Annotated in this window: 61 protein-coding genes (2 of these 61 only partly in view); 3 read left to right on the forward strand and 58 right to left on the reverse strand. The window is 53.0% G+C overall.

The window, feature by feature from the left end:
- The 31 genes from flhB to sucC all read right to left on the reverse strand — a co-directional run.
- On the reverse strand, positions 1-723 hold the 5' portion of the coding sequence (gene flhB / locus ACFO9Q_RS01100) for a flagellar biosynthesis protein FlhB (protein WP_379177760.1). It extends 390 nt beyond the left edge of the window; the window shows 723 of its 1,113 coding nt (coding positions 1-723); it begins with the start codon at positions 721-723; the stop codon falls past the left edge of the window.
- Positions 716-1,510 carry a flagellar biosynthetic protein FliR gene (fliR, locus tag ACFO9Q_RS01105; protein WP_379177762.1) on the reverse strand — a complete coding sequence of 265 codons (795 nt, stop codon included), beginning with the start codon at positions 1,508-1,510 and terminating at the stop codon, positions 716-718. The genes flhB and fliR overlap by 8 nt, the downstream gene beginning before the upstream one ends.
- A 16-nt stretch (positions 1,511-1,526) precedes the next feature.
- Positions 1,527-1,796 carry a flagellar biosynthesis protein FliQ gene (gene fliQ, locus ACFO9Q_RS01110; protein WP_379177764.1) on the reverse strand — a complete coding sequence of 90 codons (270 nt, stop codon included), beginning with the start codon at positions 1,794-1,796 and terminating at the stop codon, positions 1,527-1,529.
- A gap of 26 nt (positions 1,797-1,822) precedes the next feature.
- Entirely contained in the window at positions 1,823-2,521 is a 699-nt protein-coding gene (gene fliP / locus ACFO9Q_RS01115) for a flagellar type III secretion system pore protein FliP (protein ID WP_379178028.1), read from the reverse strand.
- A gap of 46 nt (positions 2,522-2,567) precedes the next feature.
- Entirely contained in the window at positions 2,568-3,212 is a 645-nt protein-coding gene (locus ACFO9Q_RS01120; RefSeq protein WP_379177767.1) for a flagellar biosynthetic protein FliO, read from the reverse strand.
- Positions 3,213-3,218: 6 nt separating this feature from the next.
- Positions 3,219-3,581 (reverse strand): response regulator, encoded by a 363-nt coding sequence (locus tag ACFO9Q_RS01125; RefSeq protein ID WP_156280733.1) that lies wholly within the window; start codon positions 3,579-3,581, stop codon positions 3,219-3,221.
- Between the two features lie 19 nt (positions 3,582-3,600).
- On the reverse strand, positions 3,601-4,824 hold the full coding sequence (gene fliY, locus ACFO9Q_RS01130; protein WP_379177770.1) for a flagellar motor switch phosphatase FliY: 1,224 nt from the start codon (positions 4,822-4,824) through the stop codon (positions 3,601-3,603).
- Positions 4,814-5,815, reverse strand: coding sequence for a flagellar motor switch protein FliM (fliM, locus tag ACFO9Q_RS01135; protein ID WP_379177772.1), 1,002 nt, complete (start codon positions 5,813-5,815; stop codon positions 4,814-4,816). Before fliM ends, fliY begins: the two co-directional genes overlap by 11 nt.
- A gap of 37 nt (positions 5,816-5,852) precedes the next feature.
- Positions 5,853-6,320, reverse strand: coding sequence for a flagellar basal body-associated FliL family protein (locus ACFO9Q_RS01140; protein WP_379177774.1), 468 nt, complete (start codon positions 6,318-6,320; stop codon positions 5,853-5,855).
- Positions 6,317-6,544, reverse strand: coding sequence for a flagellar FlbD family protein (locus ACFO9Q_RS01145; protein WP_379177776.1), 228 nt, complete (start codon positions 6,542-6,544; stop codon positions 6,317-6,319). The genes ACFO9Q_RS01140 and ACFO9Q_RS01145 overlap by 4 nt, the downstream gene beginning before the upstream one ends.
- A gap of 66 nt (positions 6,545-6,610) precedes the next feature.
- Positions 6,611-7,426 (reverse strand): flagellar basal body rod protein FlgG, encoded by an 816-nt coding sequence (gene flgG / locus ACFO9Q_RS01150; RefSeq protein ID WP_379177778.1) that lies wholly within the window; start codon positions 7,424-7,426, stop codon positions 6,611-6,613.
- 85 nt (positions 7,427-7,511) lie between these two features.
- The gene (locus ACFO9Q_RS01155) at positions 7,512-7,895 is read right to left on the reverse strand and encodes a TIGR02530 family flagellar biosynthesis protein (protein ID WP_379177780.1); all 384 of its coding nucleotides are present in this window, start codon (positions 7,893-7,895) and stop codon (positions 7,512-7,514) included.
- On the reverse strand, positions 7,892-8,377 hold the full coding sequence (locus ACFO9Q_RS01160) for a flagellar hook capping FlgD N-terminal domain-containing protein (protein WP_379177782.1): 486 nt from the start codon (positions 8,375-8,377) through the stop codon (positions 7,892-7,894). The genes ACFO9Q_RS01155 and ACFO9Q_RS01160 overlap by 4 nt, the downstream gene beginning before the upstream one ends.
- Before the next feature lie 54 nt (positions 8,378-8,431).
- A complete protein-coding gene (locus ACFO9Q_RS01165) occupies positions 8,432-9,886 on the reverse strand; it encodes a flagellar hook-length control protein FliK (RefSeq protein WP_379177784.1) in 1,455 nt (484 codons plus the stop codon).
- A gap of 33 nt (positions 9,887-9,919) precedes the next feature.
- Positions 9,920-10,807, reverse strand: a complete 888-nt coding sequence (locus tag ACFO9Q_RS01170) for a MotE family protein (protein ID WP_379178030.1) — start codon at positions 10,805-10,807, stop codon at positions 9,920-9,922.
- A 46-nt stretch (positions 10,808-10,853) separates the two neighbouring features.
- A complete protein-coding gene (gene fliJ, locus ACFO9Q_RS01175) occupies positions 10,854-11,300 on the reverse strand; it encodes a flagellar export protein FliJ (RefSeq protein WP_379177786.1) in 447 nt (148 codons plus the stop codon).
- 9 nt (positions 11,301-11,309) lie between these two features.
- Positions 11,310-12,638, reverse strand: coding sequence for a flagellar protein export ATPase FliI (fliI, locus tag ACFO9Q_RS01180; RefSeq protein WP_379178032.1), 1,329 nt, complete (start codon positions 12,636-12,638; stop codon positions 11,310-11,312).
- The gene (locus tag ACFO9Q_RS01185; protein ID WP_379177788.1) at positions 12,625-13,467 is read right to left on the reverse strand and encodes a FliH/SctL family protein; all 843 of its coding nucleotides are present in this window, start codon (positions 13,465-13,467) and stop codon (positions 12,625-12,627) included. The genes fliI and ACFO9Q_RS01185 overlap by 14 nt, the downstream gene beginning before the upstream one ends.
- Positions 13,460-14,473, reverse strand: coding sequence for a flagellar motor switch protein FliG (gene fliG / locus ACFO9Q_RS01190; RefSeq protein WP_379177790.1), 1,014 nt, complete (start codon positions 14,471-14,473; stop codon positions 13,460-13,462). Before fliG ends, ACFO9Q_RS01185 begins: the two co-directional genes overlap by 8 nt.
- A gap of 12 nt (positions 14,474-14,485) precedes the next feature.
- Complete coding sequence (fliF, locus tag ACFO9Q_RS01195) at positions 14,486-16,054, reverse strand: flagellar basal-body MS-ring/collar protein FliF (RefSeq protein WP_379177792.1); 1,569 nt, start codon at positions 16,052-16,054, stop codon at positions 14,486-14,488.
- A gap of 42 nt (positions 16,055-16,096) precedes the next feature.
- Complete coding sequence (fliE, locus tag ACFO9Q_RS01200; RefSeq protein ID WP_379177794.1) at positions 16,097-16,402, reverse strand: flagellar hook-basal body complex protein FliE; 306 nt, start codon at positions 16,400-16,402, stop codon at positions 16,097-16,099.
- Between the two features lie 27 nt (positions 16,403-16,429).
- Entirely contained in the window at positions 16,430-16,879 is a 450-nt protein-coding gene (gene flgC, locus ACFO9Q_RS01205; protein WP_379177796.1) for a flagellar basal body rod protein FlgC, read from the reverse strand.
- A 2-nt stretch (positions 16,880-16,881) separates the two neighbouring features.
- The gene (gene flgB / locus ACFO9Q_RS01210; protein WP_379177798.1) at positions 16,882-17,295 is read right to left on the reverse strand and encodes a flagellar basal body rod protein FlgB; all 414 of its coding nucleotides are present in this window, start codon (positions 17,293-17,295) and stop codon (positions 16,882-16,884) included.
- A 227-nt stretch (positions 17,296-17,522) separates the two neighbouring features.
- Positions 17,523-18,296 (reverse strand): GTP-sensing pleiotropic transcriptional regulator CodY, encoded by a 774-nt coding sequence (gene codY / locus ACFO9Q_RS01215; RefSeq protein WP_379177800.1) that lies wholly within the window; start codon positions 18,294-18,296, stop codon positions 17,523-17,525.
- A 28-nt stretch (positions 18,297-18,324) separates the two neighbouring features.
- Complete coding sequence (hslU, locus tag ACFO9Q_RS01220) at positions 18,325-19,728, reverse strand: ATP-dependent protease ATPase subunit HslU (protein ID WP_379177802.1); 1,404 nt, start codon at positions 19,726-19,728, stop codon at positions 18,325-18,327.
- 31 nt (positions 19,729-19,759) lie between these two features.
- Positions 19,760-20,305 carry an ATP-dependent protease subunit HslV gene (gene hslV / locus ACFO9Q_RS01225; protein ID WP_379177804.1) on the reverse strand — a complete coding sequence of 182 codons (546 nt, stop codon included), beginning with the start codon at positions 20,303-20,305 and terminating at the stop codon, positions 19,760-19,762.
- Positions 20,306-20,326: 21 nt separating this feature from the next.
- Positions 20,327-21,661, reverse strand: a complete 1,335-nt coding sequence (trmFO, locus tag ACFO9Q_RS01230; RefSeq protein WP_379177806.1) for an FADH(2)-oxidizing methylenetetrahydrofolate--tRNA-(uracil(54)-C(5))-methyltransferase TrmFO — start codon at positions 21,659-21,661, stop codon at positions 20,327-20,329.
- A 35-nt stretch (positions 21,662-21,696) separates the two neighbouring features.
- Positions 21,697-23,790: a type I DNA topoisomerase gene (gene topA, locus ACFO9Q_RS01235; protein WP_379177808.1), complete on the reverse strand. Its 2,094-nt coding sequence runs from the start codon at positions 23,788-23,790 to the stop codon at positions 21,697-21,699.
- 27 nt (positions 23,791-23,817) lie between these two features.
- Positions 23,818-24,939: a DNA-processing protein DprA gene (dprA, locus tag ACFO9Q_RS01240; RefSeq protein ID WP_379177810.1), complete on the reverse strand. Its 1,122-nt coding sequence runs from the start codon at positions 24,937-24,939 to the stop codon at positions 23,818-23,820.
- A gap of 242 nt (positions 24,940-25,181) precedes the next feature.
- Positions 25,182-26,111 carry a succinate--CoA ligase subunit alpha gene (gene sucD, locus ACFO9Q_RS01245; RefSeq protein ID WP_379178034.1) on the reverse strand — a complete coding sequence of 310 codons (930 nt, stop codon included), beginning with the start codon at positions 26,109-26,111 and terminating at the stop codon, positions 25,182-25,184.
- A 42-nt stretch (positions 26,112-26,153) separates the two neighbouring features.
- Positions 26,154-27,314 carry an ADP-forming succinate--CoA ligase subunit beta gene (sucC, locus tag ACFO9Q_RS01250; protein ID WP_379177812.1) on the reverse strand — a complete coding sequence of 387 codons (1,161 nt, stop codon included), beginning with the start codon at positions 27,312-27,314 and terminating at the stop codon, positions 26,154-26,156.
- A gap of 326 nt (positions 27,315-27,640) precedes the next feature.
- Between sucC and ACFO9Q_RS01255 the strand changes: the two genes are divergently transcribed.
- Positions 27,641-29,194 carry a YifB family Mg chelatase-like AAA ATPase gene (locus ACFO9Q_RS01255; RefSeq protein WP_379177814.1) on the forward strand — a complete coding sequence of 518 codons (1,554 nt, stop codon included), beginning with the start codon at positions 27,641-27,643 and terminating at the stop codon, positions 29,192-29,194.
- 476 nt (positions 29,195-29,670) lie between these two features.
- On the opposite strand, the gene ACFO9Q_RS01260 is transcribed toward ACFO9Q_RS01255, so the two are convergent.
- From ACFO9Q_RS01260 to ACFO9Q_RS01380, 25 genes are all read right to left on the reverse strand, one after another.
- Positions 29,671-30,075 (reverse strand): YraN family protein, encoded by a 405-nt coding sequence (locus tag ACFO9Q_RS01260; protein ID WP_379177816.1) that lies wholly within the window; start codon positions 30,073-30,075, stop codon positions 29,671-29,673.
- Positions 30,072-30,374 (reverse strand): EscU/YscU/HrcU family type III secretion system export apparatus switch protein, encoded by a 303-nt coding sequence (locus ACFO9Q_RS01265; protein ID WP_379177818.1) that lies wholly within the window; start codon positions 30,372-30,374, stop codon positions 30,072-30,074. Before ACFO9Q_RS01265 ends, ACFO9Q_RS01260 begins: the two co-directional genes overlap by 4 nt.
- The gene (locus ACFO9Q_RS01270; RefSeq protein ID WP_379177820.1) at positions 30,371-32,617 is read right to left on the reverse strand and encodes a hypothetical protein; all 2,247 of its coding nucleotides are present in this window, start codon (positions 32,615-32,617) and stop codon (positions 30,371-30,373) included. Before ACFO9Q_RS01270 ends, ACFO9Q_RS01265 begins: the two co-directional genes overlap by 4 nt.
- Before the next feature lie 794 nt (positions 32,618-33,411).
- Complete coding sequence (locus ACFO9Q_RS01275) at positions 33,412-34,026, reverse strand: ribonuclease HII (RefSeq protein ID WP_379177822.1); 615 nt, start codon at positions 34,024-34,026, stop codon at positions 33,412-33,414.
- A gap of 35 nt (positions 34,027-34,061) precedes the next feature.
- A complete protein-coding gene (ylqF, locus tag ACFO9Q_RS01280; protein WP_379177824.1) occupies positions 34,062-34,970 on the reverse strand; it encodes a ribosome biogenesis GTPase YlqF in 909 nt (302 codons plus the stop codon).
- Between the two features lie 20 nt (positions 34,971-34,990).
- Positions 34,991-35,674: a signal peptidase I gene (lepB, locus tag ACFO9Q_RS01285; protein WP_379177826.1), complete on the reverse strand. Its 684-nt coding sequence runs from the start codon at positions 35,672-35,674 to the stop codon at positions 34,991-34,993.
- A gap of 98 nt (positions 35,675-35,772) precedes the next feature.
- Complete coding sequence (gene rplS / locus ACFO9Q_RS01290) at positions 35,773-36,114, reverse strand: 50S ribosomal protein L19 (protein WP_379177828.1); 342 nt, start codon at positions 36,112-36,114, stop codon at positions 35,773-35,775.
- A 181-nt stretch (positions 36,115-36,295) separates the two neighbouring features.
- Positions 36,296-37,072, reverse strand: coding sequence for a tRNA (guanosine(37)-N1)-methyltransferase TrmD (gene trmD, locus ACFO9Q_RS01295; protein WP_379177830.1), 777 nt, complete (start codon positions 37,070-37,072; stop codon positions 36,296-36,298).
- Between the two features lie 3 nt (positions 37,073-37,075).
- Positions 37,076-37,603 carry a ribosome maturation factor RimM gene (gene rimM / locus ACFO9Q_RS01300; protein ID WP_379177832.1) on the reverse strand — a complete coding sequence of 176 codons (528 nt, stop codon included), beginning with the start codon at positions 37,601-37,603 and terminating at the stop codon, positions 37,076-37,078.
- Between the two features lie 153 nt (positions 37,604-37,756).
- A complete protein-coding gene (locus tag ACFO9Q_RS01305; protein ID WP_379177834.1) occupies positions 37,757-37,987 on the reverse strand; it encodes a KH domain-containing protein in 231 nt (76 codons plus the stop codon).
- A 26-nt stretch (positions 37,988-38,013) separates the two neighbouring features.
- Positions 38,014-38,286, reverse strand: a complete 273-nt coding sequence (rpsP, locus tag ACFO9Q_RS01310) for a 30S ribosomal protein S16 (protein ID WP_379177836.1) — start codon at positions 38,284-38,286, stop codon at positions 38,014-38,016.
- An 82-nt stretch (positions 38,287-38,368) separates the two neighbouring features.
- Positions 38,369-39,763 carry a signal recognition particle protein gene (gene ffh, locus ACFO9Q_RS01315; protein WP_379177838.1) on the reverse strand — a complete coding sequence of 465 codons (1,395 nt, stop codon included), beginning with the start codon at positions 39,761-39,763 and terminating at the stop codon, positions 38,369-38,371.
- Entirely contained in the window at positions 39,750-40,127 is a 378-nt protein-coding gene (ylxM, locus tag ACFO9Q_RS01320) for a YlxM family DNA-binding protein (protein ID WP_379178036.1), read from the reverse strand. Before ylxM ends, ffh begins: the two co-directional genes overlap by 14 nt.
- Before the next feature lie 153 nt (positions 40,128-40,280).
- Positions 40,281-41,276 carry a signal recognition particle-docking protein FtsY gene (ftsY, locus tag ACFO9Q_RS01325; protein ID WP_379177840.1) on the reverse strand — a complete coding sequence of 332 codons (996 nt, stop codon included), beginning with the start codon at positions 41,274-41,276 and terminating at the stop codon, positions 40,281-40,283.
- Positions 41,277-41,318: 42 nt separating this feature from the next.
- Entirely contained in the window at positions 41,319-44,903 is a 3,585-nt protein-coding gene (gene smc / locus ACFO9Q_RS01330) for a chromosome segregation protein SMC (RefSeq protein WP_379177842.1), read from the reverse strand.
- 175 nt (positions 44,904-45,078) lie between these two features.
- Entirely contained in the window at positions 45,079-45,777 is a 699-nt protein-coding gene (rnc, locus tag ACFO9Q_RS01335) for a ribonuclease III (RefSeq protein ID WP_379177844.1), read from the reverse strand.
- A complete protein-coding gene (gene fabF, locus ACFO9Q_RS01340; protein WP_379177846.1) occupies positions 45,767-47,005 on the reverse strand; it encodes a beta-ketoacyl-ACP synthase II in 1,239 nt (412 codons plus the stop codon). Before fabF ends, rnc begins: the two co-directional genes overlap by 11 nt.
- 171 nt (positions 47,006-47,176) lie before the next feature.
- Complete coding sequence (gene acpP / locus ACFO9Q_RS01345) at positions 47,177-47,410, reverse strand: acyl carrier protein (protein WP_379177848.1); 234 nt, start codon at positions 47,408-47,410, stop codon at positions 47,177-47,179.
- Positions 47,411-47,516: 106 nt separating this feature from the next.
- Positions 47,517-48,266: a 3-oxoacyl-[acyl-carrier-protein] reductase gene (gene fabG / locus ACFO9Q_RS01350; protein WP_379177850.1), complete on the reverse strand. Its 750-nt coding sequence runs from the start codon at positions 48,264-48,266 to the stop codon at positions 47,517-47,519.
- A gap of 49 nt (positions 48,267-48,315) precedes the next feature.
- The gene (fabD, locus tag ACFO9Q_RS01355; RefSeq protein ID WP_379177852.1) at positions 48,316-49,245 is read right to left on the reverse strand and encodes an ACP S-malonyltransferase; all 930 of its coding nucleotides are present in this window, start codon (positions 49,243-49,245) and stop codon (positions 48,316-48,318) included.
- A 19-nt stretch (positions 49,246-49,264) separates the two neighbouring features.
- On the reverse strand, positions 49,265-50,251 hold the full coding sequence (locus ACFO9Q_RS01360; RefSeq protein ID WP_379177854.1) for a beta-ketoacyl-ACP synthase III: 987 nt from the start codon (positions 50,249-50,251) through the stop codon (positions 49,265-49,267).
- 10 nt (positions 50,252-50,261) lie between these two features.
- Positions 50,262-51,251: a phosphate acyltransferase PlsX gene (gene plsX / locus ACFO9Q_RS01365; protein ID WP_379177856.1), complete on the reverse strand. Its 990-nt coding sequence runs from the start codon at positions 51,249-51,251 to the stop codon at positions 50,262-50,264.
- On the reverse strand, positions 51,235-51,843 hold the full coding sequence (gene fapR / locus ACFO9Q_RS01370) for a transcription factor FapR (protein ID WP_379178038.1): 609 nt from the start codon (positions 51,841-51,843) through the stop codon (positions 51,235-51,237). The genes plsX and fapR overlap by 17 nt, the downstream gene beginning before the upstream one ends.
- 173 nt (positions 51,844-52,016) lie before the next feature.
- Positions 52,017-52,190: a 50S ribosomal protein L32 gene (gene rpmF / locus ACFO9Q_RS01375; protein ID WP_379177858.1), complete on the reverse strand. Its 174-nt coding sequence runs from the start codon at positions 52,188-52,190 to the stop codon at positions 52,017-52,019.
- 43 nt (positions 52,191-52,233) lie between these two features.
- A complete protein-coding gene (locus tag ACFO9Q_RS01380; RefSeq protein WP_379177860.1) occupies positions 52,234-52,752 on the reverse strand; it encodes a YceD family protein in 519 nt (172 codons plus the stop codon).
- A gap of 153 nt (positions 52,753-52,905) precedes the next feature.
- Here ACFO9Q_RS01380 and ACFO9Q_RS01385 point away from each other — a divergent pair, with 153 nt between their 5' ends.
- Positions 52,906-54,162 (forward strand): nucleotidyltransferase, encoded by a 1,257-nt coding sequence (locus ACFO9Q_RS01385; RefSeq protein WP_379177862.1) that lies wholly within the window; start codon positions 52,906-52,908, stop codon positions 54,160-54,162.
- Here the strand turns inward: ACFO9Q_RS01385 and ACFO9Q_RS01390 are convergent.
- Positions 54,146-55,189, reverse strand: coding sequence for a S16 family serine protease (locus ACFO9Q_RS01390; protein WP_379177865.1), 1,044 nt, complete (start codon positions 55,187-55,189; stop codon positions 54,146-54,148). The genes ACFO9Q_RS01385 and ACFO9Q_RS01390 overlap by 17 nt on opposite strands.
- A 105-nt stretch (positions 55,190-55,294) precedes the next feature.
- On the opposite strand from ACFO9Q_RS01390, the gene ACFO9Q_RS01395 reads away from it, so the two are divergent.
- Positions 55,295-56,569, forward strand: a complete 1,275-nt coding sequence (locus ACFO9Q_RS01395; RefSeq protein ID WP_379177867.1) for a nucleoside recognition domain-containing protein — start codon at positions 55,295-55,297, stop codon at positions 56,567-56,569.
- 10 nt (positions 56,570-56,579) lie between these two features.
- Here the strand turns inward: ACFO9Q_RS01395 and coaD are convergent, their stop codons facing one another.
- Positions 56,580-56,706, reverse strand: the end of a protein-coding gene (coaD, locus tag ACFO9Q_RS01400; RefSeq protein ID WP_379177869.1) for a pantetheine-phosphate adenylyltransferase. Its footprint extends 386 nt past the window's final position; 127 of the gene's 513 nt are visible here — the last part of the coding sequence; its start codon lies beyond the right edge, outside the window; it ends in the stop codon at positions 56,580-56,582.

The raw sequence follows: 56,706 nt of genomic DNA on the forward strand, positions 1-56,706 counted from the left end.
CTTAATGTCCTGCTTCGACATCTTCAGACTCTTCTCATGCTCATATCGCTGATAGAAGTAATCGGCTATGCCAATGACGACTAACACAGCTCCGATCTGGATGCCCAGCTTAACCGTAAGTCCAGCTGCGAAGCCGAAGATGTCTTGAACCGGCAGCGTAGCAAGAGTAAGTATTCGGTCCCACTCCTTGGAGATGGCTGCGAACACGAGCACCGCGATGACTGTGATCTTAATAATGCTTTTGACGAATTCCACTAACGATCTCATGGAGAAAATCTGCTTGAACCCGTTAATCGGGTTAATCTTGCTGAGCTTGGGCTTCAGCGGCTCACCGGTGAACAGGAAGCCGAACTGAATGACGTTGCCGATGACAGCGACGACTACGGCAACAGCGAAGATCGGCGCTAGCAGCAGAAGCATCTCCATTAATACTTGATAGAACAGCGCCATGATATTGCCTGCAGTCAGCTCCATCAGAATCCAGTCCTGGAACAAGCTTCCGAACAGCATCATGATCCGGTGCTTATAGTAATCTCCGAATGCTATGAATGTAAGGAAGATGAACAGGAGCACGAACGATCCCGGCAGATCTGCTGTCTTGGATACCTGACCCTTGTCTCTTGATTCCTGCTTCTTCTTGGGAGTAGCCTCTTCCGTCTTCTCTTGGTTGAATAGCTGCAGGTCGAGCTTCAGACGATACGTATGCTTAACACTCTCATTCATTGCTGCGCACTCCTTGCATCTTCCCCATTAGCTGCTCTAAGTTCTCGAACAGGATGGAGAACAATCTCTCGAACATCGACGCCATTCCTGGCATGAGCAGTACTAGCAGCAATAGTCCGACTAGCAGCTTCAATGGAATGCCGATGACGAACATATTGTACTGGGGTGCCGTCTTCGCGAGGAGAGCAAGCCCAACGTCTGTTAAGAACATCGCGACTACCATTGGCGCAGCAAGCTGAATGGCTAACAGGAAGGTATTCGCGAAGCTTCGAGAGATGAAGTCCGTCACCGTTCCATTCTCCAGCTGTGTGAAGAACTCGTTCGTCAGCGGAATCCATTCATAGCTGTTCATGAGGCCCGTCAGCAGGAAGTGATGCCCGTTCATCATGAGGAAGACCAGAATGAGCAGCATATACTTGAAGTTGCCGAGCAGCGGCGATGAGGTGCCCGTCATCGGGTCCACTACGTTCGCCATTGCGAATCCAATCTGCAAGTCCATGAACGCTCCAGCTGTCTGGACGACACTGAAGAACAAGTACACCATGTATCCCATCAACAGCCCGATCAGTACCTCACGAACGACATACAGCAGGTATCCCGCATCTGGAACGATTGTCTGCTTCATTCCATAACTTAAGAAGATGAGGAAGGAGAGAAAAAATCCAAGTCCAATTTTGAACGTATTCGGCACATTTTTCGCTGAGAAGACAGGCACTACGACGAAAAATGCTGTTATTCGACAAAAAATAAGCAAAAAAATAGGGAAGCTTTGTACGATTGCATCCATTCAAATTTCACAGCCTCTATCCGATGTATTTATATAGGTTATTCAGTAGATTGTAAGTGAAATCGACAACCGTATTCAGAATCCATGGGCCAAACACGATAACAGATAGAAATACAGCAACAATCTTCGGTACGAAAGCTAACGTCTGCTCTTGAATCTGAGTTGTCGCTTGAAAAATACTTACGATTAGTCCGACAACAAGTCCGAGCACGAGCATCGGCGCGCTGGCTTTCAGTACCACCAGGATGGCCTGACCGGCCAATCCGATCACGAAGTCAGCACTCATGGTACGTTCACTCTCCCTTGCCGTCCTTAACCTGTATTGAAGCTAAGCAATAATGATCGAACGATTAGATACCAGCCGTCTACCATGACGAACAGCAGCAGCTTGAACGGCAGCGAGATCATAACGGGCGGCAGCATCATCATCCCCATCGCCATGAGTGTACTAGATACAATCATGTCAATTACGAGGAACGGGATGAAGATCATGAAGCCCATCTGGAACGCTGTCTTCAGCTCACTTATTGCATAGGCAGGGATTAGCACGGTTATCGGAATATCCTTGTACGAGCTTGGCTTCTCTGTCTTCGTATAATTCATGAAGAGAATGAGATCCTTCTCTCTTGTATGCGAGAACATGAACTTCTTCATCGGATCGGCCGCTTGCTTGAACGCTTCGGTCTGCGTAATCTCTCCCTTCAGATAGGGCTGCAGGGCCACCTCATTCACTTGTGAGAAGGTAGGCGCCATGATGAAGAGTGTCAAGAACAAGGCTAAGCCAACCAGAACTTGATTGGGAGGCATCTGCTGCGTACCGAGTGAAGTACGGACGAAGCCTAGTACAACAACGATTCTAGTGAAGCTTGTCATTAATACTAGAATGCCAGGAGCAATACTTAATACGGTAATAAGTAACAGAATGGACAGCGCACTGGTGTTAGGCTCTTCGCTTCCATCCCCTACATTGATGCTGACATTCGGCAGCGGTTCAGCGAAGGCAGCAGGCATTATGAAGAGTGCCAGCAGCTGAACAAGGGTCAAGGCAATTAAGTATTTATTTTTCATCATCCATCAACCGATCATCTGATTTGGAATCCTTAAGCAAGCTCTCAAGCTTCTGCTTGTGGGTAGCCTGCTGGTTCAACTTATCTTGCAAGACATGCTGGAAGCTGCTCTGCGTATTCCACTCTTCCTTGCTCTCTGACTGCCTTCCGACTCTATCTCGCAACTTATTAATTAGCGTGCCGAGATTGCTGCCTTGCCAATTGTTGGATGCCTTCTGTTCGAACATATCCACTATCAATTCAACTTCCTCTGGCTTGTCAATCTTATCAAGGAGTGTAATCTCCTCACCCACACCTACGACATACAGCTTGCCGCCTAATTCAATGACCTGCATGGACTTGTTCTGCCCCAGCGCAATTCCTCCGAGCGTGCGGAGCGAACGTTGATTCGAACCCCACACCCGGTTGCGCTGAGACAGCCACTTGATCACGAATATAATTAAGGTGATGACGATAACTAGAGAGACAATGACCCAGATGAAGCTTCCTAATAGATTGCCTGAGCTTGGAATGGTAGGCTGTCCGTCGATACTGCTGGAGTTATTCCCGTTAAGGGAATCCGCTGCAGCCATTCCGGGCCATGCTAATATGCTCATCCAGGCGAGTAATAGGGCTGCGTGCTTCACTAGTCTCATCTTGTGCTAGCCTAGCGTCTTCTTAATTGCTTCAATAACACGGTCCGCCTGGAACGGCTTCACGATGAAGTCCTTGGCACCTGCTTGAATAGCATCAATAACCATCGCTTGCTGGCCCATAGCCGAACACATAATGACTTTCGCATTGCCATCCAGCTTCTTAATCTCTTTAAGTGCAGAGATGCCATCCATCTCAGGCATCGTAATATCCATCGTAATTAAGTCCGGCTTAAGCTCCTTATACTTCTCAACCGCCTGAGCACCATCTTGGGCTTCACCGACGACCTCGTAACCGTTCTTGGATAAGATGTCTCGGATCATCATGCGCATGAATGCTGCGTCGTCTACGATTAGAATGCGGTTTGCCATCTTCATTTCCCCCTGCTAGTTATTGTAATTTTTGAATGCGATCCCATTGGCTGACGATGTCTGTAACCCGAACCCCGAAGTTCTCATCAATGACGACAACCTCTCCCTTAGCAATCAACTTGTTGTTCACAAGAATGTCTACCGGTTCACCGGCAAGCTTGTCCAGCTCTATGATTGAGCCTTGGGATAATTCGAGAATATCCTTAATTTGCTTCTGAGTTCTTCCTAATTCTACCGTTACCTTAAGAGGAATGTCGAGTAATAAATTAAGGTTCGTGTCCTCTTGATGTACGTAAGGATTCTGGTTGAAGCCCGCAAATTGTACAGGCTGCACGTTGATATTACGGCTCGTCATCTGACCATATGTATGCGGTCCCTGAGGCTGCATAGGCAGTTCGTAGCCCATCGGCGGCATGAACCCTCCTTGAGGCGCGGCCATTCCTTGCTGCTGCTGCTGAGGAACTGAAGGTGCACCTTGCCCTGCCTGCGGAGGAGCTGCTGCAACCGCTGCAGCTGCAGGAGGCGCTTCGACCGCTGCACTTGCTTCCTCTTCACTTCCTCCCATGAGCGTCGCAACCATCTGCTTCGCGAACGACACCGGAAGGAGCTGCATAATGGTTGAATCAATCAAGTCCCCAATCATGAGTCGGAACGATATCTTGATGAATACATCTACAGGAGGCAGATGACCAAGCCCCTCGCCTTCATTCACATCCAGAATATCAATGCCTGGGGGTGAGATATTGACGAAGCGATTGAAGATGGTTGACATCGATGTGGCTGATGATCCCATCATCTGATTCATCGCTTCCTGAACGGCGCTGATATGAATCTCATTGAGCTCTTCTACTTCAATATTGCCTTCTCCGCCAAGCATGAGGTCTGCAATGACTTGGGCATCCTTCGTCTTAATGACAAGAGAATTGATGCCTTCGAATCCATCTACATATTGAACACTAACGGCAACATGCGGCTTAGGGAATATATCGCCGAGGTCCTCGCGAGCGATGACATCAACCTGCGGCGTCGTAATATCTACTTTTTTGCCAAGCAAGGTTGATAGAGCGGTAGCTGCGCTGCCGAACGTGATATTGCCAATTTCACCTAGAGCATCTTGTTCAATTGGGTTCAGGTAGTGGGACAATGGCGCTCCACCAACCGGATGAACCGTCTCGGGCTCATTCGAGGATTGACGAAGCAATGCGTCAATCTCTTCTTGGGATAAATAATCTTTACTCGTCATAATCTTCTTCGGCTCCTTCGCTGACTACTTCATCCACTTGCACAGCCAATCTTTCCTTCATAGACCCTGGACTGCCAATGAACTTCAGCTTTTCTCCTACCTTAATGTGCAATCCCTCGCCGATTGGCTTATTCAATGTAATGACATCGCCAATGTTAAGGCCTAGGAACTCTTGAACGGATATGGATGATTCTCCTAGCTCAGCTACGATTGGAAGCTTAGCCTTGCTTACACGCTGCTCTAGCATCTCAACCTCTGCCGGAACCCTCGCCTTCTTCTGCGATACGAACCAATGATGAGCAGACAATCTAGGCATAATCGGTTCGATGACGACATGCGGGATACATAAGTTAATCATGCCTGTCGTATCCCCGATTTTGGTACTCAGCGAGATTAAGGCAATGGTCTCATTCGGAGACACAATCTGCATGAATTGCGGGTTTGTCTCCAGCGCCTCCAGGCGAGGCGAGATGTCGATGACCGTTTTCCATGCCTCCTGCAAGCTTTCGAACGTTCTGCTGAAGATTTTCTCAATAACGATTGTTTCTATCTCAGTTAACGCATTAATCTTGGATGGTGCCGTGCCTTGGCCGCCTAACAGCCGGTCCAGCATCGCATAGGCGACGTTCGGATTCACCTCAAGCACCATGCGTCCTTCCAGCGGCTCCGCCTCGAATATATTCAGGATGGTCATCTTCGGAATCGAACGAATGAACTCGTCATAAGGCAATTGTTCGACCTGAACTACATTAATCTGAACAAATGTGCGAAGCTGCGCTGAGAAATAGGTTGTTAAATACCGCGCGAAGTTCTCGTGTATGCGGGTTAAGCTGCGAATATGATCCTTCGAGAAACGAACGGCTCGCTTGAAGTCGTAGATTCGCACTTTTTTCTGCGTATCTTCCTTCTTCAGGTCCTCTGCATCCATCTCACCGGACGATAGAGCGGCCAGAAGCGCGTCAATCTCATTCTGCGATAATACATCAACCAAATCTCTCACCCCCTTCAAGCAATGTCAGCAACAAGATTTATAATTCTTGGAGTATAAAGTTCGTTATCTCAACCTTGATCAGCTTACCTTCAGGAAGGACGGGATTAATCAGGTTAAGAAGCTTCGATTCGAGCATATCCTCACCCTTGGAGCCATTCAGCTCCTCCGCAGTCATATCCGCTACTGTCCGATTAATGATCGGCTTCACTTCAATCTGCATCAGCTTGTCGAACTCTTCCTTCGTATGCTTGCTGTCGAGTTGAAAAGCAAAATCCAGTACGACCAGATAATCCGTATCCAGAAGGTTACGCTTGTAATCCTTGAGCTCGGACGTTACTTCTACCCGCTTGTCTGCTGACAGCTTCTTAATCGTTACTGTTTCTTCCTTGCCTGCCGTCTCCTCAGACTTCTCACCGAAGAAGGAATTGAACAGAATGACGGATACGATGGCAATTAATGAGATGGCTAGCAATATCGTAACTAGCCATGGCAACATCTTTTTCATGTTGAAGGACCCTCCGTTTTTTCGCTCTTTTGGGCCGCCGCATAGACGCCGATGGTGCGAAGATAGCGCTCAATGAGCTCTGTTACTTCTGATGCTTTCTCAAGCACGAGTATTTTTTTTCCCGTCGTCAGCGTAATCATCGTATCGGGAGTCTCTTCCATCATCTCAATGAGAAGAGCGTTAATGACTAGCTTCGTTCCATTCAAGCGAGTTACAGCAATCATCAGCTACCTCCTCTAAGGACCTTAGGAAGCGAGATTAGCTCGCTCCCTTAAGGCTGGCTACCCGGCTTAACGCTTCAGGTTAACAATCTCTTGCAGAATCTCATCTGAAGTTGTAATAATTCTTGAGTTCGCTTGGAATCCGCGCTGTGCGACGATCATCTCCGTGAATTCGCCAGTTAAGTCTACGTTCGACATCTCCAGCTGACCGGCGATGATGGCTCCTGTTCCGAGCTCAGGATCATTAGGCGCTACATACTCGAATTCACCTTCAGGGTTAGCATTAGGAGTAAGACGGTACATGTTGCCGCCAATCTTCTCAAGTCCGCTTGGATTAACGACCTTAATGATTCCAACTTGGAAGTTCGTCTCTGTTCCGTCAGGTGTAATCTCAATAACTGATCCATCCTGTGCAATGGAGAAGGATGTGGAGTCTTCACCAATGACGATTGGCTCACCATCTGTAGATAGTACGAACAATCCATCTGCGGTAACGAGTTGACGATTAGCATCCAGTGTGAAGTTACCAGCACGTGTGAGGTATGGAACTTCTTGACCATCGCCCTGAGATACAGCGAAGAATCCATCTCCATCAATACGCAGGTCTGTAGGCTGGTTCGTAGTCATTGCACTTCCTGGAGAATGAAGCGTATCAATTGCAGCAATCGCTACGCCGAGTCCGATCTGCTTCGCATTCACCCCGCCCTGAGTACCTTCCTCGGGTGCGGTAACCCCAGCTACAGATTGGCTCAAGATATCCTTGAACATTACTCGTCCAGCCTTGAACCCGGTCGTGTTCACATTGGCAATATTGTTACCGATGACATCAAGCTTCGTCTGGAACCCGCGCATACCCGATACACCGGAATACATTGATCTAAGCATGTGTATAATATCCTCCTTGTACTTCCTATTGGATGAGCTGCTTCAGTCGGTCCACAGCTCGGGGCTCCCTCTATCAGGACCAGCCCTACGAGATAATGACAGCACTATCAATCTTGGTGAAAACATTGCTCTTCATCTGGTTCCCATCCATCGCGGTTACGACGGTTCGGCTCGGCACGTTCACAATCATCGCTAGATCCCGATAGACAATCAGGGAATCAACTGCGCCCTTGGACGCTGCGTCATCGATTGCATTCGCTATCTTCACCAGGGATTCCGGCTGCAGCTGAATGCCTCTCTGCTGCATTCTGACTTCAGCATGATGGCTGAACTTCAGCACATTCGCTTGGAGCAGATTCTGGAACTCTGAGTTACCTGCATTCGGCTTCGTTCTGCTAGCAGCTGCAGGCTTAACGCCATTCAGCGTCCCTAGCGGAAATAAGTGTCCTATCTTGATGGAATCACTCACGGGGTTGTCCCCCCTTCAGCTGCATCCGTCTCGGCACTCTCACTGCTCTCTCCAGCGGAGATGGACAGCAGATACTCCAGCGCGACTTCCTTGTCCTTCACCTTAGCGTACTGAATGCCATCCCTAAGGACGATGGAGTCGACTGTACCAGATTGAGGCTCAATTGCCCCGCTCTCATTCATCTCATTCCATTCCACGGTCTTCCCAATCAGACTGGAAGCTGAACCTAAGCTCTGACGAAGCATCGTAAGCTGCTCAGACATATTCATCAGCTGCTCGACTGAGGTGAACTCTGCCATCTGAGCGATGAATTCACGGTCCTTGAGCGGCTCCATCGGATCCTGATTACGAAGCTGAGTAACAAGAATCTTCAAGAAGTCATCCTTGCCGAGTGTGTTGTTATCCTTCTTCCCAGACGCTGCCTGAACATTCGCGGCATCGTAGTGGGGCCATACATTGCGGGTCGAGATTCCATCTGCCATATCCGTTCACCTCCATCCCACCCAGATTACTCTCCAATCGGTACTGCACGTTGTCTATGCCTTCACGTTAACCGCTCTTCCGAAGCCTAGCCCTTGTATAGCAGCTTGTTCGGCCATCTCTGCCTCGAAGATCGTCTCAGCCGATGCCGATCCGCTTCCTCCATGGGATTGACCAGAGCTGGATTGCTGGCTGCCGCGGCCGCCTCCACCATCTTGAGACATCTGAGCCGCTTGTCCGCCTTGGGATACTTCGAGCTTATCCACATGCAGACCTTGATTCTGCAGCGCTGTGCGGAGCTGCATCATCTGGCTCTCCAGAGCATCCTTAGCCATGAGCGTATCCGTCTGGAAGATTGCCGTCAGCTGTCCATTCTGTACGGATATCTTCACGTCGACCTGTCCCATATGTTCAGGGAACAGCATGATCTTCGCTTCCGATAATCCATTCACCGTCGTTACGTTGAACTTCTGTACGAGGAGTCCAGTCATAGATTCAGCGAATTGGTCCGCCATTACATAGGATTGAGTAATGGGACGGCTAATGGCTGGTGCCGTCTTAAGCGAAGCATCTTGAGCGGATGCTGCATTCAAGCTGACCGGGGCTGCCTCATCCGCCACTGACTCCTCCGTGAGGGAAGATTCAGCTGACTGACCTCCAGCCTCTGGCTGAATGACTGTCAGCACAGCAGGATGAATGACTTGCTGGCTTAACCGCTCTAAGTGTGCAGCAGCTTGTGCACCTACTGGAGTTGAAGCCGTGAATGGCGCAGCATCCTTCGCGCTTGCTGTTGCTGCCGCAGGCTCCTTCTTATCCGTCCTTAGCATCGCATTCAACGCTTCCAGCTGCTCACTCACAAGTCCCTCGCTGTCCTGATGCTGAATACGCGGCAGCGGTCCTTGCTCCACAAGCTGCTGGAGTTGCAGGAGCGCATTCTGCAAGCCTACCTTCACAGCCACTGCGGCTTCCTCACCCCTTGAAGCAGAAGACTCGGCATTCTCTGATTGCACTTCTACTTCGGGCTGTACCTTGACCGGCACAGCTCCCAGCAGTGCGAGGAGAGCATTCAGCTGGTCAAGCAGGTCACCAAGCTCTTCCACATCAGCTGCTTCAGCCAGACCTTGTTCAAGCGAATCCATCGTTAACACTTCGCTGTCACTTAGTCCTAGCTTGGTTAGCAATTCGTCGATTAACGGCAGCAGCTGTTCCTTGACGCCAGCTGCTTCATCCAAGCTTACCGTCTCAGCAGCTCCCTCTGACTTCACCACTCTCTCCATTCCTTCTACAGCAGAGTCTTGCTCTGCAGCTGCACCTTCATTCAGAGGCTTCATATCGGCCTCATTGTCTGTCGGAGCCGTCTTATCGCGAGCTGAACTGCCGTTCATCTGGTGGACAAGCGCCTTCTGGAAGCCATTGCTGCCGGGCGTCTTCGAGGAATGGCTTGAGCTGTGCTGGGAGGCCTTGCTGGCTGCCTTGGTTGGAGCTGTGAATCCTGGAATCATCATTTCCATCGTTGTATTGTCACCTCCTCTCGGCTGAGCTCATTAGTTGCCGTTCATCAGCTTCGTCACCAGTTGCGCTGTAATACTCTCATTAATTGCAGACATCTCTGATAGAATCGAAGATCTCGTCTCGTTATTGACAGCATTCAGTATACGAAGCACCTTGCTCGGGCTGACATTGGCCATTGTAATCAGCAGCTGCCCTGCACTCTCTGCATCCATCGAAGTGAACGTCTGGCTCAGCTGTTCCTGATCCAAGGTCGAGGAAGCTGCCATTGCCTTACTCGGCTGCTGCTTGATGAGGCGAGCCTGAAGCGCTGCAATCTGACGATCCTTGACCGTTACGGTATCCTTCAGCATGATTGTTGCATCAGCAGCTGTTTTCGGGTTCATTTTCTCAAGAATGCGAACCCGATCATCCGACTTCATCGCATCCAGCACCAGCACCATCTCCGGCAAGGTCATGCTCTCGAGAATCGGGGCCGCCTTCGAAGGATTGATCTTCGCATACATGCTGGCCAGATCCTGCACCTTCGCTTGATACTGCTCATCCTCTAGCACCTGCTCGTCGTTCACTCGCTTCAATTGATCGATCTCGCTCTGAAGCTCCTTGACGCTCTGATCCAGCTTCGCCTTGGCTGCAGTTGCTTCATTGAGTGCCCGCTCCTTCACGGTGAGCGCAGCCTGCAGCTCCGACAGCTTACCTGTCTTCAGCTCGCTATCGTCCATCTTCACTCCACTTGCAGCCTGCGGCTCAGGAAGCATATCACTGAGGAGCGGAATCTGATTGCCAATCTCCAGCGCCTTGTTGCGAATATCATAGTTGAACAGGGTCAGCAGGACGCCTAACAGTACTAGGGTGAATAAGATCGGTGTTACAAAAAACATAAAACGTTCAAATCCGCTATAGCCTTGCTTCTCCATCTCCATACCTGCCAATCTGTTGTCCTCCTCTACCGAAAACGGCACAGCCTAATTATTGGGCTTGCACCAAGTATCGGACGGTTGCGAGCTCATCCAGCTCGTTCTGCTCCTTCAACTGTGCTGTATAACGGAAGCGCTGCTGCGCTGTATCCTTCGCTCTAAGCCATACCTTCTCGGCCTTAACCTTGTCGCTAAGACCGGATCTGCTCAGGGATACCGCTCCTTCCGCTCTTCTCACATCTAGAGCTTTCTTCTCTATACAGCTGTCGATATAATCTAGATAGTGCTGTACAGTTTGCAGCTCGGAGAGTGAGACACCAGCTTGTGCAGAGTGAAGCTGCTTCGATTCCCATTCCTGCCTCGTCATCCTCAGCTCAGAGAGTGACATCTCCTCCGCTTGGAGCCTGGTTAGTGCGGATGACAGCACCCATTCCGCCTGGGATTTTTCACTGCTTTTTAGATCGATGATTTTCTGATATGAATAACGAAATCCCTTCATTACCCTTCATCATCTCCCGCCGAATTCCTGAAGTAGTAGTTCCTGTGCCTCCTGGAGAGTCACCTTCTCATTCGTCCTCTGCTTCGTGTAGGCCAGTATGGACGGAATATATTGCATGGCTAGATCAATTTCTTCATTCGAGCCTTGTTGATACGCCCCGATATTGATGAGATCCTCCGAACCCTTATAAGTAGCGAGCAACCTCTTCAATTGATTAGCGGCATCCTGCTGGTCCTCGGTTACGATCTCCTTCATGACGCGGCTGACCGAAGACAAGATATCAATAGCTGGGAAGTGTCCCTTATTCGCCAGCTCTCGAGTGAGCACGATGTGGCCGTCAAGTATGCCCCGGACTGCGTCCGCTATCGGTTCATTCATATCGTCTCCATCCACTAGCACCGTGTAGAAGGCAGTAATGGAGCCAGTCGGACCGGTACCTGCTCGTTCGAGCAGCTTAGGCAGATTGGCGAATACCGATGGCGTATAGCCTCTCGTTGCAGGGGGCTCGCCGATAGCAAGACCAACCTCACGCATCGCCATCGCATACCTTGTGACGGAATCCATCATGAGCATAACGTTCAGACCGCGGTCTCTGAAGTATTCCGCAATGGTAGTTGCGATTAGAGCACCCTTCATCCGGATAAGTGCCGGCTGATCGGAGGTAGCTACGATGACGACTGAGCGTGCGAGCCCTTCAGGCCCTAAGTCCTTCTCGATGAATTCCAGCACTTCACGGCCGCGCTCACCGATGAGAGCGATGACGTTCACATCAGCTGTTGTGTTCCTGGCAATCATGCCTAGCAGCGTACTCTTCCCAACACCAGAGCCTGCGAAGATGCCTACCCTCTGTCCTCGCCCTACGGTGAGGAGTCCGTCAATCGCACGAACTCCGATACCTAGAGGCTCCAGCACCCTCGGACGACTGAGCGGATTGCTTGGTTCATTGTAAGTGGAGCTGTGAGGCATTCGGCTAGGAAGGTAGGAACCGTCCAGCGGTCTTCCGAGTCCGTCAAGCACCTTGCCAAGCAGCTCTGAGCCGACCTGCACAGATAATGGCTTGCCCGTTCCGACTACGTCACAGCCAGGACTAATGGCTTGAAGATCACCGAGAGGCATTAGGATAACCTTGTTCTCTCGGAAGCCTACCACTTCCGCCTTAAGCGGCTTCTGCGACTTGGAAGGATAGATGAGACACACATCACCGATACTTGCATCCGGCGGACCTTCCGATTCTACAGTTAGTCCAATGACCTGAGTGACCTTGCCGTTAACCCGCACCGTATCCAGCGGGCGCAGATGCTCGATATACTTCGCGACGTCCAGCTTAATCGATTGCATGGGATTGCCCTCGCTCCGATGATTGATCAAGTGCAAGACTCATCAGTTCACGCTTAATCTCAGCTAGCTGGGTGTCAATCCGTGAATCGATACTCCCGTAGGCTGAACGTATGACACAGCCGCTGTCCTTCACCGTTGAGTCAGGCAGAATCTGCAGCTCAGCTTGAGAGTCAATCGCTAGATTCAGCTCCTCCCTTGCGGCTTGAACGAAGGCTAGCTGTGAAGGAGCTACACACAAGGCAATGACCCCTTGCTCACGTCTGCGGCTGAGTGACTTCCGAATAAGATCAATGGCAATCGACGGCGAGACGGTAAGCTGCTCTCCAATTACCTTCTCAGCGATTGCGATACTGAGTTCTACTAGGAAGGGCTCTGACTCTTGAATGATTTGCTCTCTCATCTGATAGGACGTCTGCAAGATCCCGCTCGCTTCCGCGAGTCTATGCTCCCACTGCGCCTTGAGATCAGCCTCCGCTGCAGCTTGACCGTCCGCATAGCCTTGAGAGTAGCCATCCTGCTGGGCAGTTACGATGACGAATTCGTCTTGAGATCGCCGCTCTTCCCACCAGGCAGAGATGTCCTCTTCAGCCTGCTTCAATTGCTGCTCGCTCTGCTCGCTGGCCGCTCTAACTTGCTCTTCCGCGAATTGCTTCGCATCAGCTAGAATCTGATCTCTTAGTGAGATCGTCTCCTCATCAGGCACTGGTTCAATATTTTCAATAATTTGTTGTTCCAAGTTGTTTGAATCTAGTGAATGATGGGTAATAGATTGCAGCTGCTTAAGCTCTTCAAGCGGCACGACGTGTGCTGACTTGATTAAGTTAGACAATGATATCATCCCCTCCGCCGCGAGCTATGATAATCTCACCGGACTCTTCCAGTCGGCGAATCGTAGCCACGATACGGGTCTGTGCTTCTTCCACATCACGCAAGCGAACAGGTCCCATGAATTCCATCTCTTCCTTGAATGTCTCAGCCATACGCTTGGACATGTTACGGAAGATGGCTTCACGCACCTCTTCACTCGCCACCTTAAGGGCAAGCTGCAGATCAGAGTTCTCAATATCACGCACAATGCGCTGGATGGAACGGTTGTCCACATTGACGATATCCTCGAAGACGAACATCCGCTTCTTGATCTCTTCAGCCAGCTCGGGATCTTGTATCTCTAGCGCATCCAAGATCGTACGTTCCGTTCCACGGTCGACTCCGTTCAATATTTGAACGATCGAATCAATACCGCCGGCGTTGTTATAATCTTGCGTTACGGTTGCTGACAGCTTCTGCTCAAGCACCCGCTCCACTTGCGAGATGACTTCAGGAGAGGTGCTGTCCATGAGTGCAACTCTGCGAGCAACGTCCGCCTGCTTCTCTTGCGGCAGTGAAGATAGAATTTGAGAGGACTGCTCCGATTGCAGATAGGACAACACCAAGGCAATCGTTTGCGAGTTCTCATTTTGAATGAAGTTAAGAATCTGGGCAGGCTCTGCTTTTCTGGCAAAATCAAACGGCCGTACCTGCAGTGTTGCCGTCAACCGGTTAATGACTTCTACAGCTCTGTTCTCTCCAAGCGCCTTCTCCAAAATCTCTTTGGCATAAGCAATCCCGCCCTGCGAAATATATTCTTGTGCCATGCAGATTTGATGGAACTCGCTTAGAATCGTATCCCGCTCCGTACTGTCGACCTTGCGCACATTAGCAATCTCAAGCGTGAGCTGTTCGATCTCTTCTTCTCTTAAGTGCTTGAAGATTTGTGCGGATACTTCAGGCCCTAATGTGATCAATAGAATGGCGGCCTTTTGGCGGCCGCTCAGTCCTGCTGCGAATTTAGCCATGAATAGCCACCTCTATTCCTCCACTAGCCAAGTACGAAGAAGATTGACGAACTCATCTGGCTTGCGTTTGGCCAATGTTTCAAGATTTTTACGTGCTTGACTGTCATTTTGAAGCGTCTCGATATCCAGAGTCGGATATTCAAGCTTAGCCGGTGCGGAGAGTTCAAGCTCTTCCTCTTCCGCTTGCTTGCGTCTTCGAGCAATGACGAAGATTAGACCACCGATTATAGCAAGCGCAGCAATACCTAGGCCTGCGATCCAAGCCATTGATAATCCGCTTGTTGAGGAGTCACTGCCTTCAGCAAAGTTCTGCGCGATGAGTGAAACCTTTTTGCTAATTAGCACGTCATCATTAACGTTCTGTCCTGAAGCAGCTAGCTGTGCGATCACGACAGACTTCAAGACTCTCTCAAAGCCCGCTCTCGTCTCTTCATCCAGCTTATCCTTCTCCACTCCAACACTGATCGATAAGTCGCTGACTACATAGGGGCTGGAGAGTATATTGTTCGTGATGCGATCTACATCATAATTGGTAATTCTAGAATTATCTTCGGAAGCCGATTCGCCCGAGCCGTTTGCCGCTTGATAGCCAGGAACATCGGTCTCGCCAGTGCCTGCTACTCCACCGGACGCTCCGTCCGTATTTGTTGAGGAGCTGCTCTTCACTTCTTCACTAATAATAATTCCGTTATTGTCGTTATCAGCCAGCGGTCGAACGAGATCTTCCTTCGTCGTCCTTTTCTCGAAGTTTAAGGAGCTGGTTACACTGATGACCAGGTTATCCGAACCAACGATTGGACCGAGGAACTGCTGAAGGTTTTTCTTAAGATCGGTTTCATACTTCCGTTGAATTTGGAACTGTGCATTGACCGTCTCCGCATTGCCTGCTGCGTCCCCGTTCGTCTCTGAAGGAAGCAGCTCGCCTTGCGGACTAGAGATGGTAATATCCTCGATTGCTAGATTGGGAACAGCCGTCTTCACTAGATTGAAGTATCCGTCTACTTCCTTCTGAGAAGGACGATAGCCGCCAGTGAACTTCAGCATGATGGAAGCAGAAGCGCGCTCCGCTTCTTCCGTTGTTAAGAAGACACTGTCTTCGGGAAGATTAACGAGCACATTCGAGCTCTGAACACCTTGCATGCCGTTAAGCAGCTGTTGAATCTCTCCGTTCAATGCGTTGCGGTATTTGACATTGAATTCATTCTCCGTCGTACCGAACTGTGATGAAGACTGCTCGAAGGATTCGAATCCAATGGATCCATTCTGAACTAGGCCCTGAGACCCAACATCGACCTTCACCTTAGATGCTACCGCACTAGGGACGGAGATCGTCTGTCCGTTCGCACCGAGCTCATATGGAATTCCGCTCGCATCTAGATGGGTCATAATAGCTGCTGCATCCGTTGTATCTAAGTTTTGGAAGGCAACTTCATAATCAGTCTTAGTAAAAATTAATGTTAGAATTATGAGAGATAGAATCAATACTCCAACTGTTGCACCTAACCAAATCTTCTGTTTTTTGCCCATCTGACTCCAAAACTGTCCGAGTCTTCCTCGATATTGGGCGAATCTCTCGTTCACGTTGTCACCTCACCCAAATTCTTTGCCGCAGCACGGCTGCGATTATACCTGCATTCGCATAATTTCTTGGTAGGCCTCTACCATTTTGTTGCGAATCTGTGAAGTAAGCTGCAGGCTAAGCTGGGCTTGCTCTGAGGCGATCATGACCGCTGATACATCCACTTCGCCGATAATGAATTTATCGTTCATTTTATGTACGTTTTGTTCTTGGGCGCTAACCCCGTTGATGGCTTGCTCGAGATAATCTCCGAACGACTGGGTTAGCTGTGCTGGCGTCGCCTGCATCTTGGCTGCTTGTCCTAGCGTGTTAGCGGGCTGAACAGCCTGAAGTGTGATAGGTTGAATCATGAAGTATCGTTATCCTCCTTCTGTAAGTTATCTGCCGATTTCCATAGCCTTCATGAACATGGACTTGGATGCATTCAGCGCCGTTACATTCGCTTCATAGGAACGGGACGCTGCAATCATATCAACCATTTCCTTCGTCACATCCACATTAGGCATATGAACATACCCCTTCGCGTCCGCGTCGGGATGAGTAGGATTGTAGACTAGCTTAGTCGGTGTCTGATCTTCCACTACACGGCTCACCTTCACACCAGGAGCTGAAGTGCCGGTTCCTAACTGCTCTCCCAGCACATCGGAGAACTTACGCTGCATCGGCTCGAGTACAACCATCTTGCGCTTATACGGAATGAATTCTCCATTCACATAGCTGGCTCTTGTCGTTTCGGCATTAGCGATATTGGACGAGATGACATCCATTCTTAACCGCTGAGCGGTTAAGGCTGAAGCGCTAATGTCGAAGCCATTCGTAATCTTCACTATTAACCTCTCCCCTCAATCGCGGTTCTCATCATCGTGACATCATGATTAATCTGTTGAACATAGAAGTTATACCGAAGCTGATTTTTCGCAAGGAGCGACATTTCACGATCAATGTCGACATTATTTTTGTTATTGTTCATGAGCGTGCGATCTTCACGAACAACGGCAGCTAGAGGCTGCTCACTGGGAGCGCCAATGACCATATGCTTCGTGTCCGTTCTTCTGCCATTCAGCTTGGTCTCTTGTCCAGTGCCCATTTGCTTCGTCAGTAATTCTTCGAAAACAACCTCGGATCGCTTGAAATTAGGCGTATCTGCGTTAGCCACATTGTCAGAGATGACGCGCTGCCGCATTTCGGCTGCTTGTAGAGAACCTTCTAACCTGCCAAATGCTGCGCCATTTAACAAATTCACGTTGTATTCACCACTTTCCTGATGAGAGATTTCTCATTTTACTATTCAACAGAATATCGCTCATTCCTGCTAAGTTCGACAGGAAAAATTAAAAAAATGAGACGAATCTGTCGACTTTTGCCGATATGCTAATCTTCATCAATTTCCTATTTTATTACAATAAGAAAAAAGCCCTATCTTTTATTAAGATAGGGTTTCAACTGGGCATATAGTCCCGATTTTAAATTTTAGCTTGATTTTAATTTACTTAGCTCTTGAAGCAGCTGGTGATTCAATATTTTGATATAGGTTCCCTTCATGCCAAGCGATCTCGTCTCAATTACACCAGCGCTCTCCAGCTTGCGCAGCGCGTTCACGATGACTGACCGGGTAATGCCTACACGATCAGCTATCTTAGAAGCGACGAGCAGGCCTTCCTTGCCGTCGAGCTCCTCAAATATATGGTCTACCGCTTCGAGCTCACTGAAGGAGAGAGAGCCGACAGCCACGGCCACAACAGCACGGCTGCGTGCCTCTTGTTCTACCTCTTCAGCCCGCTCGCGCAAGATCTCCATGCCGACAATCGTGGAGCCATATTCCGCTAGGATAAGATCATCATCATCGAAGGACCCGCTCTCTCTTGTGAGCACGAGCGTACCTAGCCGGTCGCCTCCACCGATGATGGGGACGACTGTCATCACTTCCTGATTGCCGAGCGGAGGGAATGTCCGGCTGACGCCGACATCCGGCTGCACATTGGTGACAGGCTCCTGCAGGTCTAGGAACCTTGCATTGCTGTCAATAGGGAATCTCAGCTCCTCCACAGACATCGCGCGCATCGCATCATGCTCATATACGCCTGCAGCCGCACAGCCTAGAATTTTCCCTCTGCGGCTGACGACGAATACGTTCGTCTGTATCGTACTGCATAATACCTCGGCCATCTCGCGGAAGTTCAACGCCTTCCCTGCTGCTCTCTGCAGCAGTCGATTAAGCGTTCTTGTCTTGGTTAATAACGTCATGCCATTGCCTCCCAGAAGCTGCTTACACTTACAGTATATATTGGCTCAGATCGCGATTCTGCGCAATGCTGGCCAGCTTGTCACGCACATATTCAGGCGTTATGGTCATCTCTTCCAGATTCAGATCAGGCGCTTCGAAGGATAAGTCCTCCAGCAGCTTTTCCAGGATCGTATGCAATCTTCTTGCACCAATGTTCTCCGTATTCCGATTCACGTCTGCTGCAATGGAAGCCAGCTCCTTAATCGCCTCATCGGAGAATTCAATGTGAATGCCTTCCGTCTGCAGCAAGGCAGCATATTGCTTCGTCAGAGCGTTCTTCGGTTCCTTCAATATACTGATGAAGTCATCGAGACTTAGGCTCGTGAGTTCCACCCGAATGGGGAACCGCCCTTGAAGCTCCGGTATGAGGTCAGCCGGCTTCGCAATATGGAACGCGCCTGCTGCGATGAACAGGACATAGTCCGTCTTGACCGGACCATACTTCGTCATCACCGTCGAGCCTTCGACGATTGGCAGAATATCGCGCTGTACCCCTTCACGGGACACATCAGGCCCTGACCCTCGGGAAGGGCTGGCAATCTTATCAATCTCATCGATGAAAATAATGCCGGACTGCTCCGCCCGCTGGACAGACTCCGCAATGACATCGTCCATGTCGATCAGCTTCCCAGCTTCCTCCAGCGTCAGTACCTTGCGCGCTTCTCTAACTGGAAGCTTGCGCTTCTTCGTCCGCTTCGGCATGAACTGCCCCAGCATCTCCTGCATATTCATGCCGCCCATTCCTTCAGGCCCTTGGCCGGACAGCATGTCGAGCATATTGGGAGAAGTATCCTCCACCTCGATCTCGATTACTTCATTCTCGAGAAGCCCCGCAGCCAGCTGTTCTTTTATGTCCTTGCGTTTATGAATAATCGTCTCGTCATGCTCAGGCTCCTCAACCGATTCATTGGAGGACTGCTGATTGCCGAACAGCATCTCGAACGGATTTTTCTGTGACTTGGTCTTCGCTCGGGAAGGGACAAGCAGGGTGACGATACGCTCATTAGCCAGCTTCTCCGCACGGTCCTTCACCTTCTCGGTCTTCTCTAGCTTCACCATCCGTATTGAGGTCTCGACGAGATCACGCACCATCGATTCCACATCACGGCCGACATATCCGACCTCTGTGAACTTCGTCGCTTCGACCTTCACGAACGGTGCATGCACCAGCTTCGCCAGGCGGCGGGCAATCTCGGTCTTGCCGACACCGGTTGGTCCAATCATTAGAATGTTCTTCGGAACGATCTCATCGCGTATCGATTCCTCGAGCCGGCTACGGCGATACCGATTGCGCAGCGCAATTGCGACTGAGCGCTTGGCCGCCTTCTGACCCACAATATATTTGTCCAGCTCTGCGACGATCTGCCGCGGTGTCAGCGCTTCATTCACCATGAATGGATCCCCTCCGCCTTGAATAGAATGGTCAGCCAATCTCTTCGACAATAATGTTGCGATTCGTATATACACAGATGTCAGCTGCGACCTCCAGCGACGAACGAGCCATCTCTGCAGCGGTCAAGTCGACTGCATGCCGCTTCAGTGCTCGAGCTGCTGATAGCGCGAAGCTGCCGCCTGACCCGATTGCAAGGATGCCGTCATCCGGTTCAATGATCTCACCATTGCCTGAGATGAGCAGCAAGCCTTCCTTATCCATGACGAGCATCATCGCTTCCAGCCGGCGCAGCACACGGTCAGAACGCCATTCCTTGGCGAGCTCCACCGCTGCACGCTGCAGATTGCCGTGATGCTCTTCAAGCTTCGCCTCGAACTTCTCGAATAGGGTGATCGCGTCAGCGACAGATCCGGCGAAGCCGGCGGCCACTTGCCCGCGATACAGCCTTCTTACCTTCTTGGCCGAACTCTTCATAACCATGCTGTTCCCGAATGTGACCTGACCGTCCCCTGCAATAGCACCCTTGCCATTATGGCGAACAGCGCAGATGGTAGTCGCATGAAATTGCATTTCCATGTGATTCAGCCTCCAGCATGATTAGATTTGCGTTACATACCCGAGCTCATCTTGCTTGAACCGCTCCAGTCCTTCCAAGGCGCGATTCGCGATCGCTTCATTCTTCTCCTTCTTGCTCTTCAGCCGCTTCTCCAGCGGAGGGAACAGGCCGAAGTTCGCATTCATCGGTTGGAAGTGCTTGAAGTCCGCTGTCGTAATATATTGCGCCATTGAACCAAGCGTCGTATCTGAAGGGAGGACAACCGGCTCTAGACCCTTCGCCACTCGCGCAGCGTTAAGGCCTGCTACAAGCCCGGATGCTGCCGATTCTACGTAACCCTCTACGCCTGTCATCTGACCGGCGAAGAACAGCGTATCCCGTTCCTTGTGCTGGTACGTCGGACGCAGCGCTCGCGGAGAATTGATGAACGTATTGCGGTGCATGACACCGTATCTGACAAACTCTGCATTCTCAAGGCCAGGAATGAGCGAGAATACACGCTTCTGCTCGCCCCACTTCAAGTGGGTCTGGAAGCCAACCAGGTTGTACAGCGTACCGGCTGCATTATCCTGGCGAAGCTGGATAACGGCGTGAGGCAGCTTGCCTGTATGCGGATTAACTAGCCCGACCGGCTTCATTGGTCCGAACAGTACGGTCTGCTTGCCGCGGGAAGCAATTACTTCTATTGGCATACAGCCTTCGAAGTATACTTCCTTCTCGAAGTCCTTAATCTCTGCCTTCTCAGCTGTGACTAAGGCTTCATGGAAGATATTGAACTCCTCTTCCGTCATCGGGCAGTTGAGGTAAGCTGCTTCACCCTTATCATATCTGGATGCCAGATACACCTTGCTCATGTCGATGGAGTCCTTCTCTACGATCGGAGCAGCTGCGTCGTAGAAGTAGAAGTACTCCTCTCCGAGCAGATCCCTGATCTGCGCCGACAAGGCTGGCGCTGTGAGCGGTCCTGTCGCAATGACGACCAGACCGTCCTTCGGAATCTCGCTCACTTCTTCATTACGCACCTCAATGAGCGGATGCTCCTTCAGGAGCCTCGTCACTTCACCGGAGAAGCCGTCACGGTCGACCGCAAGCGCTCCTCCTGCAGGTACCGCATTACGGTCCGCGCAGCCTAGTATTAAGGAATCCAGCCGGCGCATCTCTTCCTTGAGCACGCCTACCGCATTAGCCAGCCCATTCGCGCGAAGGCTGTTGCTGCAGACGAGCTCTGCGAATTGATCGGTATGGTGAGCCGGTGTCTTCGACACCGGACGCATCTCATATAGAATTACATTGACACCTTGCGCGGCAATCTGCCATGCAGCCTCGCTGCCGGCCAGACCTGCGCCGATGACGGTTACAGTTGGAAATTCAGACAAAACAAATACCTGCCTCTCTATTGATGAAAAATAATCTATGCTTGCTCGTGCTCTTCAGGCAGCTCTTCCGAATAGTCACAGGCGGTACATTGCAGCCTGGTGCCGTTCTTGTTCCGCTTCTCTACAAGCATTGTCTCACACTTCGGACATGGCTTGCCGGATGGCTTATCCCAGGAGACATAGTCACAGCCCGGATATTGATCGCAGCCATAGAAGATTCTGCCCTTCTTGCTGCGGCGCTCAATAATCTTGCCTTCCGCGCACTTCGGACAATGAACGCCGATATCCTTGACAATGGGCTTCGTATTCCTGCAATCCGGGAAGCCTGAGCAAGCTAGGAACTTGCCGAACCGGCCCATCTTGTAGACGAGATGGCGTCCGCACTTCTCACAGATCTCGTCGGACACCTCATCTTGAATCTCGATCTCCTTCATCTCTTCCTCAGCTACTTCAAGACGCTTCTCGAACGACTCGTAGAAGGCGGCCAGCACCTTCACCCAGTCCTGCTTGCCTTCCTCCACATGGTCAAGATCTCCCTCCATGTGAGCGGTGAACTCGGCATCAAGAATCTCGGGGAAGAACTCCTCCATTAGCTGAATGACGAGCTCTCCCAGCTCCGTAGGCATGAACTTCTTCTCTTCAATTGCGACATAGCCGCGCTTCTGAACCGTCTCCAGCGTAGGGGCATAAGTACTTGGACGACCTATCCCCAGCTCTTCGAGCGTGCGCACCAGCCGTGCTTCCGTATAACGCGGAGGCGGCTGCGTGAAGTGCTGCTTCGGCTCTATCGTATCGGTCTGAACGACATCACCGACCGCAATGGGAGGCAAGAACTTCTCTTCCTCTACGGTGCCGTCATCGTTCCCTTCCACATAGACCTTCATGAAGCCCGGGAACTTCACCTTAGATCCGGTAGCGCGGAAGGTAACGTCTCCGGACTGCAGATCAACTGTCATCGTATCGAGCACTGCGGATGACATCTGGGAGGAGACGAATCTCTCCCAGATCAGCTTGTATAGTCTATGTTGATCACGGCTTAGATAAGGCTTCATCGTCTCCGGATCACGAAGAATTGACGTCGGACGAATCGCCTCATGCGCATCCTGCGAATTGCTATTCTTCTTCGTATAGACTCTCGGCTGCTCTGGGAAGAAGGGCGCGCCATACTTCTCCGTAATGTACTCCTTCGCCTCTTCCTGTGCGACCGGAGAGATTCTGGTTGAATCCGTACGCATATAGGTAATGAGACCAACCGTACCTTCCTTGGCTAGATCCACACCCTCGTAGAGCTGCTGAGCGACCGACATCGTCTTCGATGCCCGGAAGCCCAGCTTACGAGCCGCTTCCTGCTGCAGGGAGCTCGTAATGAAGGGAGGTGCCGGGTTGCGCAGCCGTTCCTTCTCCTTCACTTCCGATACGGTGAAGGTGTTATCGCCCATTGCATCCAGCACGGCTTGCATCTCAGCTTCACTGCCAAGCTCGCGCTTCTCGCCGCCAATGGAATGGTACTTGGCATCGAAGGACGTGCCATTCTGCTTCAGCCCCGCGGTAATGGACCAATATTCCTCCGGAATGAAGGCATCGATCTCATTCTCACGGTCGATAATGAGCTTCACGGTAACCGATTGCACCCGTCCAGCGGACAGCCCTTTTTTCACCTTTTTCCACAGAAGCGGACTGATCTTGTAGCCGACCAAGCGATCTAGTATTCTTCGCGCTTGCTGCGCATTCACAAGATCCATATCAATCTTCCGCGGTGTCTTGAAGGCATCCTTCACGGCTTGCTTCGTTATCTCATTGAAGACGACCCGGCAAGTATCCGACTCATCCAGATCCAGATAATGCGCCAGATGCCACGCAATCGCTTCACCTTCGCGATCCGGGTCAGCCGCCAGATAGACTTTTTTTACTTTTTTGCTTGCATCCTTCAATTCCTTCAGGACGCTGCCTTTGCCTCGAATCGTTATATATTTGGGGTGAAAATCATTCTCCACCTCGACGCCAATCTGGCTCTTCGGCAAATCGCGAATATGGCCCATGGAAGCCTTAACGATAAACTTGCTTCCCAAATATTTGCCGATAGTTTTCGCTTTGGCCGGTGATTCGACGATAACTAATGAATCTGCCACGGTAGGCGCCTCCTCTCTCCACTGTTGCTACAATGCCATATATATTGAACCGGATTGCTGCTGGATCTTCCGTTTTATAGTTAAATTTATCAGAAGTGCGTTCAAATGTCCAAACGGAAGGGCAGACAGCTCGTGTAGTTCATTCATAGTTAACGGCTTTTCTTGCAAAATTCTGTATAGTCTGTCTTCTTCTTCGGTTAGGATAGGCTCCGCTGCACGAGCGCTTCTGCCTCCTGCGGCAGCCTCTCTCCGGAGCTTCTCTAGCTGCCCCTGAAGAGGAGTCAGCTCCGCAATCACATCCGCTGCGCTTGTGATCAGCTTAGCCCCGCTGTCTCGAATCAAATGATTCGTGCCCACACTCTTCGGAGAGTTGATAGGACCTGGAACCGCGAACACCTCTCGAGAAGCCTGTATGGCCATATCAGCGGTAATAAGCGAACCGCTGCTCACAGCCGCCTCGACTACGATTGTTCCAAAAGTCATCCCTGCTATGATCCGATTGCGCAGCGGGAACATGCCTGGATGGAGCTTCACACCCATCGGTGTCTCCGTAATGACAAGTCCCTGCTCGGCAATCCTTCGGTATAAGGACTGATGATTCGGGGGGTAGACCTCATTGATCCCGGTCCCCATCACAGCAATCGTGCTGCCTGGACCCTTCAATGCAGCCTCATGTGCGAGACTATCCACTCCGCTGGCGAGTCCACTTACAATCGTCAAGTACTCATGCGAGAGCTCCTCCGCGAGCTTCATCGTTGTGTGCTTACCATACGCACTTGGAACGCGGGTGCCGACAATTGCCAGCAGCGGCCTAGTGAGCAGCTCTATTCGACCCTTCGCATACAGCACCCAAGGATAATCAGCAATCTGCTTCAGAGGTTCAGGATACTCTTCATCCATATAGGTAACGATTGTCGCTCCCACCTGCTCATATAGCTTCTCGACCTTCTCATAGCTCATCTGCATCGCTGCAGCTGCCGCATTCGCTTGCTGCGGCTTCAGGCCAAGCTCCCTCCATCTCTCTGCCCGCATGTTCCGATCGTCTTGCCACATGGCAGCTGATACCGCCTTGTTAATCGTATGCCAACCGATATTCGGCGTCTCATGAAGTCTAATAATCATCTCTCGGCATTCATTCTTCTGGTTCATATCCGGTCATCCCCTCATAGGCGGCCCGGTCTTGCATTCTATCCTATTGTGCTTCACATCATATAAGAATGCAAGCGAGCCTGCAAATTAGCAATCACAATACAACTGCAGTCATGGATTCTGTACCGTTCAGCGCAAAACCAAAAAAAAGCAACCTGACAACACCCGTTAACGGGTAGTTGAAAGGTTGCTTACCTTCATTAAATACATATGAACTTACATGGTCACAAATCGGCCCCGAATTAACGAGTCAAGCAAGTCTCAAGCAGACCGCGCTCTTCAAGCACGCTTACGAGAGTGGAGCCCATCTCCGATGGAGTTGGAGCAACCTTGATGCCGCAAGCTTCAAGCGTAGCGATCTTCTCAGCCGCTGTACCCTTGCCGCCGGAGATAATCGCGCCAGCATGTCCCATACGCTTGCCTTCAGGAGCCGTTGCGCCGCCGATGAAGCCGACAACCGGCTTCTTCATGTTCGCCTTCACCCATTCAGCAGCTTCTTCTTCCGCTGTACCGCCAATCTCACCGATCATGATGACCGCATAAGTATCCGGATCTTCATTGAACATGTTCAGAATGTCAATGAACTCAGAGCCCTTAACCGGGTCTCCGCCGATACCGACAGCAGAGGATTGTCCAATGCCGCGAGTGGTGAGCTGATGAACCGCTTCGTAAGTCAGTGTTCCAGAGCGGGATACGACACCTACGTGGCCCTTCGTATGAATGTAGCCCGGCATGATGCCGATCTTGCATTCGCCTGGAGTAATCACGCCTGGACAGTTAGGTCCGATCAGACGTGTCTTGCGGCCTTCCATGTAACGAGTGACACGAACCATGTCAAGTACAGGAATGCCTTCTGTAATGCAGATCGCGAGGTCAAGCTCAGCATCTACCGCTTCCATGATGGCGTCTGCAGCGAATGCAGGCGGTACATAGATAACCGATGCGTTCGCACCAGTTGCAGCTACTGCTTGAGCAACCGTGTTGAATACCGGCAGAGATACAGTTGAACCGTTCTCCAGCGTAATGTCAACGTTCGTTCCGCCCTTGCCAGGTGTAACGCCGCCAACCATTTGCGTGCCGTAATCAAGTGCGCCCTTGGCATGGAACAAGCCGGTTGCACCAGTAATCCCTTGTGTAATAACCTTCGTATCTTTGTTAACGAGAATACTCACCTTCAACTCACATCCCCTGATCGAATTCGTATGCGTACGTTCTTACTTAACGAGAGCGACAATCTTCTGAGCGCCGTCCGCCATGGAGTCTGCCGCTACGATGTTCAATCCTGATTCATTCAGGATCTGCTTGCCAAGGTCAACGTTCGTGCCTTCCAGACGGACAACGAGCGGACGGTCCAGACCGATCTGCTTCGCCGCTTCAACTACACCGTTAGCGATGACGTCGCAGCGCATAATGCCGCCGAAGATGTTAACGAAGATTCCCTTCACCTTCTCGTCGGAGAGAATAATCTTGAATGCTTCAGTTACCTTCTCCGTCGTCGCACCGCCCCCTACATCTAGGAAGTTGGCCGGGTCTCCGCCGTAATACTTAATGATGTCCATCGTTGCCATCGCAAGACCGGCACCGTTAACCATACAGCCGATGTTCCCGTCAAGAGCAATGTAGCTCAGGTCGTACTTCGAAGCTTCGATCTCCTTCGCATCTTCCTCTTCGAGGTCGCGCAGCTCAAGAATATCCTTGTGACGGTACAGCGCATTGGAATCGAAGTTCAGCTTCGCATCCAGCGCCATTACGTTGCCGTCGCCAGTTACTACGAGCGGATTAATCTCAGCAATCGAGCAATCCTTCTCTACGAATGCCGTGTACAGAGCCAGCATGAACTTCACCGTCTTGTTCACAAGCTCATTCGGGATATTAATGGAGTAAGCCAGCTTGCGAGCTTGATAAGCTTGCAGGCCAACAGCCGGATCTACTACTTCTTTGAAGATTTTCTCAGGCGTGTTATGGGCCACTTCTTCAATGTCCATGCCGCCTTCCTCTGAAGCCATCATAACGACGCGGCCTGTCCCACGGTCAACAACGACGCCGATATAGTATTCCTTCTTGATGTCGCAGCCTTGTTCGATCAGAAGGCGCTTAACTTCCTTGCCTTCAGGGCCTGTCTGGTGAGTAACGAGCACCTTGCCGAGAATCTCGCTCGCATACGTGCGAACCTCATCGATGCTTTTCGCTACCTTGACGCCCCCTGCTTTACCGCGTCCGCCAGCATGGATTTGAGCTTTCACGACAACGACCGGTGTTCCGAGCGCTTTTGCCGCTTCTACTGCTTCATCAACCGAGAAGGCTACTTTGCCTTCAGGTACGAGAACCCCATACTGTTTCAGGACTTCTTTGCCTTGATACTCATGGATATTCATTGTCGAAAATCCTCCATTTCACAGACTAAATCAGTCATATACACAAACCTCTATTATAATAACACTTATTTTATAGTCTTTCCTCCTTTTTCTGAATGCAGGAGACGCTTTTTTGATATGATACTTATCTCAATTCGAGAATGAAAAACAACAATGAACCTATAATTAAAATGGCTAATGTCCATATAATGGTTGTTGATAGGTGTAACTATACATTGACACAGACGCATCTCTTGGAATACGATGGAAATAGGAAGCAAGCAACAACGGACCCGTGAGGAAGCACCTACATCCGTCTTATTCGGAGTGGAGGTGCTTTTTTTGTCATGTTCAGCTTAATGCACAGTTCAAGTGTCTATGGGGTTGAGGGGAAGGGCATAGCAGTAGAGGTCGATATATCCAGCGGCTTGCCGCAAGTATCTGTAGTTGGTCTTCCGGATCCCGCTGTGCGGGAATCAGTCGAAAGGGTGCGAGCCGCAATTAAGAACTGCGGGTTCACCTTCCCGCTGGACCGCATCACCGTTAATCTCGCTCCTGCCGATCTTCGCAAGGAAGGCACCGCCTTCGATCTGGCAATTGCCGCCGGGGTACTGACCGCCAGCGGTCAATTGCCTGCCGAGCTATTCCACGGCATGCTGCTAATCGGTGAGCTGTCGCTGGACGGCAGCATTCGTCCGGTGCCCGGCGTATTATCCATGATGGAGCAAGCGAAGCTATCCGGCATGAGCAAGGTGCTGCTCCCTACGCGGAATGCGCCTGAAGCAGCATGGATCAGCGGCATGAAGTTGTATGCGCTGGAGCATCTAGCGCAGCTGAAGTCGGCTGCGCTGGGCGCTGCATTCGATTGGTCAGAGATTGAGTATGCAGGAATCAGCGGTGAGACGGATGAGCATTCAGGGGCTAATCATGAAGGGGACCATGCCGAGGCACTTGGAGATTATAGAGATGTGCTGGGACAGCAGCAGGCCAAGCGCGCCATGCTTATCTCAGCCAGCGGAAAACATAATGTTCTGCTTGCAGGTCCACCTGGAAGCGGCAAGACGATGCTCATTCGCCGGCTGCCTACGATTCTCCCGCCTCTGACGGAGGAGGAAGCGCTCGAGGTTACGAAGATCTACAGCATCGCCGGCAAGCTTATGTCGGCTAACGGATTAATGAGGACTGCCCCCTTCCGCTCTCCTCATCATACGATCTCATCCGGAGGACTCATCGGGGGAGGCTCCATTCCGAAGCCGGGCGAGGTTACACTCGCCCATCATGGGGTGCTTTTCCTAGATGAGCTGCCTGAATTCAGCAGAGCCGTGCTGGAGGTGCTTCGCCAGCCGCTCGAGGATCGATTCGTCACGATTGCCCGCTCTAAGGCGGTGTTCCGATTCCCTGCTGGACTGATGCTCGCAGCGTCGATGAATCCTTGCCCATGCGGCTATCGCGGCCATGATTACGGTGACCGCTTCTGCACCTGCAGCCCAAGCTCCATCGCCCGGTATCAGTCCCGAATGTCCGGACCTCTGCTCGACCGCATCGATCTCCAGCTGGAAGTGCCCAGACCTACGATCAGCGAATACACCACGTCAGGGATGTCCTCGGCAGAGATGCGCAATCTCGTGCTGGAAGCTAGAGAGCGGCAGGCTGCCCGGAGCAGGAGACAGGGGATGAGCGGAGATGAGCTCTTAGCAGGAGCCTCTCTCAGACGCGCCATACAGCTGAAGAGCGAGGCTGTGAAGCTGATGGAGGACGCCTTCGACGCGCTTGGCATATCGATGAGAGCGTATGATCGAATCCTGAAGCTGGCACGGACGATTGCAGATGTCGAACAGAGCGACTCAGTCGAAGCGGTACATGTTGCGGAAGCCATTCAGTACCGGCGTTCGGGTGGATGACGGGTAGGAACAGGTGTCAATGCGGTGTGTTGGTGAGGGGTGGGATGACGTAACAGTGCGGGATGGGATGGCAGGATGGGATTACGATGCAGTGCGGAGGTTGGTGTGGGATGGATTGACGTAACAGGGCGGAGTGGGAGTACAGGACGGATTACCTAGCAGTTCGGTGGGTTGGTGAGGGATGGATTGACGTAACAAGTGCGAGTTGGCAGTACAGGATGGGATTACGATGTAGTGTAGGGGTTAGTGAGGGATGGATTGACGTTATAGGGGCGGAGTGGGAGTACAGGACGGATTACCCAGCAGTTCGGTGGGGGTGGGATTACTATGCAGGTTCGGGGGGTGACTCGGTGTGGAATCGCGCAGCAGCGCGGGACGTCAATGACATTTATATTGAGGAGATATCAAGTGCAATTATGGTAGTCATGTCAGTAGAATGATCTGACGCCATATGGATAAGGGGCGTTCTAGCTGGACTAGAACGCTCCTTCTATATGTCTCAGCTCAAGGATTGACAGTTGATAATCCATGAGCACGGTAATGACATCGAATCGAACGCTTCGATCTGACGCCCTGACCCCTCTTCTATACACCTCGGACGTTAATCGAACCTGCAGCTGCTTGCGCGCATCGACCGATTCAGCCGCTGTTCCGAAGCGCCCGCCCGCTCTTCGAGCTCTAACCTCGACAATGATGAGTATCTCTCCATATTCGGCGATGATGTCTAGCTCACCTGTCCGGCAGCGCCAATTCCGCTCTACGATGCGATGGCCTGATTCCAGCAGATAGGCAGCAGCAGCCTCCTCCCCGACTCTCCCCACAGTCTGACGACGAGAACCGCTGGACGGACGGGTTGAGCCTCCTTCCGCCGCAGAACTCATACGTAATCCCTCGCCTTCTGATCTGATCGATAGACGAAGCTGAGTATCTCTGCTACTAATGTGTACAATTCGGCTGGAATCTCTTGATTCACATCCAGCTTAGAGAGCACCTCGACGAGTGACGCATCCTCCTGAATGGGCACACCGTTCTCCATTGCCTTCTGCAGGATGAGATCGGCGATATGCCCTTGCCCCTTGGCGGCAAGGACGGGAGCAGCCTTCTCTCCCGGCTCATACTTCAGTGCGACCGCTCTTCGCAGCGGCTGCGGCTTCTTATCCTGCTGGTCGTCTGACGTCATGCCTTCAGATCCACTCCTCTGTATCGATTGGAGGCGAATTCCGTCAAGTCTGGCGGAAGCTGAGGCTTCGCTGACTTATCAAGAGGCACTTCTACCTGGGCCGACGAGTCAGGAATGACAGTCGTCCGTAGAGATAACAGCTGATATCCAGCTCTGCCGAGTGCCTCGGAGACCTCCTGTCGCGAGCTCTCGGTCAGCTCGCCGAGCAGCGGATGGTTGTTCCACAGATTAAGACTGACGATCTTGTCCACGACATGCACGTCCACAAGCGTCGTCCCGAGCGTCTTCATCTGCAGGTCGAACAAGAGTCGGCAATTATCCGCGTCCAGCTCACCCTTGCGTCCGCGGCTCGTCTGGATATGGACAGATGCCGTCTGACTGCCATCCGGTCCGTTCAGCGGGATGAACATGGTCACATGGGAGAACAACGCGCCGCCCCGCTCTGGGGTCAGCAGCAGTTGCTGACCCGTTATCTGTTGAAGGAGCTGCTGCGCAGGCTCCTTGATCGACGCAGGGAGGCCATCGGCTGCGACTAGCGACAGCAGCGCGCTCTTGAGCGACTCCTGCGTCAGCGGAGGCTGTCCGTCAGCAGCGGCTGCGCCCGCTGACGGGAGCATCGCCGCAGCAGAGCCGGCGATGCGCTCTTGCAGGGCGGGCTGCTCCGTCAGGAGAGCAGCCTGCCCCAGGCCGGCAGCCGCATGAGCCGCGGAGAGCGGCGGCTGCGGCTGGCCGGCAGGCGGCGGGGCTGCGCCTGCGGCCCCGCCGGGGCTTGCTTGAGGCGGCCCAGCTAGGCTGGCCGCCGGCAGTGGGCTCTGGGCAGCAGGCGGCTGGCCCTGCTGGGCCGGCGGCTGCCCGGAGCTTGCACTGCTGCTCACCAGCGAGCGGGCGAGCTGGTGCTCGTGGTCTACCCCGAGCCACTTGATGAACTGGCCAAGCCAGTTCGGTGACGGGGCTCCCGGGGCTGCTGCCCCCGGCGCCATGCCCGGCGGGGCTTGCAGCGCCCCCGCATGCGCGGACGGCGCAGATGTACCAGTACCCCCAGGCACACCAACACCTGCTCCGTTCCCCATTCCGTTGCCTGCACCTGTACCAGCTGATGCGCTTGAACCAGCCCCTAACCCTAAAGCTATCGTTCCACCTGCCCCTGATCCTGTACTTACACCTATACCTGCACCTGCACCTGATCCAGCTCCTGGCCCGAGTGCTGCCACTGATGCCCCAGCTAATCCCGCTCCAGACCCGTTTGCTGCCACTGATGCCCCAGCTAATCCGGCTCCAGGCCCCATTGCAGATCCTGCTGCTACGGCTGCAGCCCCTGAGGTTCCAGACACTCCAGCTGCAGAACCCGCAACTGCCCCAGTAGTCCCTGCTAATCCTGCTGTAGAGCCAGCAGTTGCTCCTGCCGAGCCAGCCCCAGCCCCAGAGCCAGCTGCCCCAGCTTGTCCGGCTGCAGAGCCTGCAAGTCCAACAGCTCCTGACGCGGAACCGCCAGCTGGTCGAAGCTCAGAGCCATCGCCGGTCGCACCTTGCAGCAGCGCTGCTCCCTGTGCGAGCACAGCGGCAAGCTTCGCCGCCGCTTGCTGCGCAGCAGCTGCCGCAGCTCCACCAGCCTTGCTGCCACCATGCGCCCCATCTCCATCGAGCGCTTCGCCGCTGCCACCGAAGGAAGCCGCCTGCTCCTGCAGCACAGCAATTAGTTCATGCGCAGGGCGCCCGAACATGACTTGCTGCAGCGCACCTACCGTGGCGCCTGTGATCGGCAGCCCTCGCTTCAGCCCCGCGACGGCCGCCCGCATCCACTGCTCCGCATTCGCGCCTGGCGGCATCGCTGCTGCTGCAGCCTTAAGCGCTGCGGCCGTCTCACGGCCGAGCGGAATACCTTCCCGCCGCAGCTCGCGCACGAGCTCGAGCGCCCACTTCTGCTCCGGCAGGCCTAGAGTCTTGGCCCACTGCTTCAGAGACTCATCAGGCAAGGAAGCAGAGCCCTGCTCCACTTGCTTCAGGACAATCTGCCCGGCCGTCGACTGTGGCTGCACCTGCAGCAGCGCAGCTTGGCCAGCCTGCATGGGAGAGTCCAGGCGTGCTCTGACCTGCACGCCGTTCACCTGCACAATTCCTTCGTTATGGTCGAGCACTTGCATAACTACACCGCGAACAACTTGGCCTACCTTCAGCTCCATCGTCCGGCCTTCCCCAGCGGTCGTCTCGCCCAGCAGGCTTCTCATCATCTGACTTATATTCATTACGCACCGCTCCTACGTCGTTTTCCCCAAGTCTACCTCTATCTAACTACATATCCGAACTCCCTCACACCTAATCATTATCGGTCGAATCCTCTATCTCATTTACGTTTCTGCCCTCAATTTATGAACTTTATCGATGTGACATAGATCACCTTAACAATGTTTTTCCCTGTTAACTCAGTACTGACAGCAACCTGGAGCTGGTTTAACGAGGATTATCCTCGTTAATTCCCCTCAAACCTTCATATCGGCGGGTCAGATTCACCTTAACAATGATTTTCCTTGTTAACTCATTACCTTCAGTCACCTACAGCTGGCTTAACGAGGATTATCCACGTTAACTCCCCCTACGCAACCAATGCATTGACGCTCTAAGAACTGCGTTAGCACGCGAAGCTCCCAGCATGCAGTGTGGCGTTGCATCAAGGCGGTCGCCCCCTAGAATTCTCCACTTAATACCTATCTCCCTGTCTTCCTGCTGTCTTCCTCCTGTCTTCCTATCTACCTATATCTACCTATCCACCTATCCCCCCCTCCAACAAGCCCCCCCTTCCCCAACACAACAAAAAACAAGCCCTCCACACCAACAGACTAAAGAATATACAATCATCCTTCAGCCCCTCATGTGGAGGACTTGCTTATCGACTTATGGTCTTATCTCCTGCTCAAGAGACTTACTTATCGACTTATGATCTTATCTATTGCTCAAGAGGACTTGCTTATGGTCTTATCCCCTGTTCACCCTGCTCAAGAGGACTTGCTTATCTTCATGTCACTAGTCTCATGTCCCCTGCTCAGAACAGCTCCAGCTGCTCCACAGGCAGGATCTTGCCCAGAAACGATCTGCGGTGCAGCGGGCTAGGTCCGTATTCCAGCAGCTTCTCCCGATGCAGCTTCGTCGCGTAGCCCTTATGTATCGCGATACCGTAAGCCGGGTACAGCAGATCCCACTCCCCTGTACACAGCCGGTCTCTCGTTACCTTGGCCATGATGGAAGCAGCTGCAATCGACTGGCTGTTCGCATCACCCTTAATGATGGACAGCTGCGGCAGCTCCACATCTACCTTCTCTGCATCGACGAGCAGGTAGTCCGCCGCGACGGAGAGTGATTCGACTGCCTTCTTCATAGCGAGCCTGGCCGCTTGCTTAATATTAATCTTATCCACTATGACCGAGTCAATTCGAGCAACCGACCACGCGATGCTCTGCTCCCGAATGAGTTCATACAGTTGTTCTCGCTTCTTCTCAGAGAGCTTCTTGGAATCATTCACGCCTTCAATGATTAATCCAGGAGGCAGGATGACAGCCGCTGCCACCACGTCTCCGAACAGACAGCCTCTCCCTACCTCATCTACGCCGGCAACAGACCCATAGCCCTGCTGCCATAGCGGTACTTCATAGTCCAGCATAGCCTTCGTCTTCCCCTGACGTTAGAATCTGGTTGTTATTCTTGTTCGCCCTTGCCCGGCACGCTAAGATGCGCCATCGCAGTCAGCGGTTCCTCGAGCGAGATCTTGCCCATCTTGCCCGCACGCATCTCACGCAATACAATGACAGATACCTTCTCGAAGTCGACTCTGCCGCCGCCAATCAAGCAGCCCCGTCTGCGCCCGATCTCCTCCATGATGCGAACAATCTCATCCGAGTCGTCCAGATCCTTAGGAGGCGTGTCCAGGTCGAACCGCTCCTTCATCGCCGGCCAATAACGAGCGCACAGCTCCTTCACCGCGTGAAAAGCGATATCGTCGATATTCAAGATCTCTTCCTTAATCGCTCCCGTAACCGCAAGTCTATAGCCTACGATGGGATCCTCGAACTTCGGCCATAGAATACCAGGCGTGTCGAGCAGCTCCATCTCTGTGCCAATCTTAATCCATTGCTGACCCTTCGTTACGCCGGGCCGATCACCAGTTGCTGCAATGTTCTTGCCTGCCAGTCGGTTAATTAGCGTCGACTTCCCAACGTTAGGAATACCGACGATAAGACCTCTAATCGCCCGCGGGTTAATGCCCTTCGATATCTGCCGCTCAATCTTCGCATGCAGCAGCAGCTTCGACTTGACGACGATATCGCCAATCCGTGTCCCCGTGTTCGCATCAATGGATACACATTCATGACCTTCCGAGCGGAAGTACGCCATCCACTGCTCCGTCACCTTAGGATCTGCCAGATCAGACTTATTAAGCACAATCAAGCGAGGCTTGCCCGCTAATATCTCATCAATCATTGGATTCCGGCTTGAGAGCGGGATACGTGCATCAAGCAGCTCAATGGCAATGTCGATCAGCTTCAGTTTATCTTGAATTTGCCGTCTTGCTCTTGTCATATGACCAGGGAACCATTGAATGGTCATATACTCACCTCACCCTCGATTTAACCGTGCTTGATCAGCTTAAGCTTGTTAAGCGGCCAGAAGATGACATCAGCACGGCCAATAACTTCCTTGTCATTCACATAGCCGATCATCCGGCTGTCACGGCTGTCGCCGCGGTTGTCGCCCATGGCGAATATCGTCCCTTCAGGAACAACGGCATCCTGATTCTCGTTGTTCGGGAAGCCCGGACCGATATTATACAACTCACCAGCATCATGCGCCGCCTTGATAGCGTCCTTTAAGTAAGGCTCGTCTATTTTTTTATCATTAATATAGACGTCGTCGCCTTCTACCTTTATTTTATCCCCAGGGATGCCAATTACACGCTTGATGAACTCGCGGTTCTCCTCAGGTACATGGAAGACGACCACTTCCCCGCGCTTCGGGTCGCGGATATCATACAAGATCTTATTGACAATAATATGCTCGCCAGTCTCGAAGTTAGGCTGCATCGAAGGGCCTTCTACGATGAACGGAGAGAACAGGAACATGCGGATAACGAATACGAATACGATAGCAATGGTGAGCGCCTTAATCCACTCTACAATTTCCTTATACGCCCGATTGCCGCCTCTGCCAGGTTGACTCGGCTGCACATTCAAGCTATCCGTATGTACAGAATCATGTTGTTGATTGTTCAAGACCTCTGATGAAGTCTCCTCGCCTCGCTGATGATTGTCCATCTTGCGCCTTCTTTCCTAGGTTTAATGTCAGCAATCAGCGCTGCTATTGAAATAACGAAAAGGAGCTTGTTTGACCAAGCCCCTCTTGTCGTTTCAAATTAACGAATTTCTTTAATTCTAGCTGCTTTACCACGAAGGCTGCGCAGGTAGTACAGTTTAGCACGACGTACTTTACCACGACGAGGCACTTCGATCTTGTCAATCTTAGGCGAGTTAAGCGGGAACGTTCTTTCCACGCCAACACCGTAGGAAATTTTACGAACCGTGAACGTCTTGGAAATACCAGTACCGCGGCGCTTAATAACAACACCTTCGAATAGCTGGATACGCTCGCGTGATCCCTCGATAACTTTTACGTATACTTTCAACGTGTCGCCTGGGCGAAAGTTAGGAAGATCTGTCCGAAGCTGTTCTTGTGCAATGGATTGTAAAAGATTCATTTGTTTCACTCCTTCCACCATAGACGTTCTTATGAGCTCGGCGGCTCCCTTAGAGCCGTTTCATTGCTGATAGCGGACCGTCCGATTAATACAAAACAACATTTGCAATTTTATCACATCCACAAGCGAAACACAACCTATATCTCAATTCTCTATTAAAATAGAAACCGGCTAGGCTCGACTAGGTGCTAGAATTCCGCTTGGACTCCAGCTCCAGCTCCAGCTCCAGCTCCCTCTTGCGCTCCGCAATCCATCGCCGTTCCTTATCTGTCAGCTCTGCCTTGTCCAGAAGGTCGGGCCTGCGCGCAAGCGTCCTGAGCAGCGACTGCTCCCTTCTCCAGGCTTCAATATTGCTATGATGCCCAGAGAGCAGGATATCAGGAACCTCCATTCCTTCATACACGGCTGGCCTCGTATAGTGAGGATACTCCAGCAGCCCTGTGGAGAAGGAGTCTGTGATGGCTGACGTCTCGTTGCCCAATACACCCGGCAGCAAGCGTACGACGCTGTCGATGACCACCATAGCAGGCAGCTCCCCGCCAGTCAGCACATAATCGCCAATGGATATTTCATCGGTGACGAGATGGGTTCGAATTCGCTCATCATAACCCTCATAGTGGCCGCAGACGAACACAAGGTGACTCTCCTTGGACAGCTCCTCCGCCTTGTGCTGCGTGAAGGTCTCACCCTGGGGGCACATGAGGATGATTCTCGGCTTGCTTCCCTCGGCGGGGACGAGGTCCCGCACCGCGGCGAACATCGGCTCTGGCTTGAGCACCATGCCTCCTCCGCCTCCGTACGGATAATCGTCTACCGTATTATGCTTATTATTGGAGTAATCCCTGAAGTTGACCGCTCTCAGCTCGGCAATCCCCTTATCTCTAGCCTTGCCGAGTATGGAAGCTCCGAACACCCCATCGAACATCTCCGGGAACAACGTTAGGACATCGATTCTCATGAGCTAGATCAGCCCTTCCATAACCCGAATCGTGACCTTCTTGGCAGCAACATCCACCCCAAGCAAGCACTCGTCTATGACAGGAATGAGAATCTGCTTGCGCTTGCTGCCCTTAGGCGGCTCCACGACCCATACATCATTAGCTCCCGGGCTTAGAATCTCAGTAATGGTACCTAATTCCTCTCCATCCTCAGTTACAACCAGGCAGCCCAGAATTTGGTGATAATAATATTCGCCATCCTCCAGATCAACCATGTCATGCTCGGATACCTTGAGCACCCAGCCCTTGTATCTCTCTACTTCATTAATATTGTTGTAGCCCTTGAGCTTCAGCACGTACATGCTCTTCAGCGGCCTTGACTTCTCCACTTCCACCTGCAGCGACCCGGCTCCTTCCGGGTGGTGCAGCATTAACTTGCTCCCTGCAGCGAACCTGACGTCCGCGAAGTCCGTTGAGGGCACGATCCGAACCTCACCCTTAATGCCCTGCGTATTAACCAGCTTGCCTACGGTGAACCACTTGACTGACATGAACTTGACTCCTCCCTGCACGTATTGCCGCGTCTCTCATTGCTTCCGCAACCTGCTATCATGATTACTATTATGTACAACCTCTTATCGTTCCATAACGACAAGAAGGAGGGCTAGGAATAGATCCCGGCCCCCCTTCATCGTATGTGCTGCTTATGAGACGATATCGACGATGACACGCTTAGGCGATTTGACAGCAGCCGAGGCTACTACCGTTCGAATCGCTTTCGCAATTCGGCCTTGTTTACCGATAACCTTACCAATATCCTCAGCATGAACCGATAGTTCATAGATCGTGCCGCGGTCATCATCCTTCACATTCACACGCACATCATCCGGATGATCCACAAGTGCCTTCGCTATGACAAGAATTAATTCCTTCATTGGCAGGCCCTCCGCTATTCAACCGTTTATTTCTGCAGCTTAAGCTCGTGGAACTTCTTCATTACACCAGCCTTGGATAGCAAGTTGCGAACAGTGTCGGAAGCTTGCGCACCAGTCTGAAGCCACTTCAATGCCTTCTCTTCATCAATGTTGACAAGAGCTGGAGAAGCAACTGGGTTGTAAGTACCGATCTCCTCGATGAAGCGACCGTCACGCGGGGAACGGGAGTCAGATACAACTACGCGGTAGAACGGAGCCTTGTGAGCACCGATACGCTTAAGACGAATACGTACTGCCATTAAAATTCACCTCCTTCAAATAATCAATCCACTGTATACGAATCAGCATGACGGCATATCTGCCAGCTAACTCATTCCTCTATTAGAATGGGAATCGCATTCCCTTGTTCTTGCCGGCCTTGCCAAGCAGTCCTTGAAGCCCCTTCTTCCCGCCCTTAGGACCGTTCGGTCCCATCATTGAGGAGAACTGCTTCATCATCTTGCGCATATCATCGAACTGCTTAATGAGACGATTCACTTCGACTACGGTCGTGCCGCTCCCTGCCGCAACACGCTTGCGGCGGCTATGGTTGAGCAGCTCAGGCTTCTGCTTCTCTTCCTTCGTCATCGAACGAACGATGGCTTCCACACGGCCGATCTGCTTCTCATCAACCTTCATGTCCTTCATGTTGCCCTTCATCTTGTTCATTCCAGGCAGCATATCCATAATCTGATCAAGCGGTCCTAGCTTGCGGACCTGCTCCATCTGCTCCAGGAAGTCATCGAAGGTGAATTCGGCGGTACGCATCTTGCGTTCCATCTCGGCTGCCTTCTCCGCGTCAATGCCGGACTGTGCCTTCTCAATCAGAGAGAGCATGTCACCCATGCCGAGGATACGGGAAGCCATCCGGTCAGGATGGAACGGCTCCAGCGAATCAATCTTCTCGCCCATCGCTGCGAACTTGATCGGCTTGCCCGTAACGGCCTTAACCGAGAGTGCAGCACCGCCTCGTGTATCTCCATCGAGCTTCGTCAGGACGACACCCGTCAGCTCAAGCTGCTGGTCGAAGCTCGACGCCACGTTCACTGCATCTTGCCCGGTCATCGCATCGACAACGAGGAGCACTTCATCCGGCTTAACAAGGGTATGAATCTGCTTCAGCTCGTCCATAAGCGCCTCATCGATATGCAGTCGGCCTGCAGTATCAATAATGACGTAGTCATTCCCATTCGCCCTAGCGTGCTCCAGCCCCGCCTTAGCAATGTCAACTGGCGATGTCTGATCGCCCATAGCGAATACGGGAGCGTTAATCTGCTCTCCCAGCACCTGAAGCTGCTTAATCGCAGCTGGGCGATAGATGTCACAAGCGATGAGGAGCGGCTTGTGGTTGCCCTTCTGCAGCAAGCGGCCAAGCTTACCGGAGGTCGTTGTCTTACCTGCCCCTTGCAGACCAACCATCATGATCACGGTTGGAGGCTTGCTCGCCTTAGCCAGCTTGCTCTGCGTGCCGCCCATGAGCTCCGTCATCTCTTTGTTGACGATATCAATGACGACCATGCCGGGGGTGAAGCTCTTCATAACATCAAGGCCAATCGCTTGCTCCTTCACCTTCGCGATGAAGTCCTTCACGACCTTGAAGTTAACGTCCGCTTCGAGCAGCGCTAAGCGCACTTCACGCATGGCCTCATTCACGTCATCCTCTGATACCTTACCTTTGCCTCTCAGCTTGCTGAATACGTTCTGCAATCGGTTCGATAAGCTCTCAAATGCCGCCATGATGCCTCACCTCCGTCTTCCCTGTATGTTCCACACTTCTTAATTGGTCAATTAAGTTCATTAGTTGTTGTCTATAGCTAGGCAGCGCAGCCGCTTCGGGCCATTCGAGCACTTGACTCTCCAGACTCTCAATCAGCGCTTGCACTCCTAGATGCTTGCTCAGCAGCCCAAGCTTGCTCTCATAGCTCTCAAGCACTTGCTCAGCTCGCTTAATATGTTCATATACCGCCTGACGGCTGATGCCGAACTCGGCTGCAATCTCTCCCAGAGAGAAGTCATCGTGGAAGTAATATTTGAGGAAAGTCTGCTGCTTCTCTGTCAGAAGCGGCTCATAGAAGTCGAATAGAGAGTTAATGCGGGTCATCTTCTCCAGGGCGTCAGTATCATGCGAGTTCACCGCAGCCCCTCCTTCCGTCAAGGAAAACCCCTTTACACCTTCACAACGACTCTTATCATACCCGATGGGCAATCGCACTGTCAAGTATATATCCTTGTCACCTGCACAAGGAGCGATGTGCTAGCTCTCCGACTCTTCCTCAGCCTTCTGAACAAGCCCTGCGAACAGCGCATGAACGAACTGCTCCGCATCGAATTCCTGCAGGTCCGTCATCTTCTCACCTAGGCCGACCAGCTTAACCGGAAGATTGAGCTCATTGCGAATGGCAATGACGATGCCGCCCTTCGCCGTTCCATCCAGCTTCGTCAGCACGAGTCCGGTGACGCCGCTCTTCTCGCCGAACAGCTTCGCTTGGCTAAGCGCATTCTGACCCGTAGTTGCATCCAGTACGAGCAACACTTCATGCGGGGCGCTCGGAATCTCACGCTGGATGACGCGGAATATCTTATTCAGCTCTTCCATCAGGTTATTCTTGTTCTGCAGCCGTCCTGCGGTATCGCATAGCAGCACATCAACGCCGCGCTGCTTCGCCGCTTGAACGGCATCATACATCACAGCGGCTGGGTCAGAGCCGGATTGCTGGCGGATGACATCCACGCCGACACGCTGCCCCCATACTTCCAGCTGCTCAATGGCGCCTGCTCGGAACGTATCGCCAGCTGCGAGCAGCACGCTCTTGCCTTCGCTCTTGAACTTGTGCGCAAGCTTGCCTATCGTTGTCGTCTTGCCGACGCCGTTGACACCGACGAAGAGAATGACCGTAATGCCGCTCTCTGCCATGCGCAGCCCCGGATTATTATCGCCGTCCAGCAGCTGCGACAGCTTCTCCGACAACACTGGCTGGAGCTCGGACGCATCTTCGATCTTCCGCTTCTTCACTTCGACACGAAGCTCGTCAATAAGCTTCATGACTGTATTGACACCTACATCTGCGCCGATCAGAATCTCTTCGAGCTCCTCGTAGAATTCTTCATCGATTTTTTTGCGACGGGTAATTAGCTCCTCCACACGCTCTACGAAGGCCGTACGTGTCTTGGACAGCCCTTCCTTGAAGGAATTCGTGACGGCTTCCGCCTTCGTTGAGATACTCTCCTTCAGTCTCTTGAAAAAACTCATACTCTCTTCCTCCATCCCATCTGCAGCAAGCTGCAAAAATACTTAAGCGGATTCCTGCTCCGCATTCTCTTCATCCTCAAGCCTTACCGACACCAGCTTCGATACGCCGCCTTCTTCCATAGTCACTCCGTAGAGCACATCCGCTTCCTCCATCGTCCCCTTGCGGTGCGTAACGACAATGAACTGCGTCAGCTCGGAGAACTCTCGCAAGTACTGAGCGAACCTAGAGACGTTCGCTTCATCAAGCGCGGCCTCAACCTCGTCGAGGACGCAGAACGGTACGGGCTTGACCTGCAGAATGGCGAACAGCAGGGCAATAGCGGTCAGAGCGCGCTCACCGCCGGAGAGGAGCTGCAGGTTTTGCAGTTTTTTGCCAGGAGGCTGGGCTACGATCTCAATCCCGGTATCCAGCACACGATCCGGCTCGACGAGGACGAGATCTGCTCTCCCCCCGCCGAACAGCTTGCCGAAGACGACAACGAAGTGCGAGCGAATCGCCTCGAAGGTCGTTCGGAACCGCTTCGACATCTCCTCATCCATCTCGCGAATGACTTGATAGAGCGTCGTCTTCGCTTCGATGAGATCATTCTTCTGCTCGCTCAGGAACTCGTAACGCTCCTTCACGCGGTCGTATTCCTCGATGGCGCCCAGATTCACTTCGCCTAGGGCGGAGATCTGGCGCTTCAAGTCACGAACCTCGTTCTGCGTCGCCGTCACATCCTCTGGAAGCGGATAACGCTCCTTCGCAAGCTCATAGCTCAGCTCGTACTCCTCGCTTAGCTTGCGCAGCAGGTTGTCCAGCTCGACATCGAGCCGATTGGCTGCAATCTCGGTCTGACGAATCTGGTCATCAACGAGCCGCAGCTGCGTACGCTGCTCCTTCGTCTCGCTCTCCCCATGCTCAAGCCCTCTCACCTGCTCGGCACGCTGCGCTCTCTTCAGATCGGTCTGCTCCATACATTGCTGCTTCTGGATGAACAGCTGATTCAGCTGCTCGACTTGCTGGATCTCTTCCTTGCTGTGACGCTCCAGCTCCTCCTCCTGCCCAGCGAACAGGGTGCGCAGCTGGTTCAGCTCCTGCTTCGCTCTCTGAATATCTGAGCGCAGACGAGCTGATTGGTCCTCGAAGGACTGCTTCTCCTGATCGGTCTTCGCCGCTTGAATCTTCAGGTCCGTCATCTGGCCCTGAAGCTCTTCCTTGGCGGATTCACTCGCCTTGCGGTGCTCCTCTGCGATTCGAATCGCTTCCTGAAGCTGGCCTTCCTGGGTGGTGAGCTGCTCCAGCTTCACCTGTGCTGCCTCTGCCTGCGCCGCTACATCCTTCTGCTCCGACAGATGCGTGCTCCGGTCGGCGGAGAACAGCTGATGCTGCTCTTCCAGATGACGAGCTTCGTTCGTTAGCTGAGCCAGCTCCGCCTTCACCTGCTGCTCCTCGATTCTCGCACCCTCAGAGCGGCTGCGAAGCTCCTCCATGTCCTGCGAACGGATGGACAGCTCCTTGCGCATATCGTTCACCTTGTCCTTCAGCTTCACGAGCTGGGCTTCGGTATCTTGAATCTCATGATCCAACGCTTCAATCTGGCGCTGACGGCCGAGCAGGCTTGCCCCCTTCTTCTGCAGGCTGCCTCCTGTCATGGATCCGCCGGCGTTCACCACGTCGCCTTCAAGTGTTACGACCCGATAGCGATACTGGCATCTCGATGCAATTCGGTTCGCTTGCTCCAGCGACTCTGCCAGGAGCACATTGCCGAGCAAGCTTCCGACGATTGACTGGTACTTGGGCTCAGCGGTGACGAGCTCAGCTGCGACACCGACGAAGCCCTCAATACCCTCGGCCAGCCGCTTGTCATGCTCCGGCACCTGACGGGAGCGAATGACATCGAGCGGCAAGAAGGTTGCACGGCCAAGCTGGCGCTGCTTGAGGAAGGCGATAGCCGTCCTTGCAGACTTCTCGTCCTCCATGACGACATGCTGGAGCGCGCCCCCGAGCGCCGTCTCGACCGCTACTTCAATGCGATGAGGCACTCTGAGCAATTCCGCCACCGCGCCATGAACACCAGTCAGGCCGCCTGAAGAACGTCTGGAAGCCTTGAGCACTTCCTTGACCCCTTGCATGAAGCCGTCCAGCGCATCCTGCATCTCCTTCATCGTATCCCGTCTAGAGATCGAAGCGTCCAGCTTCTGCTCCCACTTGCGAATGGAAGACGTCGCTTCCTCCAGCAGCTGCTGGAGGGACTTCGACTTCTCCGCCTCCGCCAAGTAACGATTCCGAACCGACTCGATCTCAGCGAGCGAGCGGTCCAGCTGCTGCTGCAGCTCGGTCTTGCGGCTCGTGAGGCGGGCATACTGATCCTTCCACTTCGACTCTTCCTCCGTCAGCCGCTCCATTCGGCGGCCAACCGCTTCCTGCTGCTGTGAAGCGTATCTGATCTCGTTGCGTAGCTGGGCCATCGTACTGAGCACTTCCAGCAGCTCACCCTTAAGCGTCTCCACCGCGCTCTCGCTCGTCCCCCCTGCTACGCCCATGAGAGCAGCTTCTTCAGCAGCCAGCTTCACCTTAAGCTCAGCTAGCTGCGCTTCCAGTGCAGCTGCCTTCCCTCTGAATTCCGCCTCTTCCTTCGTCAGCTCAGCAATTCGGCTCTCAGAGGCTCCGATGGACTCCACCATCTGGCGCTTGTTCTGCTCCAGATTGCGGCGGCGTTCCTTCAACACTTCGCCGTAGCCCTCGCACTTCTCATAGTCCTCACTGAACTGCAGCATAGACTCATGCAGCCGGTCCAGCGCCTCTTCAAGCTCGCGCAGTGCTCCGCGATCCTTCTCCAGATGCGCATCATGCTTGCTGACCACAGTAGACAGCTGAAGCTGCTGCTCCTGCAGCTGCTTCAGCTTCACATTCGATTCCGACCAGGTACGGTGAACATTCTCAATATTATGTACATACATCGAGATCTCTTGATTCTTCAGCTGCTCCTTAAGCTGCTTGAAGTGAATCGCCTTCGCGGATTGCTCCTTGAGCGGACCTACCTGATCTTCCAGCTCGGAGACCAAGTCGTGAATACGGAGCAAGTTGCTCTCGGTATCATCCAGCTTCTTCTGCGCTTCGCGCTTGCGGGACTTGTACTTCACGATGCCTGAGGCTTCCTCGAAGATTCCTCTGCGATCCTCTGAACGAGTACTCAGAATCTCCTCAATACGCCCTTGTCCAATAATGGAGTAGGCTTCCTTCCCGATGCCCGTATCCATGAACAGCTCGGTGATGTCCTTCAGCCTGCAAGGCTGCTTGTTGATCATATATTCACTATCGCCGCTGCGATGGACCCGCCGCGTTACCGTAACCTCGTTATATTCAAGCGGCAGCGCATGGTCCTCATTATCCAGCGTAAGCGACACTTCACTGAAGTTAACAGCCTTGCGGGCATCGCTTCCAGCGAAGATAATGTCCTCCATCTTGCCGCCGCGAAGACTTTTCGCGCTCTGCTCGCCCAGCACCCAGCGGATGCCGTCCGAGATGTTGCTTTTGCCGCTTCCGTTCGGTCCGACGACGGCTGTAATGCCGCGTACGAACTCCATCTCCGTCTTGTCGGCAAATGATTTGAATCCCGATAATTCAATCCGTCTCAGGAACATAATTAATGTGTCACCTCTAGCGGCTATTGTACCATATTTTATTGATTCTCGTTACCTCATGCCAGCGTATTCCACTTCCCCCGGCCTCATGGAGGTAGTTCCTGCGCTTCACATAAAAAAAAACAAAAAGCCAGCCGACCCCAAACGGTCGGCTGACCTTATCTCGAACGGAACGCTAATCCTTCGCCAGCGAACGCCAAGCCTCTGCCGCCGCTCTCTGCTCCGCTTCCTTCTTCGTACGTCCCGTACCCGTGCCGTATCGTTCATCGCCAAGACTTACCTCCACGACGAACTCCCGATCGTGAGCTGGTCCCCGTTCCTCAGTGATTCGGTACTCGACGACTCCCAGACCATGATGCTGCGCTCGTTCCTGCAGCTTGGACTTGAAGTCCTTCACCAAGAGACCGTCATCCGCTTGATCGATTCTCGGGAAGATATGCTCGCCCAGGAAGGATCGCACCTGATCAATCCCTAGATCCAAGTACATCGCACCGACGAAGGACTCGAACAAGTCTGCGAGGAGCGCCGGACGCTGTCTGCCTCCGAGCTGCTCTTCCCCGCGTCCTAACAGGACGTAGGACCCTAGCTGCAGCAGCTCTGCGAATCGGGCAAGCGAGGGCTCGCATACGATTGACGCACGCATGCGGGTCAATTCTCCCTCAGGACGCTGAGGGTATGTGCTGTACAGATGCTCGGAGACGAGGAGCTGTAGCACAGCGTCCCCGAGGAATTCCAGCCGTTCATTGTCCTGCGCCGCGCCGTGCTTATGTTCATTCACATATGACGTATGCGTGAAGGCTTGCTTCAGCAGCCTCGTCCGCTTGAAGGTCAGCTTAAGCTTCTGCTGCAGCTCCAGGAGATGATCATGCTTCATAGACTTGCATCACGATCGATGCATTATGACCGCCGAAGCCGAAGGAGTTCGATAGAGCGATCTTCACATCCGCTGTGCGCGGATGATTCGGAACGTAGTCAAGATCACATTCAGGATCTTGATCCTCAAGATTAATCGTAGGTGCGATGACGCCGTTCTTCAAGGTTAGACCCAGGATGACCGCCTCTACGCCGCCGGCTGCTCCGAGCAGATGGCCTGTCATAGACTTCGTCGATGAGACCGCCAGCTTGTAAGCGTGGTCGCCGAACGCCAGCTTAATCCCCTTCGTCTCTGAACGGTCGCCGACAGGTGTGGATGTACCATGAGCGTTGATATAATCAACCTGCTCTGGAGTAATGCCAGCATCCTTCAGAGCGCGCGTCATGCAGCGTGCAGCGCCTTCAGGATCAGGCTCGGTCATATGGTGAGCATCCCCGCTCATCCCGTAGCCGATAATCTCCGCGTAGATCTTCGCTCCGCGGGCAAGCGCATGCTCCAATGACTCAACGATGACCACGCCTGCGCCTTCACCCATGACGAATCCGTCACGGCCGGTATCGAATGGCCGGCTAGCCTTCTCTGGTTCGTCATTGCGGACTGACATGGCCCGCATGGCGCAGAATCCAGCAAGACCTGTCGGACGGATCGTAGCTTCGGCCCCGCCGCAGATCATCACATCGGCTTCGCCCCTCTGAATGAGCTTGTAGGAATCTCCAATGGAGTGAGTTCCTGTTGCACAGGCTGTAACCGCTGTAGAGTTAGGCCCCTTCGCTCCAGTGGTAATCGATACTTGGCCGGAAGCCATGTTCGCTATCATCATCGGAATGAAGAATGGACTTACCCGCTTAGGCCCCTTCTCCAGGAGCAGATTATGCTGGTCCTCCCATGTGCCAAGTCCGCCAATACCTGAGCCGATCATGACGCCTACTCGTTCAGCATCCGCATTCTTGCCAATCTCAAGCCCTGCATCCTTGATGGCCGTTGAGCTGGCTGCAACCGCGAATTGAACGAACCGGTCCATCCTGCGCGCTTCCTTCTTGTCTGCATAATCTTCCGGGTTGAATCCCTTAATCTCTGCAGCGATCTGAGTCGGATATTCCGACACATCGAATGCTTCGATATGGGATACTCCTGACTTGCCTTCCAGCAGGTTCCCCCAGAATTGGTTCAGATCAGAGCCGAGCGAGGTCATGACCCCCATGCCTGTAACGACTACTCTTTGTTTCATATCTACTCACCTCTACGGACAGCAATTTGGATAACGGCGACGAGCCTGTTATCTTTGAATGTTAGTTATATATAAATAGCATGAAGCTGCTTGCCTTCTGTTGGATGGAATGTTACCGGAAGCTTAGATGGAGAGAAGTCCCGTAGGTTAGTACGGGACTTGTGTGAACTCTTACGTATGAGATTGTATGTAGTTGACTACTTCTCCCACAGTGGTGATTCTCTCTGCATCTTCATCAGAGATCTCCATATCAAATTCGTCTTCGAGCTCCATGACCAATTCTACGACATCGAGAGAGTCAGCGCCGAGGTCATCTTTGAATGAAGCTTCCAGCGTAACTTCCGCTTCGTCTACGCCAAGTCGGTCGACGACGATACGTTTTACACGATCTACTACTTCGGACATCCGGTTCACCTCCTCCATGGTATTATACGAGAATCTAAGATAAATTGCCATACGTAACCGAACGAGCCGGCTTCCGCAAGGCATGTATCTGCTTCAGCCTTGAATCTTACATGTACATGCCGCCGTCAACATGGATCGTCTGGCCTGTCATGTAAGCTGCAGCCCCTGAGGCTAGGAATCGAACCGCTTGCGCAATATCTGCTGGATCGCCTAGTCTTGCCAGCGGAATCTGGGCAGACAGCTGCTCCTTCATCTCTGACGGGAGCTTGTCCGTCATCTCGGTCTGGATGAAGCCCGGAGCGACGCAGTTCACCGTAATGCCCCGGGAAGCAAGCTCCCTTGCACTAGCCTTCGTTAGACCGATTACTCCAGCCTTCGCTGCCACGTAATTCGCCTGACCAGGATTGCCTAGTACGCCAACAACAGAGGAGATATTAATGATGCGGCCGGAGCGCTGCTTCATCATAGGACGTGTAGCCGCCTTGATGCCATTGAAGACACCCTTAAGGTTAGTCTCGATGACTTGGTCGAACTCCTCTTCCTTCATACGCATAATTAGATTATCTCTTGTAATGCCGGCGTTATTCACCAGAATATCAAGTGAGCCGAATTGCTCGATGACTTCCTTAACCATCGCATCGCATTCATCCGCCTTGCCGACGTTCGCCTTGATCATAATTGCCTTGCGGCCAAGCGCTTCCACCGCTTGCGCGGTCTCGGCAGCAGCAGCTTCGCTGCCTGAATAATTAATCGCGACATCTGCGCCAGCCTCGGCAAGTGCAATGGCAATCGCGCGTCCGATGCCTCGAGAAGCACCGGTCACTAGCGCATTCTTCCCTTCTAAGCTTGCAAACATTCCTATCCCTCCCAATCCATTCGAATGATAATATTGATTGTATCGTCCACTAGCTCGAGCCAAGCGCCTCAATGGAGGCCATGCTGTTCACGCTAATGACCTTGAGGCTCTTGTCAACCTTCTTGATGAGTCCTGCCAGCACAGTACCTGAACCAATCTCAATGAACGTATCCACGCCTTGATTCGCGAGCCAGCGTACGCTGTCTTCCCACAGGACGGCCGAGTAGACCTGCTCCTCCAGCAGCTCGCGAATGACTGCCGCTTCCTGTACAGGAAGCGCCGTCACGTTAGCAATGACGGGAATGTCAGCATCCTTCATCGCAACGCCCCTGAGCACCTCGCCGAGACGTTCAGCCGCCGGCTTCATCAGGGAAGAATGGAACGGTCCGCTCACATCCAGCGGAATGACCCGCTTCGCACCTGCCTCCTTGCCTCTCTCAGCAGCCGCAGCCACACCCTCAGCAGTTCCTGAGATGACGATCTGTCCAGGGCAATTCACATTAGCCAGCTCGACGACGCCAGCTTCTTCGCTGATGGTCCGGCAGAGCTCAGCCAGCGCTTCACGTTCAGCTCCAAGCACAGCAGCCATCGCACCGCGCCCGCCTGGCACAGCTTGCTCCATGAAGCTGCCGCGCGCCCGAACGGTACGAACCGCGTCGGTGAAGGACATGACGCCAGCGGCTACAAGCGCGCTGTACTCTCCCAGACTGTGTCCAGCTACATAATCGGCCTTATAGCCTCGCTCTTGAAGGAGCTCCAGCAGCGCATAGCTAACCGTCAGCAGAGCTGGCTGTGTGTTAACCGTCTGCTTAAGGAGCACATCCGGTCCGTTCATAATAATGTCGCTCAGCTTGCAGTCAAGCGTCTCATCCGCTTGACTGAATATCTCGCGCGTACGCGCTGACGCTTCATAAGCGTCCTTGCCCATCCCGACGGCTTGAGCGCCTTGTCCGGGAAATACGAATGCCGTTCTGCTCAAGTTCAATTCTCCCCCATAATTACCAGATCAGTACAGAAGCTCCCCACGTAAGTCCGCCGCCGAATCCTACAAGAACGAGGCAGTCGCCTTCCTTCACTCGTCCCTGCTCGACCGCCTCAGCGAGAGCAATCGGAATGGATGCAGCAGAGACATTGCCATACTTGTCTAAGTTGACCATGCACTTCTCCTCCGGCAGATCCAGACGATGAAGAGCGGATTGAATAATACGGATATTCGCTTGATGCGGTACGAGGAGATCGATCTCTTCCTTCGTCTTGCCTGCCTTATGAAGCGCTTCTTCGGCTGCGCTGCCCATAATACGAACAGCGAACTTGAATACATCGTTGCCTGCCATATGAATGAAGTGCTGCTTCGCTTCTACGCTCTCTGCCGAAGCAGGCACCTTCGACCCGCCGCCGCATACCTTCAGCAGCTCGCCGCCTGCGCCGTCAGCGCCAAGCTGGAAGGATTGGAATCCACGTCCTTCTGCAACTTGGCCCAGTACGACCGCGCCGGCGCCGTCGCCGAACAGGATGCACGTATTGCGGTCCGTGTAATCGGTAATTCGGGATAGGCACTCTGCCCCGACAACAAGTACATGCTTGTACATGCCTGAAGCAATCATGCTCGATGCTGTAGCCAGCCCGTAGATGAAGCCCGAGCATGCAGCAGACAGATCGAATGCGGCAGCCCGCTTCGCTCCTAGCTTCTCCTGCAGCAAGCATGCAGTGGAGGGGAAGTACATATCCGGTGTAATCGTAGCAACAATAATAAGGTCAATATCTTCTACCGTGATTCCCGCTGCTGCAACAGCATCCAGCGAAGCCTTCAAGGCTAGGTCAGAGGTTGCCTGTTCAGGAGCAGCAATCCTCCTCTCCCGGATGCCTGTGCGGGTGACGATCCATTCATCATTCGTCTCTACCATCTGTTCAAGCTCTTGATTCGTTAGGATTCGCTCCGGGACATACTTGCCAGAGCCTATAATGCCGACAGGATGTAACTTCATCTTAACACGCTCACTTCCCGTTTATTTCCACTGCTATTGATTCTGTCAGCTTGCCCTGTATCGCTATTCGCGCTTGCCGAACCGCGCTCTTGATGGCAACGGCGTCCGATGAGCCGTGACACTTCAGGACGAGGCCATTCAATCCGAGCAGAGGTGCGCCTCCATATTGCGTATAGTCCATCTTATTCTTAAGCGTCCTTAGTCTTGGCAGCATAATGGCAGCTGCGAGCTTCGTTAGCCAGGAATGAGTGAAGGCACTCTTAATCTCCCCAAATAACGCACCCGCCGTACCCTCCATCGCCTTCAGCATAATATTACCGCCGAAGCCGTCACAGACGAGGACGTCACAGCTGCGAGCGAGCACATCCCGCGCTTCCACATTGCCGATGAAGTGAATCGGAGACTGCTCCAGCAGCTCATAGGCTGCCTTGGTGAGCTCATTGCCCTTGCCCGCTTCCGTTCCCACATTAAGCAGGCCTACTCTCGGCCGCTCCATGCCATGGACCTTCCTGCGATAGATGGAGCCCATCACCGCATACTGCAGCAGATGCTCCGGTCTCGCATCCATATTCGCACCTAGATCAAGGGACAAGAACCCGACATCATCCATCGTCGGGAGCATAGGGGCAAGCGCAGGCCGTTCAATTCCGGGCAGCCGTCCTACGATGAGCAGTCCAGCTGCCATGAGTGCGCCTGTATTACCAGCCGACAGCATAGCATCCACCTGCCCATCGCGGACTAGCGCACCAGCTGCGACCATCGATGAGTTCTTCTTCCGGCGGACTGCCCGGACGGGCTCATCATCCGGGCCAATGACCTCATCCGCATGCTGTATGGACAGATTGGATGGTGCCTGCCCCTGCAACAGCGATGTGATGACGGCTTCCTGGCCGACGAGCACAATCTCCGTATCCGGCCATTCCTTGGCCGCATCCAGCGCACCTTGAACGATCAACCCAGGTGCATGGTCTCCTCCCATTGCATCAATTGCGATCCTCATACTCGTCCGCCTCTCCTTCTCTGTCTTGTTCTCCAGCGGACCTGTAGATGACGAAGTTGCCTTGGAACACCATCTCTTCTCCTACATAAGTGAACAGCTCCACCTTCGCCTTGCTGCTCTCACCGGAGATTGACCTGACATAAGCCTTCGCGATGCACTTCTCCCCCAGCTTGACCGGACGAATGAACCGAATATCCGCGGTAACCGTCAAGGCAATCTCATCATTAATGACGGCAACTGCCAAGGAGTTCGCTTGGGCGAATACATAATGACCGCGCGCAATGCCCGTACGGGAGAAGGCATGCTCTTCCTTAATCTCGAAGATCGATATGCCGCTGCGATCGAGCTGCAGGTCCACGATATCCCCAATTACCTCATGAAGAGGCAAGGATCGAACCGTATCATACGATCGCTCGGCCATCAGCTTCAGGCGCTCTCTCAGCTCAGGGATGCCTAGCTCCATGCGATCCAGCCGAATCGTCTGTATGCTTACCTTCAGCTGTCTAGTCAGTTCTCTATCCGTCATGAACGGATTCTCTTCCATTAATCGAGCAAGCTGCTGGTGCCGCTGCCGCTTCGGTAGACGTTCGATGGTGGGCACCGCCCTTTCCCTATCATTTATATGAACGTAATAGACGTAATAGCAGATATTATAACCAGGTACTAACTTATTATAGACGCATCCCTCCCCATAATCAATGCAACATTAGCCATTTTTCACAAAAAAACAGCATCCATCGACTGATGAATGCTGTGCTCATTTAACTATTGAGAGATAACTTCTTTTGTTTTGTAGTAACCACACACTTTGCATACGTGGTGACCTTTTTTCAATTCTCCGCACTGCTCGCACTTCACCATACCCGGTACTGCAAGTTTGAAATGCGTACGGCGTTTGTCGCGGCGAGTTTTGGATGTTCTTCTTTGAGGTACTGCCATGTTTCCCACCTCCTTCACAGAGTCGATCACACTTCATAACTGGTTATTCCTTAAATAAATCCTTAAGCGCGGCGAATCTCGGGTCAACGGCCCTCGTATCGCACCCGCATGGCTGTTCATTTAAGTTGCTTCCGCACTTCGGACAGAGTCCGCTGCAATCCTGGCTGCATAATGGCGCGAACGGCATGAATAGAAGAAGATATTCCTCTACATAGGGCTTCAGATCAACCCGTTCCTCGCTTACCACAATGTAATCCTCGGATTCCGCTTCGCTCTCTTCCTCCGTCTTGCCCGTTGCCTTATACTTGAACCCTTCGTAGAAAGGAATAACGATGTGTTCCTTAACGGATTCAAGGCAGCGTGAGCATGCCATCTCTAAGTCAACTGTCAGTTGTCCTTCAGCGGCAACATGATCGCTCATGCCCCATACCTGCAGGGAGACATGAAGCGGGCCTGCGCTTAGCACATCTTGACGTCCTTCGAACAAGGCGTCCACGTTCAACTGCTCGTCAATCGTGAGCTTGGATTCTCTGGATATCGTTTCTTGAATATTAAACTGCATACGATCACTCCAAACAGACAAAGATTATTATAGCCATTTGCCATGTGATTTGTCAACAATAACGGATTACTATACCCATTACTAAGTGATTATAACCGATTCCCTATGCTATGATCATCTCAAGTAGAAAAATGAAGCAGCGGAGGATCTAACATGAGGACGGTTGGACTGATTGTTGAATATAACCCTTATCATTATGGACATCTGTATCATCTGCAGCAATCGCGTAAAATAACGGATGCGGATGCGGTCGTTGCTGTCATGAGCGGGAACTTCCTGCAGCGGGGGGAACCTGCCCTCATGGACAAGTGGGCCCGGGCGGAGACCGCGCTTCGCGCAGGCTGCGATCTCGTCATTGAGCTTCCCGTTGCCTATTCCACGCAAGCTGCGGAATGGTTCGCACGCGGCGCCATCTCCCTGCTCGAGGCTACCGGGGTCGTCGATGCCTTCTGCTTCGGCTCCGAGAGCGGCAATCTGACTCCGCTCACCCAAGCCGCTTCATTCCTGGCGGACGAGCCGGACGCATTCAGGCAGCTGGTGAAGGCGAATCTTGCGACTGGCATCCAGTACCCTGCCGCATACAGCTCCGCTGTGAAGCAATACTTGTCCATCCTCGGCCATGAAGAAGCTTCAGCCTTCGCCTTCGACGCGCCCAATCACACGCTTGGCCTGCACTACCTCATAGCTAAGCAGAGGATCGGCAGCACGATGGCCGCATATACCATTCAACGCGAGAAGGCCGGTTACCATCAGACAGACATTACGGATGCGCAGATTGCAAGTGCGACAGCGATCAGGAAGCTGCTCACCGAAGACCTCAGCTTAACCTCTGCAAGGGCTTATGTCCCAAGCTCCACCTATTCCATTATGGAGCGGGAATGGCAGGAGAAGCGTGCTCCGATGAGCTGGGAGTCGTTCCGCACTCCGCTGTTCCACAACCTAGCTATGCAGTCAACGGAGTCCCTTGCCTTGCTGCACGAGATGTCCGAAGGGCTCGAGCACCGTCTGAAGCAGGCGCTCCCGAAGCTCCAACAGCTCAGTGTTCAGGCTCTGCTCGATAAGGTCAGTACGAAGCGCTACACGCGTACGAAGCTGCAGCGCGTGCTCCTATCGGTCCTGCTGCATCACCGCAAGGAGCATCTAAGCGCCGATAACCTGGCTAACGGTATTGGGTACATACGAGTGCTTGGCTTCACAGACAAGGGAAGAGAGCTGCTGAAGCGGATGCGTCGCACCGCTTCCTTACCTGTACTCCTGAGTGCGGCCGGAGGCGCCAATCTCCCCTCCCCTTCCCCTTATCTGGAACTGGATGTCCAGGCATCCCAGATCTATGCATTAGGCCAAGGCTCAGCTAGTCCCAGAGCCATGTTCCGGGACTACTATGAGCAGCCCATCAGAATAACTGAATAGCGCGAATGGCATCATTCAGGGTACGTACGGGCACAACCTTCATCGTTGTGCCTAAGCTTCGCGCTCTGGCTGCAGCAGCCGCGTAGTTGCCGGCCGGCGCCAGGAACAGCTGGGCGCCGGCTTGGTGGGCTGCGGTTATTTTGTAAGGGATGCCCCCGATCGGTCCAACGCTCCCCTCTGCTGTAAGGGTGCCCGTTCCTGCGATGATTAGTCCGTCCGTAAGATCTCCGTCTGTGAGCAGGTCCTGCGCCTGCAGAGCGAACATCAGACCGGCGGATGGCCCGCCAATGCTGCCCGCTTCAATACGTACGCCCAGCTTCGGATTATTCGCTCGCACGGACTGCTGCTCCATGAACACAATACCGCCTAACGCTCTTGACAGATTGTCTGGTGTAAGTGCACCCTCATCAGGAATCACTGCATCCAAGGTCAGCCTAACCGGCTGCTCTATCTTGCCCCGCCGGACCTCCACTGGCACCTTGCCTCCAGTTGATGGAATGGCAGCGATAAGGCTGGCTATACTGTTCACCATCCTATCCTTCCCTGCACGAAGGATGATGTCTCCCGCCTTCAGCCCCTCATCCCCGCGCTCCGTCTCCGGTACGTCAGTCACGGCAAGTGCAACGGGAACCGCTTCGTATGGAAGGGCTGCCGAACGATAAGCTGCTTCAATGGCTGCGCTCTGCGAGCCTTCCATAATGAGGCTCATTCGATCCATGTACTCCTCCTCCGAGTAGCCTCGAAGCGCATTCCTCCTGCTGACCAGATCGCTGCTGCTGTCCCACGAGGAACGAATCACCTGCCAGTAATTCGCTGCGCTCAGCTTCACCGTCGTCATGAGGAATCGTCCCTGTCCTGCATCGCTCGGAATCGATTCGCCCTCGGCGACGATCACCATCGGTCTCACGTCTTCGGCAAGCCCGGGCTCGTACTTCATATAGGGAGTCGGCAGATAGAGCAGGAAGAGCAGTAGCAGGACGCCCGCCAGCATGATTCTACCCTTGAAGGATCGAGTTGCATGCTTCACTCGCTTCACCCTCTCGTGGTCTATCCTCTCTCAGCCTTGCGTACAATCTTAAGGGATAAGAGCGTGTCCTAACCGTTCACTTAAGACTGGGAGATGAGTCTTGCTATGATAAGAACGATATTATTCGCTTGTCTATCTATTCTGCTGGTCGCTTCCATCATTCATTCGCCTGACGCGTCCTTCCAGGCCTCTCTGCAGGGCTTGAATATATGGTGGGGATTCGTGTTCCCCGGCCTGCTGCCCTTCCTCGTCCTGTTCGAGCTGCTGTCGGCGTTCGGCATCGCCCATGGGCTTGGCGTGTTGCTGCAGCCGATGCTCCGTCGATTGCTCCGACTCCCTGAAGAATCCGGCCTTGCCGTCACCCGAGGATGGCTGGGGGGATTCCCGGCGGGAGCAGAGACGGTTGCCGAGCTGCGAACGAGGGGCGTTGCAGGCAGAGACCAGGCTCAGCGTCTGCTCGCACTCGCCCATATGCCTAATCCGATATTCATGCTCGTCGTCGTGGGCGCAGGGTTCCTCGCCGAGCCATGGCTTGGCGTGTTCATCACAGCAGCCGTATGGATATCGGCGCTATGGCTCGCATGGCTGAGCGCTCTGCTTAGCCCTAGGCAGACGGAGGAGCGCACATCGGAGACTCTGCCTCCAGCCATACCCGCTGCAGCCGAATCTCCCTATCATGCTGCAGAGTCAATCGACACTGTTCATTCCCCTGTCGCTCATATCCGTCCCCAGTCGCTGGTGCAGCAAGCCGTTGCTGCCATGGAGCAAGCCAGGCTGCAGGATGGGAGAAGCCTCGGGAAGCTGCTTGGCGAATCGGTCACTTCATCGATTCAGAAGCTGATGGCGACTGGAGGACTAATCATCTTCTGCTCCGTCCTCACTCGCTTGATGCTGCCTCTGCTGGAGACTGTCGTCCCTAGCGGCGAGACGTACCGGTTCGTCCTAGCCGGCCTGATGGAGAGCCATCTAGGCAGCTATGCCGCGAGCTCCTGGCATACCCAGTCCAGCAGCTCCCTCCTGCTAGCCGTGGCCGTGATCTGCGCCATCGTAAGCTGGAGCGGAGGAAGCGCCTTGCTGGGCGCAGCTAACGCTCTGTCTGGAACAGACCTGAGACTGCTGCCCTTCATTGCAGCCAAGCTGCTGCACGCCGCCCATGCCTTCATGTTCGCCGTGATCATGTGGAAGCCTGCGCTTGCCTTGCTCGCTACCTTGCCGCCTGCTCTTCGACCTGCTGCTCCAACCCTCGCAGGCTCCCAAGGCGCTCAGACAGCAGTCCTATCGCTGTGGCCTTCCGCGCTGGCCCTGCTAGGAGCAGCCGCCTTCCTCTTCCTTGCCATCACAGCGTTAGCCGCTCCATTCCGATATCGCCGTACCCGATAGCTCGAGCTTGTTACTCGCCAGGAGGCGTGCTGTACTTGGCGAGCAGCCGCTGCTCCACCTCTGGCGGAACCAGCTCATGAACGGAGCCTTGGAACTTCGCAATCTCCTTCACGATGCTGGAGCTTAAGTAAGAATAC

The organism is Paenibacillus sp. GCM10023252 (assembly GCF_042653305.1).
GTDB lineage: Bacteria > Bacillota > Bacilli > Paenibacillales > Paenibacillaceae > Pristimantibacillus.

Excerpts from the sequence above, each read along its gene's own strand:
- rpmF (WP_379177858.1), bottom strand. The coding sequence starts at position 52,190 with ATGGCAGTACCTCAAAGAAGAACATCCAAAACTCGCCGCGACAAACGC.
- ylqF (WP_379177824.1), bottom strand. The coding sequence starts at position 34,970 with ATGACCATTCAATGGTTCCCTGGTCATATGACAAGAGCAAGACGGCAA.
- ACFO9Q_RS01395 (WP_379177867.1), top strand. The coding sequence starts at position 55,295 with ATGATAAGAACGATATTATTCGCTTGTCTATCTATTCTGCTGGTCGCT.
- plsX (WP_379177856.1), bottom strand. The coding sequence starts at position 51,251 with ATGAGGATCGCAATTGATGCAATGGGAGGAGACCATGCACCTGGGTTG.
- ACFO9Q_RS01385 (WP_379177862.1), top strand. The coding sequence starts at position 52,906 with ATGAGGACGGTTGGACTGATTGTTGAATATAACCCTTATCATTATGGA.
- lepB (WP_379177826.1), bottom strand. The coding sequence starts at position 35,674 with ATGGACAATCATCAGCGAGGCGAGGAGACTTCATCAGAGGTCTTGAAC.
- ACFO9Q_RS01120 (WP_379177767.1), bottom strand. The coding sequence starts at position 3,212 with ATGAGACTAGTGAAGCACGCAGCCCTATTACTCGCCTGGATGAGCATA.
- ACFO9Q_RS01145 (WP_379177776.1), bottom strand. The coding sequence starts at position 6,544 with ATGATTGCTGTAACTCGCTTGAATGGAACGAAGCTAGTCATTAACGCT.
- rpsP (WP_379177836.1), bottom strand. The coding sequence starts at position 38,286 with ATGGCAGTACGTATTCGTCTTAAGCGTATCGGTGCTCACAAGGCTCCG.
- ACFO9Q_RS01360 (WP_379177854.1), bottom strand. The coding sequence starts at position 50,251 with ATGAAGTTACATCCTGTCGGCATTATAGGCTCTGGCAAGTATGTCCCG.
- flgG (WP_379177778.1), bottom strand. The coding sequence starts at position 7,426 with ATGCTTAGATCAATGTATTCCGGTGTATCGGGTATGCGCGGGTTCCAG.
- trmD (WP_379177830.1), bottom strand. The coding sequence starts at position 37,072 with ATGAGAATCGATGTCCTAACGTTGTTCCCGGAGATGTTCGATGGGGTG.
- fliY (WP_379177770.1), bottom strand. The coding sequence starts at position 4,824 with ATGACGAGTAAAGATTATTTATCCCAAGAAGAGATTGACGCATTGCTT.
- hslV (WP_379177804.1), bottom strand. The coding sequence starts at position 20,305 with ATGGAAATGCAATTTCATGCGACTACCATCTGCGCTGTTCGCCATAAT.
- rnc (WP_379177844.1), bottom strand. The coding sequence starts at position 45,777 with ATGAAGCATGATCATCTCCTGGAGCTGCAGCAGAAGCTTAAGCTGACC.
- ACFO9Q_RS01125 (WP_156280733.1), bottom strand. The coding sequence starts at position 3,581 with ATGGCAAACCGCATTCTAATCGTAGACGACGCAGCATTCATGCGCATG.
- fliG (WP_379177790.1), bottom strand. The coding sequence starts at position 14,473 with ATGGCTAAATTCGCAGCAGGACTGAGCGGCCGCCAAAAGGCCGCCATT.
- ylxM (WP_379178036.1), bottom strand. The coding sequence starts at position 40,127 with ATGACCCGCATTAACTCTCTATTCGACTTCTATGAGCCGCTTCTGACA.
- smc (WP_379177842.1), bottom strand. The coding sequence starts at position 44,903 with ATGTTCCTGAGACGGATTGAATTATCGGGATTCAAATCATTTGCCGAC.
- codY (WP_379177800.1), bottom strand. The coding sequence starts at position 18,296 with ATGACGTTATTAACCAAGACAAGAACGCTTAATCGACTGCTGCAGAGA.
- rplS (WP_379177828.1), bottom strand. The coding sequence starts at position 36,114 with ATGAATCTTTTACAATCCATTGCACAAGAACAGCTTCGGACAGATCTT.
- sucC (WP_379177812.1), bottom strand. The coding sequence starts at position 27,314 with ATGAATATCCATGAGTATCAAGGCAAAGAAGTCCTGAAACAGTATGGG.
- fliQ (WP_379177764.1), bottom strand. The coding sequence starts at position 1,796 with ATGAGTGCTGACTTCGTGATCGGATTGGCCGGTCAGGCCATCCTGGTG.
- fabF (WP_379177846.1), bottom strand. The coding sequence starts at position 47,005 with ATGAAACAAAGAGTAGTCGTTACAGGCATGGGGGTCATGACCTCGCTC.
- fliI (WP_379178032.1), bottom strand. The coding sequence starts at position 12,638 with ATGCAATCGATTAAGCTGGACGTCGCGAAGTATATCGAGCATCTGCGC.
- ffh (WP_379177838.1), bottom strand. The coding sequence starts at position 39,763 with ATGGCGGCATTTGAGAGCTTATCGAACCGATTGCAGAACGTATTCAGC.
- ACFO9Q_RS01140 (WP_379177774.1), bottom strand. The coding sequence starts at position 6,320 with ATGAAAAAGATGTTGCCATGGCTAGTTACGATATTGCTAGCCATCTCA.
- ftsY (WP_379177840.1), bottom strand. The coding sequence starts at position 41,276 with ATGAGTTTTTTCAAGAGACTGAAGGAGAGTATCTCAACGAAGGCGGAA.
- hslU (WP_379177802.1), bottom strand. The coding sequence starts at position 19,728 with ATGGTGAATGAAGCGCTGACACCGCGGCAGATCGTCGCAGAGCTGGAC.
- fliJ (WP_379177786.1), bottom strand. The coding sequence starts at position 11,300 with ATGAAGGGATTTCGTTATTCATATCAGAAAATCATCGATCTAAAAAGC.
- fliR (WP_379177762.1), bottom strand. The coding sequence starts at position 1,510 with ATGGATGCAATCGTACAAAGCTTCCCTATTTTTTTGCTTATTTTTTGT.
- rimM (WP_379177832.1), bottom strand. The coding sequence starts at position 37,603 with ATGTCAGTCAAGTGGTTCACCGTAGGCAAGCTGGTTAATACGCAGGGC.
- ACFO9Q_RS01165 (WP_379177784.1), bottom strand. The coding sequence starts at position 9,886 with ATGGAAATGATGATTCCAGGATTCACAGCTCCAACCAAGGCAGCCAGC.
- ACFO9Q_RS01160 (WP_379177782.1), bottom strand. The coding sequence starts at position 8,377 with ATGGCAGATGGAATCTCGACCCGCAATGTATGGCCCCACTACGATGCC.
- ACFO9Q_RS01275 (WP_379177822.1), bottom strand. The coding sequence starts at position 34,026 with ATGCTGGACTATGAAGTACCGCTATGGCAGCAGGGCTATGGGTCTGTT.
- ACFO9Q_RS01270 (WP_379177820.1), bottom strand. The coding sequence starts at position 32,617 with ATGAATATAAGTCAGATGATGAGAAGCCTGCTGGGCGAGACGACCGCT.
- ACFO9Q_RS01380 (WP_379177860.1), bottom strand. The coding sequence starts at position 52,752 with ATGCAGTTTAATATTCAAGAAACGATATCCAGAGAATCCAAGCTCACG.
- dprA (WP_379177810.1), bottom strand. The coding sequence starts at position 24,939 with ATGAACCAGAAGAATGAATGCCGAGAGATGATTATTAGACTTCATGAG.
- fabG (WP_379177850.1), bottom strand. The coding sequence starts at position 48,266 with ATGTTTGCAAGCTTAGAAGGGAAGAATGCGCTAGTGACCGGTGCTTCT.
- ACFO9Q_RS01265 (WP_379177818.1), bottom strand. The coding sequence starts at position 30,374 with ATGACGTCAGACGACCAGCAGGATAAGAAGCCGCAGCCGCTGCGAAGA.
- ACFO9Q_RS01305 (WP_379177834.1), bottom strand. The coding sequence starts at position 37,987 with ATGAAGGAATTAATTCTTGTCATAGCGAAGGCACTTGTGGATCATCCG.
- fliP (WP_379178028.1), bottom strand. The coding sequence starts at position 2,521 with ATGCCTGCTGCCTTCGCTGAACCGCTGCCGAATGTCAGCATCAATGTA.
- ACFO9Q_RS01260 (WP_379177816.1), bottom strand. The coding sequence starts at position 30,075 with ATGAGTTCTGCGGCGGAAGGAGGCTCAACCCGTCCGTCCAGCGGTTCT.
- fliE (WP_379177794.1), bottom strand. The coding sequence starts at position 16,402 with ATGATTCAACCTATCACACTTCAGGCTGTTCAGCCCGCTAACACGCTA.
- ACFO9Q_RS01170 (WP_379178030.1), bottom strand. The coding sequence starts at position 10,807 with ATGGAGATGGAGAAGCAAGGCTATAGCGGATTTGAACGTTTTATGTTT.
- ACFO9Q_RS01255 (WP_379177814.1), top strand. The coding sequence starts at position 27,641 with ATGTTCAGCTTAATGCACAGTTCAAGTGTCTATGGGGTTGAGGGGAAG.
- acpP (WP_379177848.1), bottom strand. The coding sequence starts at position 47,410 with ATGTCCGAAGTAGTAGATCGTGTAAAACGTATCGTCGTCGACCGACTT.